Here is a 55,626-nt window from a genome sequence, read left to right on the forward strand (position 1 = left end):
GCGCGCCGGACCCGATCCGAAAGGTGCACTCATGACTGAGAACGCTGTCCAGAACGCCCCGCTGTCCGGCAAGACCGTCGCGTTCCTCGCGACCGACGGTGTCGAGCAGGTCGAGCTGACCTCCCCGTGGGAGGCCGTGATCGCCGCGGGTGCGACCCCCGTGCTCGTCTCCCCGAAGTCCGGCACCATCACCGCGATGAAGTCCGACTGGGAGCACGGCGAGTCCTTCGAGGTGAACACCACGGTGAAGGACGCCAAGGCCGAGGACTTCCACGGCCTCGTGATGCCGGGCGGCACCCTGAACGCGGACGCCCTGCGCATCGACACGGACGCCCAGGCATTCGTGCGTGCCTTCTTCGAGCAGCACAAGCCGGTGGCGGCCATCTGCCACGCCCCGTGGACCCTGATCGAGGCCGGCGTCGTGGACGGCCGCCGTCTGACCAGCTACGCGTCCCTGGAGTCTGACCTGAAGAACGCGGGCGCCCAGTGGGTGGACGAGGAGGTCGTCGTGGACAGCGGGCTGACCACCTCGCGCACCCCGGACGACCTCGACGCCTTCAACGCCAAGCTCGTGGAGGAGCTGGGCGAGGGCAAGCACGAGGATCAGACCGCCTGACCGACGTCGGGAGCAAGCCGCGTGGGGCGGGGGCCGTTGGCCCCCGCCCCCGCCGTTTCTCGAACGAAAGCGCCGCGGAGGCCGCCGTTTCTCGACCGAAAGCGCCGCGGAGGCCGCCGTTTTCCGAACGAAAGTGGGGGGCGTGGTCAGTCGGCGTCGGGGGCGGCCTCGCCGCGCACCTGGTCGAGGCGGGCGCGGGCGCCGTCGAGCCAGGCCTGGCAGCGGTCGGCCAGCGCCTCCCCGCGCTCCCACAGGGCCAGGGACTCCTCGAGGCCGGCGCCACCGGCCTCCAGCCTCCCCACGGTCTCCACCAGCTCGGCACGCGCCTGCTCGTAGCTCATCCGGGCCACGTCCGAGACGTCCGCGGAGGTGAAGCCCTCCACGCCGCTGGGGCGGCCCGCGTCCTGCGTCTGCTCCATGCCCTGTTCACTCATGCCTGTCGTGTCCTCTCGTGGGATGGGGTCGGGGTGGTCCGATGCGTCGCGACGACGTCCGCGGCGATCCGCCCGGCCGCCACGAGGATGTCGAGTCGGTCGTCCGTGGCGACCTGGCCCGCGTCGCGCACGACCTGCCCGGCGTGTTGGACCACGGCGTAGCCGCGGTCGAGGGTGCGCTGCGGGGACAGGGCGCGGACACGGGCGCGCAGCTGCGTGAGGGCGTCCTCCTCGCGGACGAGCCGGTGGCCGAGGGCGGACCGGCCGCGCTCGCGCCACCGGTCCGTCTCCTCCTGCCGGGTGTCCACCATCACGTGCGGGCGGGCCAGCACGGGTCGGGAGCGCAGGGCCGCGAGCCCCTCGGCCTCGGCGCGCACGCGGCGCTCGACGGCCGCGGCCAGCCGCAGGCGCGCGTCGGCGAGTCCCGCGGCCTCCTGGGCCGCGTCCGGGACGATCCGCTTGGCCGCGTCCGTGGGCGTGGAGGCGCGCAGGTCGGCGACGTCGTCGAGGACCGGGCGGTCCGCCTCGTGGCCGATCGCCGACACGACGGGCGTGCGCGCCGCCGCCACGGCGCGCACCAGTGCCTCGTCCGAGAAGGGGAGCACGACCTCCTCGAGCGCGCCGCCGCCGCGGGCGATGACGATGACGTCCACGGCCGGGTCGGCGTCGAGCTCGGCGAGCGCGGCGGCCACCTGCCGCGGGGCCTCGGCGCCCTGCACGGCGACCTCACGGATCTCGAACTCGGCGGCGGGCCAGCGCAGCAGGGTGTTGCGCAGCACGTCCTTCTTCGCGTCCGAGTCACGGCCGGTGATGAGCCCGATCCGGTGGGGGAGCAGGGGCAGCGGCCGTTTGCGCGCGGGGGAGGTCAGCCCCTCCTCGGCGAGGGCCCGGCGCAGCAGCTCCACGCGGGCCAGCAGATCGCCGAGGCCGACCGGGCGCATCTCCTGCACGTTCATGGACAGCCGCCCGGCCTTGAGCCAGAAGTTCGGCTTCACGCGCGCCACCACGCGGGAGCCCTGCTGGACGGTCCCGTCCAGGGTCATGGCGACGTTCCGCCAGGCGGTGAGCGGCAGGGAGACCTCTTCCTCGAGGTCCCGCATGGTCATGTAGACGTTGCCGCGGTTGTTCTTGAACTCGATCAGCTGGCCCTCGATCCACGTGGCGGGGGCGCGCTCGATGTGGGCCTTGAGGTTCTCGGAGAGCCGGCGCAGGGGCCACGGCCGCTCAGCGGAGGTCTCGCCCGCGCGGGCGGGTGCCGAGACGGGCACGTCCGGCGCCGCCGAGGCGCCCTCGGTCACGGGCTGGTCCATCCGGGTCCCTCCTGTCCGTGCCCGGTCCGCCCGGGCACGGGCCCACCGTACCGCCCTCGCCGGACGCGCAAGACGGCGCCCGGGCGTCCCCCGGACCCGCCGCCGACCCGGTCGGGGCGCTCAGACCGGGGAACCTCCGGCCAGGATCGGTACGCTCGACGGGGTCGGAACGGAACGGAAAGGACCCCATGCGCACCACCCTCAGCCTCCTCGTCGCGGCCCTGGCGGGCCTGCTGGCGGTGCTCGCGACGGCCGGCGCCCTCGTCGACGAGGCGACGCACCGCCCGGAGCTGCTGCGCGGGGTGACGGAGCAGGTCGCCGTGGACCCCGAGGTCCGCGCCGCCGTGCCGGGCGTGATCGACGACGTCGTGCACGACGCCATCCCCGAGCAGGTGCCGGGCCCGCTGGCCCAGACGGCCGAGGACCTGCTGCGCCCGCTGGCCCAGCGCGTGGCGGACGACCCGCAGGTGGTGCAGGGCTGGTCCGACACCGCCGACGAGGCCCGGCGCGCCTGGCTCGCCCAGCTCGAGGACCCGCAGGGCGCGGACGAGCCCGGCTCGGGCGCGGACGTGACCATCCCGTTCGGTCCCGTCGCGCAGTCCGGGATCACCGCCGCCCTGGGCGACATCGAACGTGACCTGCGCGAGGACCGGTTCGACCTGCCCGCGCAGGGGCTGCTGGAGAGGATCGTGGGCGCGGACGTCGGCGACTGGGCCGCGGACACGCTGCTGGCGCCCCTGTACGACCGCGCCGCGGACCTGCGGGACAGCACCGCGCTGCGCATGAACGCGCGCATCGACGCCCTGGCCGGCACGGACCGGGCCACTGTGCACCGCTGGGTGGACGCCTCCGCGCACTGGCGCTGGGCCGCCGCCGCCTCCGTGCTGGCGCTCGTGGGGGCCCTGCTGCTCGCCCCCCGACGGCGGCGGGGCCTCGCCGTGGCCGTGGCGGGTGTGGTCGCCCTGGCCGGCGGGCTGATCGGCGGCGCCCGTCTGGGTCCGGACGCGGTCCACCTCACGGCGCCCGAGGGGGCCTCCCCGGGGGTGGTCGCGTTCGTCCAGCAGATGGAGGAGGCCGCGGGCCCGGCGTTCGCAGCCGCCGTCGCCCCCTACCCCCAGACCCTGACCACCCTGGGCTGGATCGTGCTGGCCGCGGGCCTGCTGCTGGCCCTGGCGGAGCTGTGGGTCGCTCGGCGTGGCCGGGTCCGTGCCGCCCCGGCGGACGGTTCCCCCGTGGTGGGCCGCTCCCACACCGCGGCCGACGTCACGTCGCGCTGAGCCCGCGGCGAAGCCCGGGCCCGGTCTGCGCCCCGGCCGATAGCATGGAGGGCATGTCCGCTCCCTCCGTCTCCGCCCGTCCGTCCGCCGTCGGCCTCGGGATGCCGCAGGTCCCGCGCGTTCGTCGTCCCCGTGAGGAGGTCGAGGCGGCCGCGCCCGTGTCCGGTGAGAAGCGCGTGCTGCTGGCCGCCCCCCGTGGCTACTGCGCCGGCGTGGACCGCGCCGTCGTCGCCGTCGAGAAGGCCCTCGAGCACCACGGCGCCCCCGTGTACGTGCGCAAGGAGATCGTCCACAACCGGCACGTCGTGGACACCCTGACCGAGCGCGGCGTGGTGTTCGTCGACGAGCTGGACGAGGTGCCCGAGGGCGCCCTGACCGTGTTCTCCGCGCACGGCGTGTCCCCGGCCGTCGTCGAGGAGGCCGCCCAGCGCAACCTGCGCACCATCGACGCCACGTGCCCGCTGGTGACCAAGGTGCACCGCGAGGCCGTGCGCTTCGCCAAGCAGGACAAGCGGATCCTGTTGATCGGCCACGACGGTCACGAGGAGGTCGAGGGCACGTTCGGCGAGGCGCCCGAGCACACCACGGTGATCAACGACGTCGCCGAGGCCCGGACCGTCCAGGTGGAGGACCCGGACAACCTGATCTGGCTCTCCCAGACCACGCTCTCCGTGGACGAGACCCTCGAGATCGTCTCCGTGCTGCGCGAGCGGTTCCCGAACCTGCAGGACCCGCCCTCGGACGACATCTGCTACGCCACCTCCAACCGGCAGGCGGCCATCAAGTCGATCTCGCCGGAGTGCGACCTGGTGATCATCGTGGGCTCGGCGAACTCCTCGAACTCGGTGCGCCTCAAGGAGGTCGCCGCGGAGTACGGGGCCTCCCGCGCCGAGCGCGTGGACTTCGCCAACCAGGTGGACGAGTCCTGGTTCGAGGGCGTGGCCACCGTGGGCCTGTCCTCGGGCGCGTCCGTGCCCGAGGTGCTGGTCCAGGAGGTGCTCGCGCTGCTGGCCGAGTACGGCTACGGGCAGGTGGACGAGGTGGTGACCGCCGAGGAGGACATCATCTTCTCCCTGCCCAAGGAGCTGCGCGCCGAACTCAAGCGGGTGGGCGACGAGTCCCGCTCGCTCGGCGGACGTCGCCGCGACACCGAGGCCTGAGCGCGCCCCTCGTCTCCTCGCTGAGGCCCGCAGACTCGCCGTCACGACGCCGGCGAAGCGGCGAGTCTGCGGGCCTCGGCGTGCCGGGCCGACGGGTGGTCAGGGACTCAGAGCCCGAAGACCCAGACGAGCAGGGTCATCGACGCGATGGAGATCAGCACGGCGGCGATGATGTTCAGCCACACGCCGCCCTTCACCATCTGGCCGATGGTCACGTAGCCGGAGCCGTACGCGATGGCGTTCGGCGGGGTGGCCACGGGCAGCATGAACGCGCAGGTCGCGGCGAGGGCGACGGGCGCGGCCAGCATGAGCGGGGCGACGCCGGTGCCCAGGGCCACGCCGGAGGCGACGGGCAGGAACGTGGCCGCGGTGGCCGTGTTCGAGGTCATCTCGGTCAGCAGCAGGATGCCGACGGCGGCGATCACCACGAGCACCCACACGGGGATGTCGCCGAGGCCCTTGACCTGCTCACCGAGCCACGTGGACAGGCCCGACTTGGAGAACTGACCGGACAGGGCCAGGCCGCCGCCGAACAGCAGGAGCACGCCCCACGGCAGCTCCTTCGCGGCCTCCCAGTCGAGCAGGCGCACGCCGCGCCCGGCCCCGCCGCCGGCCGGCAGGAGGAACAGGATGAGTCCGACGACCATGGCGATGGCCGCGTCCGAGAGCAGCGGGGACGTCAGGTCCAGGACGTACTCGGAGATCAGCGGCACGGTGATCCAGGCCAGCGCGGCGAGGATGAAGACGGCGAGGACCTTGGCCTCGGGGGCGCTCATGCGGCCGAGGCGGGCCAGCTCGGTGGCGATCAGGTCGCGGCCGCCGGGGACCACGTCGATCTCCGGGCGGAACAGCACGCGGGTGAGCAGGAACCAGCACGCGAAGAGCAGCACGACGGCGATCGGCACGCCGACCAGCATCCACTGGCCGAAGCCGATCTCCACGCCGTGCTCGGCGGCCATGTGACCCGCGAGCAGGGTGTTGGGCGGGGTGCCGATGATGGTGCCGAGCGAGCCGATGGACGCGGCGTAGGCGATGCCGAGCATGAGCGCGGTGCCGAAGTTCGTCTTCGTGAGGGAGCGGATCTCGGCCTGCGTGGGGGCCTCGCCGGGCGCGGATGCGGGCGCGGTGGGGCGGGCGGCCTGGTCCGCTGCCTCGTCCCCGGTCAGGGCGCCGTCCGTGCCGTAGCGCTGGACGAGCACGAGGATGGACACGCCGATGGGGAGCATCATCACGGCGGTGGCGGTGTTGGACACCCACATGGAGATGAACCCGGTGGCGATCATGAAGCCCAGGACGAGGTTCACGGTCCTGGCGCCCATGAACTTCAGGACGCCGAGCGCGATGCGCCGGTGCAGGTTCCAGCGCTGCATGGCCAGGGCGAGCATGAAGCCGCCCATGAACAGGAAGATGATGTTGTTGCCGTAGCTCGCGCCGACGGCGTCGAAGGTGATGCCGCCGTCGGACTCCTCGGCGGGCACGCCGAGCGGGAAGACGACGAGCGGCAGCAGGGCGGTGGCGGGGATGGGCAGGGCCTCGGTCATCCACCACACGGCCATGAGCACGGCGGTGGCGGCGACGAGGCGGGGCCAGACGCCGAGGTCGCCCGGCATCAGCAGGAACAGGGCGACGGCGAGCAGGGGGCCGGCCACGAGGCCGATGATGCGCTTGACATTCTCGCCGCCGGGCAGCGGCTCGTCACGCATGCCCGGGGAGAGCTCGTGTTCGAACTCCTGGGCGGCCGCTCGGGGGTCGAAGCGGGAGACGTGCTCGTTGACGTTGCTCGGCGGGGGGAGCGGGCGGGACTGCATGGGGCCTCCTCATCAGGTCAGGCCCTCGGCGCGGCCTGGCAATTCTCTGTGAGTTTCACGGTAGCAAGTGGCCCGGGGCACGGAAAGACGACGTCAGGGCCGCGACGGCCCATCCGCCCGGCCCCGCTCACGCCTCCCGCGCCGGCTCCGCCCGACGACGGCGCAGCTCGTCCTCCTCCACGCCCGCGACCAGTTCCGGGGCGGCCAGGGGCCGGGGCGCGGACTCGAGCGTGCGGATGTCCGGCGTGGGGGCCAGGCCCGGGTCGGCGTCGCGGAGGCGCCGGGCGGCGGGGAGCACGCGCGACTCGACGTTGCCGACGAGCTGGTTGTAGCGGTCCACGGCGGTCTTGAGGGAGCCGCCCATGCGGTCCAGGTGGGTGCCGAGCGTGCCGAGGCGCTCGTAGAGGTCCTTCGCGCTGGCCACCACGGTGTGGGCGTTCTCGGCCAGGGTGTCCTGCCGCCAGGCATAGGCCACGGACTTCAGGGCGGTCAGGAGGGAGACGGGGGCGACGAGCGCGACGTTCCGGGAGAACGCGTGGTCCAGCAGCCCGGGGTCCGCGTCCAGGGCCGCGGCCAGGAGCGACTCGGCGGGCAGGAAGCACAGGACCAGCTCGGGGGAGTGCTCGAGGCCGGCCCAGTAGGACTTCCCGGAGAGCTGGTCCACGTGGCGGCGCACGGCCGCGGCGTGCTGGGCGGCCAGCGCCTGGCGCCGCTCGTACGCCTCCTCGCCGGGCTCGTCCGCGAGGGCCTCGGCGGCCAGCGCGTCCCCGATGGGGGCCTTGGCGTCCACGGCCATGGCCTTGCCGCCGGGCAGGGACACCACGAGGTCCGGGCGGAGGCGCTCGCCGTCCTTGCCGGACAGCGTGGCCTGCTCCGTGAAGTCCACGTGGTGGAGCATGCCCGCCGCCTCGACGACCCGCCGCAGCTGTGCCTCGCCCCAGTGGCCCCGCGCGGAGGTGGATTTGAGCGTGGCCATGAGCGACGTGGTCTGGTTCAGCAGGTCCCGGTCGGTGGCCGCGGCGGCGCGGAGCTGCTCCCCGAGCCGGCCGAACTGGGACGCCCGATCCCGTTCCAGCACGCTCACCTGCTCCTGGAGGGCCGCCAGCCGCTGGCCCAGCGGGGCGAGCGTGGACATCACCTGGGACTCCGCGCGCTGGCGTTCGGCGTCCTCGGCGCGCGCGGCCGTGAGCGCGCGCTGCTCCGCCCGGGCGGCCGCGAGCTCCTCTCGCGCCCCCTGGTGCTCGGTGCGCAGCGCGGCCAGCTCGGCCTGGGCCCGGCGGGCCTCCTCACCGCCGCCGGCGGCCCGGCGCCACATGAGCCACGCGCCCACCAGGGCGCCCAGCACAAGTCCGAGGATGAGGGCGAGCAGCAGGCTGAGGATCTCCATGCCCCCACCCTCGCAGGCCGCAGGGACACGTTAGGCGGCGGCGCGCCGTCGTCGTGGTGGGCGGCTCAGCCGAAGAGCGGGTTGGGGCCGTTGGCCACGACCTGCGGGTCGCCGTCGACGCGGGCGGCGATGCCCGCCGCGGCCACGCCGGGCAGATACGGGAAGACCATGCGGGTCGAGGCCAGGGCGGCGGCGTCGAAGGCCTCCACCGCGACGGCCGGGCGGGGCCCGTCGGCCGTCTCGATCTCGCCGTCGAATACCGCCACCGCCCGCGTGGGGCGCGGGCTGATCTTCGCGACCGTGGCGGCCGCCTGCTCGGGCTCGAGGTCCGGGTGCTCCCACATGCCGCGCTGGCCGTCGGCGGCGACGGCGAGGATCGTCGGGGCGAACACGGACTGCCGGCCGAGCGTGTCGAACACGTGCTCCACCGCGAGGCTGATCAGCGGCAGCAGCTCGCCGCCGGGAGGCGTGGGGGTCGGTCCGGTGGGCGTCGGGGTGCTCATGGGGCCGAGGCTACCGGCCCTGTCCGACGGCGCCCACCCGCGCCTAGCGTGAGTCCATGCAGCTCACCATCGCCCCCGGGGACATCACGGCCACGCACGCGGACGCCGTCGTCAACGCCGCCAACTCCACCCTGCTCGGCGGCGGAGGCGTGGACGGCGCCATCCACCGGCGCGGCGGCCCCGAGATCCTGGCCGAGTGCCGCCGCCTGCGCGAGACCGACCTGCCGGAGGGGCTGCCCGCCGGGCAGGCCGTGGCGACGACGGCGGGGCGCCTGCCCGCGCGCTGGGTCATCCACACGGTGGGCCCGGTGTGGGCCAAGACGATCGACAAATCCGACACCCTCGCCTCGTGCTACCGCGAGTCCCTGAAGGTGGCGGCCGGGCTCGGCGCCCGGACGGTCGCGTTCCCGGCGATCTCCGCGGGGATCTACGGCTGGCCCATGGAGGACGCGGCGCGGATCGCCGTCGAGACCTGCCACGCGATGGCGGACGAGGTGGGCGGCACCGTGGAAGAGGTGCTGTTCGTGCCCTACGGCGACACGGCGGAGGCCGCGTTCCGGACGGCCCTGGACAGGGTTGAGCGGGGCTGACTCAACTCCGTGGAATACCCCGTGGGGGGACGGCGTTGCACAGGACAGTCGCCGCTCAACCGGAGCGGCCCGCCCTGCATGAGGAGTGATCGACCATGGCTCGTCCCATTGATCCGTTCCGCGAGATGGAGCGCCTGATGACCGGCTTCGCCCGCACCTCCGGCGCCGCCTCCATGCCCATGAACCTCTACCGCGAGGGCGACGTGTTCGTCGCCGAGGTGGAGTTGCCGGGCGTGGACCCGAGCTCGATCGACGTGGACGTCGAGGAGCGCACGCTCACCGTCCGCGCCGAGCGCAAGGAGGCCCCCGCCGGGGAGGACCGTCGCTGGCTCACCAAGGAGCGTCCGGCCGGCACCTTCGCCCGCCAGCTCAACCTCGGCCAGGGCCTGGCCCTGGACAAGATCGAGGCCGACTACAGCGACGGCGTGCTGCTGCTGACCATCCCGGTGGCCGAGCAGGCCAAGCCGCGCAAGATCCAGGTCAAGCACACCGGCTCCGCCGCCCAGGTGGAGGGTGAGGCCGTAGAGGGTGAGGCCGTGGAGGGCTCCGCCGCCGAGGCCTCCGGCGAGTGATCGCCCTCTGACGGAGCCGCGCCCGCGACCGGCGCGCGGCCCGTCCCCCGAACGCGAATGCGGCGGGCCCCCACCGGGGGCCCGCCGCATCTGCGTGGTGGTCAGGCGCGGTCGGCCAGGATCAGCTGCGCCGCCTTCTCACCGATCATGAAGCACGTGATGTTGGGGTTCACGGTCACGTGCTCGGGCATCACGGAGGCATCGGCCACGCGCAGACCCGTCACGCCCTTGACCCGCAGGCGGGCGTCCAGGGGGCTCATGGCGTCGTCGTCGGCGCCCATGCGCACCGAGCCCCCCGGGTGGTACACGGTGTTGTGGGTCCGCTTCACGTAGTCGGCGATCTCCTCGTCCGTCTGCGCCTGCTCGCCCGGGGCCAGTTCGCGCCCCGCCCACGCCGCCATGGCCGGCTGGGAGACGATCTCCCGGGCCAGCCGGATGCTGGCCACCGCGACGGCCATGTCGTGGCCCTCCGGGTCGGTGAAGTAGCGCGGGTCCACGACCGGCTCGTCCCGGTAGTCGTTGGAGCGCAGGCGCACGGTGCCGCGGGACTTGGCGAGGGGTGGACCCGGTGGCCCCGCGGTCTCGGCTGTCGTCCTCTGGTCTCGGCTGTCGTCCTCTGGTCGGCAGACACAGGTGTGCTTCCTCTCGTCGGGGTCTGGGCGGCCCGCCCACCCTACGGATCGGTCATCTGGGCGGGGATGCGTGCTGGGCGGTGCGGGTCTCTGGGTTCCGTGGGCGCGTGGGGGCGGGGGCTGGGGCTGCCGGGCCCCGTGGCCGCCGGGCCTCTGGGTTCCGTGGGCAGGAGAGCGAAGGTTTCTGCCCCCGAAAGCGAAAACCCTGCCGGTTCTGCCCCGGGAACAGGGGAGAGCGCGCTTTCTGCCCACGGACCGGGCGGGGCTGCCGGTTCTGCCCACGGAACGGGGCCGGTGCGGGACGCCTCCGCCGCGGCGGGCCCGCCGGTAGACTGCCGGACTGTGGCTTTGACTATCGGATTCGTGGGACTGCCCAACGTGGGCAAGTCGACCCTGTTCAACGCGCTGACGCGCCAGACCGTGCTCGCGGCGAACTACCCGTTCGCGACGATCGAGCCGAACGTGGGCGTGGTGAACCTGCCGGACGAGCGGCTGCCCCAGCTGGCCGAGATCTTCGGCTCCGAGCGGATCCTGCCGGCCACGGTGTCCTTCGTGGACATCGCCGGCATCGTGAAGGGCGCCTCCGAGGGGGAGGGCCTGGGCAACCAGTTCCTGGCGAACATCCGTGAGGCCCACGCGATCGCCCAGGTGGTGCGCGCGTTCGACGACGGCGACGTCGTCCACGTGGACGGCAAGGTGGACCCGGCCTCGGACATGGAGACCATCAACACCGAGCTGATCATCGCGGACATGCAGACCGTGGAGAAGGCGATCCCGCGCGTCGAGAAGGAGGTCAAGGGCAAGAAGAAGGAGCCCGCCGACCTCGAGGCGCTCCAGGCCGCGCTCGCGGTGCTGGAGCGGGGCGAGACGATCTTCGCGGCGAAGGACAAGGACAAGCTGGACATGGACCGGCTGCGGGAGCTGAGCCTGCTCACCGCCAAGCCGTTCATCTACGTGTTCAACTCGGATGAGGGTGTGCTGGGGGACGAGGCCAAGCAGCAGGAGCTGCGTGATCTGGTGGCCCCCGCCGACGCCGTGTTCCTGGACGCCAAGCTCGAGTCCGACCTCGTGGAGCTCTCCGAGGAGGAGGCCGCCGAGATGCTGGAGATGGCCGGGCAGGACGAGTCCGGGCTGAACCAGCTGGCTCGCGTGGGCTTCTCCACCCTCGGCTTGCAGACGTACCTGACGGCCGGGCCGAAGGAGACGCGCGCGTGGACCATCCCGGTCGGCGCGACGGCGCCCGAGGCTGCCGGCGTGATCCACACCGACTTCCAGCGCGGTTTCATCAAGGCGGAGATCGTGAGCTTCGAAGACCTGATCGCTGCCGGCTCTATGGCTGATGCCAAGGCCGCCGGCAAGGTGCGCATGGAGGGCAAGGACTACGTGATGCGGGACGGCGACGTGGTTGAATTCAGATTCAATGTCTAAAACGGGCTTCTGACCAGGGATTTATCCTCGCAGCTTCTGATCTGGCTCGTCAGTCGAGTTCCGATCTGCCATCAGTTGCTACGCTTTCGCCCTGCTGACCTGGGATTATGATCGGCCTCTGTGGAACTTCCGCAGGGGCCGATCCCGCTTTCTGCGGTGCTGTAGCATCTCTGGGACGCAGCCTCGGGTGGTCCGTTGGAGGGTGGTCAAAGTCGTTCAGCGGGGGATTTGTCGGTGAGAGGGCTGACTCAGAGCTCCCGCTGATTCAAAACCCGGAACTCGACTGGGATCGATCGTTGCAGGTCCTAGCTTCAACATCATGGTCGCCCGACTACCGGCATCTCGCCGCTCGAACACGATCAATGCGCTCACCGAGGCAGCCCCTGGCCACGTTGCCATCACAACTAGGGCATGTCTGACAATCGTTTTGACCATGCGATCACAGCATTCAGGACCACAGCGGCCCTGTAGATGATCGCGTACTTGTCATACCGGGTCGCCAGACCCCGCCACTGCTTCAGGTGCGCGTACTGACGCTCGATGACGTTGCGGCCCTTGTAGGCGTCCGCGTCGAGGCTGACGGGGCGCCCGCCGCGGGCACCGCGCCGTCTGCGGTGGCCCTGCTGGTCGGCCGGTTCGGGGATGACCGCTTTGATCCCACGGGCGCGTAGGTGGGTGCGGATCGCCCGGGAGGAGTACGCCTTATCGCCCAGCACGGCCTCGGGGCGGGTCCGGGGCCGCCCTACTGGCCGGGTCACGCGCAGCTGCTCCAGAAGAGGAAGCAGCATCGGGGAGTCCCCTGCCTGGCCGGGGGTGATCAGGCTGACCAGCGGCAGCCCGGTCCCATCGACGAGCTGATGGATCTTCGTGCTCAGCCCGCCACGGGAGCGCCCGATGCCGTGATCGGCCGGCTCCTCACGCGGATTCTTGTAGTTCGATCCATCCCCCTGTGTGGCGGGTGATGTTCGTCGCGTGCTGGTGGGCGCGGGCGATCGTGGAGTCCACCGAGACCGACCAATCGATCAGGCCTTCGGCGTCAGCGGCGGCGGTCAGCGTGGCCAGCACCGTGTCCCATGTGCCTTCTTCGGCCAAGCGCCGATGCCAGGTCCACACGGTCTGCCAGGGCCCGTAGACCTCGGGCAGATCCCTCCAAGCGATTCCGCACCGGTACCGGTAGATGATCGCCTCCACCATGGTGCGGGCGTCGGCGAACGGCCTGCCGGCGCGGCCGGTCCGGGTCGGGAGCATCGGGGCGATCAACTCCCATTGGGCGTCGGAGAGCATCTGGAACCGGGACATGTCCCCAGGGTCTCAGCTGACTCGTGCATCTATTCTCAGACACGCCCTAGGTCTCCTTGTATCGGGTCGAGGATAGCTGTGCTTGGATAGCCGGTGAGGAGCCGGACGCCGGTGAGAGCGGGAAGGTACTTCAGAAAGGGGAAGATCCCCAGTATTAAGATGATGAGCCCGAGTTCGAGCGGGACGAGCATCACCAGAGTCACGATGAAGCTGCGGGCCAAGACGGTGAATAGGTCCCGCTCGACCGGACGCGGTTCTGGGCTAGCCGTCGTGGCGACTCTGCCGTGCTTATAAGTCGCCCTCCGGCGCGGTCGCCGGGTGGGAGAGTGCGGACCGAACTTGTGCTCGATGGGACAAACAAGGCAAAGGAGATTCGTGGTTACTGAAGAGAAGTTGGCTGGGTGGACGGGACCCTCGAGCCCGACCGAGAAAGACAAGCAGGAGCGCACCGAGCGAATGATTCGAGAGGCGATCGACGCTCACGAGGGGTTCGATGGCTACCGCAGTGACTTCTCCGTCTACGCGAAGGGCTCCTACGCCAACAACACGAACGTGAAGTCGGACAGCGACGTCGACATCGTCATCGAGTGCACAGATGTCTGCTACTGGCAGGAGTACGATCCTGCCAAGGGTGGACACCCTGCAGGGAGTCCTTACACGGGTCCATGGACCCCGGAGAAACTGAGGGCGGAGATCGCCGCAGCGCTTGAGAAGAAGTTCCCCGGGGCTGTCACGGCGGGGTCGACGGCGTTCGAGGTTGATGCCAGTTCGGCACGCGTCAACGCCGACGTGGTGCCCTCGTTCCAGTACAAGCTCTACTTCTCAGACGGTACCTATCGCCAAGGTACGAAGGTCTTCAAAAAAGACGGCACGTCCATCGTTAACTATCCGAAGCTCCAGCTTGAGCGCGGCAAAGAAAAGAACGTGCGCACGAATGGTTTCTACAAGAAGACTGTGCGCATCCTCAAGCGGCTGGAGAACGAGCTCGTCGCGAAGGGCCTAACTGAGGAAGTTCCGTCATACCTTCTCGAGTGCCTTATCTATAACTGCCCCGAAGAGTACTTCTCGCGAGACACTTGGCGCGGAACGATGCGCGGATGCCTGGCGAAGATCTTCAACTCCACCATGGGACGTGAGCCTGATAATGATCGATGGATGGAAGCGAATGGTTCGAAGTTCCTGTTTCACCCTGCTCAGAAGTGGACTAGAGCGCAGGTTCATAAGTTCGCGAGCGACGCCTGGGATTATATGGAGTTCGAATGATCAGCGGGACCCTTATTCGAGTGCTCGTGGTAATTGTCTCCTTGGTTTTCGTCGTCGGATCGTGGATTACCACTGGTGCGCCGAATATTAGCCTGTTCAGCTTCTTCTCGATCGCTGTTTTCGTGTGCACGGTCTTGTTCCTGCTGTGGGACCGATGGATCTGGAAGTTGAAGCTCGCCCAAATGATCCCGGGAGTGAGTCGCAACTTGAGCGGCACCTGGGAAGCCACCCTCGAGTCGTTCTGGATCAATCCCGCGACGAGCTCGTCGCCGCCTGCGAAGACCGTCTACGTGGTTATTCGGCAGACAAGCTCCGCCGCGTCTGTCACGCTCATCTCGGATGAATCCAAGTCGAAGTCGTCGCTTGCCCGCGTGGTCAAGGAGGACGGGTCTTGGCTACTTCACTACGTCTATACAAATGAGCCGCGCCTCGAAATCCGTGGGCGAAGCCCAATCCACCACGGGTCAGCGGTGCTTGCTGTGACAGGCTCGCCGGCGAGGCGCCTGGAGGGTGGTTACTGGACAGACCGTGATTCGAAGGGGCAGCTCAAGCTGATGAAGCGATCGAAGACGCTCGCTGAGGACTTCGAGGAAGCATGTGATGCTTTGAAGGATAGGGGCTAGCTACGCGCTCCACGTAGCTGTCCGGTTCTCCTTCGTGGTGGTTTCCGTGCTCCAGGCGCGCGGGTTCGAAGCGATTCTGCGTGGGGTGGCCTGACGGACTATCGCGTAGAAGCGCCCGCCGCGCAGAATACGATGAGCGACCTCTGGCCTTTTGTGACGCCCCTCTGCGTAGTCTACCCGAGCTTTAGGCTGGCAGCTCTTCCCCGGCCAGGCTCTTGACCCTGATTCCCGCGCCCTTTCACCGTCGTTCGCAACGAACTGTCTTCATAATTTCTTCGATGCGTTCGCCGTGCTATGGCGGGCTGGAAATTCGGAATGGGCTACTTCTACAGCATTCCGGTCAGCGGCCTCGACTCGCACGACCAGCGTTCCTCGGAACTGCTCGCCGGAGGCGATTTAGGCACGGGCGCGGCCCTGACCATGCTCGTTGCCGCTGTCGTCGCCTTCATCGCCCGCCGGCGCAATAGTTGAGAGTGCGTCGCAGGCCGATTCCGCGCCGGAGCCGAGTGCGGTCGGGCAACTACTCTACGTAAGCCGGCTCCATCAGGTTGTATGCCCCTGTCGCGACCGCGGCGACGCGGTTGAACTCCGCTTCAATGTCTAAGAGGGGCGTCTGACCAAAGTTTTTACTCTCGCAGATTCCGACCTAGTTCGGCGGACCATTTCAGATCTACCATCAGTTGCTAAGCGTTTTCTTCGCTCACCTGGGGCTTTGATCGACCTCTGTGGAGCTTCTGCAGGGGTCGAGTCTTCCTTTCGCGGCGGGTAGGCGGAGCGTGCAAGCCGCGTCGGATGGCCAGTTCCGGGGTGGGTTCGAGTAGTGCGACACGCAATCTCTCGGCAGGTGCGCCGACTCAATAAGCAGCCTGACTCAAAAGTCGGTTGTCTCAACGACGGTGCGGTTCACTGGGGCAGGTCTCGCTCCGCCAGTGTGCGAGTGATCTCGTCCCGTTGGGAGCTCGCGATCAATTGGTGGTGCCGGCGCAAGGCGGTCTGCCATGACCCGAACTCTGCTGGGAGCTTGCGCCCAGTGATGCCAGTGCGGGTCTTGTAGAGAGTCGCGTCGACGATCGTGCGACGTCAGCGCGTGCCCGCCCGTGGCGAGGACCGTCTTCTGTGTGAACGATGTCCTCGATCCAGCTCCATTGCTCATCTGTGAGCCGTTGATAGCCAGGCTGGAGTCCCTCGGCGACGCTGCCGCCGACATCAGGCTTCGCCTTGTGATCGATCCGCACGGTTTTGACCACGCCGCGGATGACGGCGCATTCGGTGCATTGGACGGTTGGTCCAACGTAGCGAGGGGAATGCCAGCCCAGGGTCTCGACATGTTGGCAGGTCAGTTCCACTCGTAGGTGGCGCTACGGTCAATGTGCAATGAGGGTGGGTACAGGAGTTGCCGGAGCTCATCGCGCTGAGCTGGCGAAAGTGGCGGGAACGGGCAGCACAGGTGGCAGTGCTCCACGCAGTTGCCCTCGGGGCGCCAAACACCCATGTTGCATGGCGTGTGCTTGGCTCGGAACTCGGCGTTGTCGGCGCCGATCAGCGCAAGACTCTCTTGATCGGCCCCCAGGGCTGGCTCACCGAGAAGGGCACGCCCACACGCGCGATATGGATCGCCCGCTGCATAGGGTTCGTACGTCAGCTGGAGGTTGTCCCCTACCCGCTCTCTCCGCTCTGCCTCCTCTGCTGGGGCCCACGATTCCGAGAGTAGTGCCCTGCTAAACGGTGTGTGCAGGACGCGGGGGAGAGCTTGTCAAGGGCCATTGAGTTCTGCCCATAGGCGGCCAGTGTTTCTTCCCGCTGGTGGCCATCAGAACTGCCCACTGGTGGCCAGCTGGTTTGCCCGTTTGGGTGGTGGTGCTGGCCACCGTGATGGGATCAGTTCAGTGGCATGACTCCCTTCCCGGCCATTGCCTGGGTCATCCGTACGGAGTCTCCGGTGGTCTGGCACACGTGGGCGTGGTGCAGGAGCCGGTCCACGGTGGCGGTGGCCAGGGTCTTGGGCATCAGCTCGTCGAAGCCGGCCGGGTGCAGGTTCGAGCTGATCGCTACGGAGCGTTTCTCGTAGGCGGCGTCCACGATGCGGTAGAGGCCCTCGGCGGCATCGTCGGCGACCGGCAGCAGGCCGATGTCGTCGATGACGATCAGGTCGGCGCGCAGGATTCGGGCGACGGCTTTGGTGATGGTGTCATCGGGCCGGTGGGCCCGGATCATCGCCCCGAGGTCCTCCAGGGTGAACCAGGCCACCCGCTTGCCCTCCTCCACGGCCTGCTGGCCCAGGGCCTCGAGGAAGAAGGTCTTGCCGGTGCCGGAGGGCCCGCAGACCACGAGGTTCTCTCTGCGCGAGAGCCATTCCAGGGTGCGCAGGGACTGCTGGGTCGGGGCCGGGATCGAGGAGGCGCCCGGATCCCAGGTCGTGAAGGTCTTGCCGGTGGGGAACCCGGCGGCCTTGCGCCGGGCGGCGAGCATGGATCGGGCCCGACCGGTGGTCTCCTCGACCAGCAGGGCCTTGAGGACCTCGGCCGGCTCCCAGCGTTGGGCCCGGGCGGTGGCCAGTACCTCGGCGGCGATACCGCGGGCGTGGGGCATCTTCAGCTGCCGCAACAGCGCCTCCAAATCGGCCGGCAGCGCCGGTGCGGCGGTGTTCGGGGTGTGGATGCTCACCGGGCTGCCCCCTCGGTGTTGGAGGTACCGAGGCCGGCCCAGCCGGCGGTGCCCTGGGTCAGGGACCGTTCCTCGGTGGCGGTGTGCATCCCGGTGCGGTGGCCGGCGGCGGTGAGCAGGGAGGCCAGGTCGCCGTGGGCGAAGCGCTGGTGCACCGCGGCCACCCCGAGGGCGCGGTCGACCTGGTCGGTGCCGGCGAGCTTGGCCAGGGTGACGGCCTCGGCCATCTTCTGACCGATCCGGCTGGTGCCGGCCGCGGCGGCCTCCACCAGCCAGGTCCTCGCTCCGGCCCCGATGGCCAGGAACTCGGCCTCCGCCGCCGAACGGGGCACCGGGGTGTAGTCCCCGGGCACCTTGTCCGTCTCGTGGCCGGGGAAGTGCGCGTCGTCGATGGCCGGGGACCCGGGCCGGGCCACCCGGTGCCGGGCGACCTCCACCGGCCCCTGCGCACCGGCGTGCATGATCACCACCATCGAGTCCGGTCCGGTGCCGTGATGGCGCACGAACACCTCGGCCCCGAGCAGGTGCGCGGGCACCGAGTACTGGGCGTTTTCGAAGGAGACCATCGGCGTGTTCTCCGGCACCTTCCGTCCCACCCCGTAGGCCACGGTGTGCGCCGTGGCGGGGATCCGATGCAACGCGCTGGTCTCCTCGGCGAGCATGTGGTCCGGGCGGCGCCGGGTCACCCGGTGCTCCCGGGAGTTCACCATGGCCATGAACCCCGCGCAGGCGGCCTCGAGCTCAGCGAACGAGGCGTACTGGTCCCGCAGGTTGGTGTCCTTCGGGACCAGGTCGGCCTTGGCCAGCTTCACCGCGTTCTCCACCCCGCCCTTGGCGGCCGGATCCGCTGGCTGGCAGGTCAGCACCTCCACGCCGTAATGCCGAGCGAACGCCACGGTGGCCTGGTTACGCACCGGCACCCCGGCCACATGAGAGACCGTCACTGTCTTCTCGTTATCCGTCAGCACATAGGTCGGCGCGCCCCCGATCAGCCGGAAGCACCGGTCCAGGGCGGCGAACACACTCGGAGCCGTCCTATCACGCAGGGCGATGACGATCCGGTAGCGGGACCAGGCCAGCCAGGCCACGAACAGCACCGTCTTGGCCCCGTCGATCGCCGGCCCATCGCCGAAGTCGTACTGCAGCCATGCGCCCGGCTCGGTGATCCAGGGCCGGTGCACCCGGCGCTTCCCGGCCCGCCAGGCGGCCTTCACCTCGGCCACCGCCCGCCGGGTGGAGCGCTCAGAGCCGGTGTAGCCCATTGCGGTGAGCTTGGCGTGCACGACATCGGCGCGGATCCTGCCCGTGGAGGCCTCGACCCATTCCTCGATCTTGGGCAGCCAGACATCGGTGACCTTCGGGCGGCTGGCTCCGGATCCAGGGGTCTGGCCGGCGTCGCGGGCCCGCACCAGCCGGGCCACGGTGTGATGGGAGCAACCGGCCAGCTCGGCGGCGCCCCGCAATGACTTGGTCAGGTCATAGGCACTGAGTATTTTCATGGTTTCTGCGGCATCCTTCATTCAGGGCCTCTTCCTCGCTGGATTCGATTCGACACCGATATCCAACCCGGGGAGGAGGCCCCCGCCGGCTCACGACGCGGCGGGCAACGAGCAACGCGGGCAAACCAGATGGCCAGCACCGGGCAGTTCCCGTGGCCATCACTGGGCAGTCCTCATGGCCGTCAGCGGGTCATTCCCTGGCCACCTATGGGCAGCTTTTCATGGCCGCTTACAAGAGCTGTCGAGTTCCCGTCGGGGATCTGCTGCGAATCGGGCATTGTCACGCTCTCCTTTGAGGTCTGGTGCACTTGTAGCGCGAGTCGTGCATGAACCGCCTGGGCCGCAACTGGAATCGATAACTTCCTGAAAGTCATGACTACCAAACCTGAGACTTGATGTGTGACAGAACCGCTGAAGAAGGTGCTCGGAGCGCAGGTGCGCGATCTGCGCCTTGCGGGTCGGCTGCCGCAGGAAGGTCTTGCTGAAGAGCTCGGCGTGTCGACTCGGTACCTCGCCGGCATCGAGCGTGGGGAGCGCAACCTCACTTTGGACTCCGTCGATGCTCTGGCAGAGCAACTAGGGCGTGTCTGAGAATAGATGCACGAGTCAGCTGAGACCCTGGGGACATGTCCCGGTTCCAGATGCTCTCCGACGCCCAATGGGAGTTGATCGCCCCGATGCTCCCGACCCGGACCGGCCGCGCCGGCAGGCCGTTCGCCGACGCCCGCACCATGGTGGAGGCGATCATCTACCGATACAGGTGCGGAATCGCTTGGAGGGATCTGCCCGAGGTCTACGGGCCCTGGCAGAGAAGTGTGGACCTGGCATCGGCGCTTGGCCGAAAAAGGCACATGGGACACGGTGCTGGCCACGCTGACCGCCGCCGCTGACGCCGAAGGCCTGATCGATTGGTCGGTCTCGGTGGACTCCACGATCGCCCGCGCCCACCAGCACGCGACGAACATCACCCGCCACACAGGGGGATGGATCGAACTACAAGAATCCGCGTGAGGAGCCGGCCGATCACGGCATCGGGCGCTCCCGTGGCGGGCTGAGCACGAAGATCCATCAGCTCGTGGACGGGACCGGGCTGCCGCTGGTCAGCCTGATCACCCCCGGCCAGGCAGGGGACTCCCCGATGCTGCTTCCTCTTCTGGAGCAGCTGCGCGTGACCCGGCCAGTAGGGCGGCCCCGGACCCGCCCCGAGGCCGTGCTGGGCGATAAGGCGTACTCCTCCCGGGCGATCCGCACCCACCTACGTGCCCGTGGGATCAAAGCGGTCATCCCCGAACCGGCCGACCAGCAGGGCCACCGCAGACGGCGCGGTGCCCGCGGCGGGCGCCCCGTTAGCCTCGACGCGGACGCCTACAAGGGCCGCAACGTCATCGAGCGTCAGTACGCGCACCTGAAGCAGCGGCGGGGTCTGGCGACCCGGTATGACAAGTACGCGATCGTCTACCGGTCCGCTGTGGTGCTGAATGCTGTGATCGCATGGTCCAAACGATTGTCAGACATGCCCTAGGTGTTGAGGCGCAGGCACTTGTCGTTCGTCAGTGACGTTCGGCGCTCGAGTCACTCTTGCGCGGCGAACCGTGTGGGCATCATGGATGCCTGCCTGAGCACACACGACTTCGGGCGAGCTGAGATAATGACAGTGGTGCCGTCTACCTTCAGCATTGGTTGGGCGGCATTACGAGTGCCGGTCTCGTCGCACTGCCGCCCGGCAGATTATCTAGTCACAAGTGAAGGACCCTAGTGCCACACAGCTCCATCAACCACGCGCGAATCGCGGCGCTCATCTGGAATATCGCAGATGATGTCCTCCGCGACCTCTATGTTCGAGGCAAGTACCGGGACGTGATCCTTCCCTTCACGGTCCTGCGTCGCCTGGACAGCGTCCTTGGCCCGACGCGCGATGCAGTGATGGCGATGAAGAAGATGCTGGACGAGGCGGGCGTCGCTGACCAGGATGCACCGCTGCGCGATGCTGCCAAGCAGGACTTCTACAACACATCTGGTTTCTCGCTGCAGGACCTGCGGCACGTGTCGAACTCGACGCGCCTGCGGCAGAACTTCGAGGCGTACCTCGATGGCTTCTCGCCTAACGTGCAGGAGATCATCGACAACTTTGAGTTCCGTAACCAACTACCTCGGCTTACGAAGGCTGACGCGCTCGGTGCGTTGATCGAGAAGTTCCTCGCTCCAGACCTCGATCTCTCCCCAGCGGGCATGGACAACCACGGGATGGGCACCGTCTTCGAAGAGTTGGTGCGCCGCTTCAACGAGGAGAACAACGAAGAGGCCGGCGAGCACTGGACGCCGCGTGACGCTGTGCGCCTGATGACCCGGCTGATGTTCGAACCCATCGCAGACACGATCCCGTCGGGTACCTACCGGCTCTACGACGGTGCGATGGGGACCGGTGGCATGCTGACCGTCGCCGAAGAGACCCTGAAGCATCTGACGGAGCTGTCCGGCAAGAAGGTCTCCACGCACCTCTACGGGCAGGAGATCAACGCCGAGACGTACGCGATCGCGAAGGCCGACCTGATCCTCAAGGGCGACGGCAAAGCGGCCGACAACATTGTCGGCGGCCCGGAGTACTCGACCCTCTCCAACGATGCGTTCGCGGGCCAAGAGTTCGACTTCATGCTCTCCAACCCGCCTTATGGCAAGAGTTGGAAGACCGACCAGGATCGCCTCGGCGGCGCGAAGAAGATCATCGACCCGCGGTTCCTCGTCAACCACGACAACGACAGCGAGTATTCGCTGGTGACGCGGAGCAGCGACGGACAGCTGATGTTCCTCGCAAATCTGATCTCGAAGATGAAACAGGGCACCGAGCTCGGCTCCCGGATCGCATCGGTGCACAACGGCTCCTCGCTGTTCACAGGTGACGCTGGCCAGGGCGAGAGCAACATCCGACGATGGATCATCGAGAACGACTGGCTCGAAGCGATCGTCGCGCTGCCGCTGAAGATGTTCTACAACACCGGTATCGCCACGTACGTGTGGGTGCTCTCCAACCGCAAGGAAGATCGCCGCAAGGGCAAGGTCCAGCTCATCGACGCCACCGACTGGTTCACGCCGTTGCGCAAGAACCTGGGCGAGAAGGGCGTCGAGGTCAGCTCGACTGACGCCGACAAGGTCCTCGAGGCGTTCAAAGCGTTCGATCAGTACGAAGACACCGACCACTCGAAGGTATTCGACGGTGTGGACTTCGGATACCACAAGATCACCGTCGAACGGCCCTTGCGCATCGCCGGTGTTGACCCACACCGTGTCTACACGGCGCAGGAGATCAAGCAGCTGAAGGAGGACGGAGTGCGCGACGAAAGTGCACCGCCTCTCATCCGCAAGGCGCTGCCGTACGCCGCGACACCCGATCCGCTGCACGGGAGGTACGAAGCCGTCATCGACGGCCGCGCCCGCATCGTCCAGTACGAGCCCGACTCCGAGCTGCGCGACACCGAACAGGTACCGCTCACGGAGCCCGCGGGCGACTATGCCGACGGCATCGAAGCCTTCTTCCGTCGCGAAGTCGAGCCTTACGCCCCGGATGCCTGGATCGACGACTCGAAGGCGAAGATCGGCTACGAGATCTCCTTCACCCGCCACTTTTACAAGCCCACGCCCCTGCGCACCTTGGCCGAGATTCAGGCCGACATCCGCGCACTCGAGGCAGAGACTGAAGACCTGATCGCCGAAATCGCAGGTGAAGCCTGATGTTCAGGGATCTACCCAAGTACGCAGAGACGACTTCAAACTCATTCTGGTCGACTCGAACACCGGCTCACTGGGCGGTACACCCCGGTTTGGCTGTGATGCAGGAGAACCGACACAAGAACACCGGGTTGGTCGAGACGCAAGTTCTCTCGCTGAGTTATGGCCAGGTCGTCGTTAAACCGCTTGAGAAGCAACGCGGATTGGTTCCTGATTCCTATGAGGGTTATCAGATTCTCGAACCCGGTGACATCGTTGTACGTCCTACCGACCTGCAGAACGATCAGACAAGTGTTCGAGTTGGGCATGTCAAGGACCGTGGCATCATTACTTCGGCATACATCGGTTTGCGCCCTACCGGGGACTGGAATGGCGCGTATGCTTACCAATACCTAATTGCCATTGACTCGACAAAGCGTATCTATGGGATGGGCAGCGGACTACGCCAGCAGCTGGGGTGGGGTGATCTAAAGCGGATGCCTTGCCTGGTGCCGCCGATCGAAGAGCAGGCAGCGATCGTAAAGTACCTCGAACATGCGAACGCACGCATCGATAAGGCAATCGCGGCCAAGCGTCGTCTCGTTGCTCTTATCGAGGAGCAACGGCGAGCACACAATTTGGAGCGCATTCAGGGTGGCGCCGGGAATCCTGGGACCTGGCCAAGGAAGCGCCTCAAGTGGGTAGTACGGTTGCAGCGGGGGTATGATCTTCCCGCGGACGAGAGGGATGCGGGGCCGTTCCCCGTGATTTCTTCCGGCGGCGTAATCGCAACACACAGTGAGGCGCGAGTGGACGGGCCTGGAGTCGTTATCGGGCGATACGGCTCTACTGGAGCGGTCTTTTATGTTGAAGACAAATTTTGGCCGCACAATACCGCACTTTACGTAACTGATTTTCAAGGAAACCATCCACGATGGTGCTATTGGCTATTACGCTCTATTGATAAGACCGTGTACGCCGAAAAGTCAGCGGTTCCGGGCGTCGACCGAAAAGACCTTTATGAAATTGCAGTGTCCGTGCCTCCTGGTCACGTACAGATGCAAGTGGTTGAGGAGATTGAACGCGACGGCGCGCAATTCGACTCCGTTGCGAAACGCTATCAGGACGAGATCTCCCTCCTGCAAGAGTTCCGAACACGCCTCGTTGCCGACGTCGTGACAGGGCAGGTGGACGTCCGAGCGATCGCCGCATCGTTGCCAGACACCCCGGAACAAGGCACCGGTCTGGACTCACTGTTGGATGATGATCTCGAAGATGCGTTGGGCGAAAGCGAGGAGTGAGCATGCGGCGTCTCAATGAAGAGAGCTTGGAAGCGCTCATCGTTGAACAGATGGTCGACGGTGGATGGGCCGAGGGCGCGCCTGCCGACTACGTCGCGTCCCACGCGCTCGATCTCGGCCAGTTCACCGAGTTCATCAGTGCGACCCAGCCCGACCTTGTTGAGCCGCTTGGCCTTGCTTCGGACACGCCTACACGTCACAAGTTCCTTGCCCGGCTTCAGGGGGAGATCACGCGCCGTGGCGTTGTGCACATGCTGCGCAACGGCATCGACCACCTCGGTCTGCATGTAGATCTCTACTATCCGGCGCCCGATGCGGCGAACCCGAAGGCTGCCGCTCTCTTCGAGGCGAACCGATTTGTGGTTACACGACAGGTGCACTACAGCGTGAGCAACACTGGCGACGCTGTCGACCTGGTCGGGTTCATCAACGGGCTGCCGGTGTTCACGTTCGAGCTGAAGAACAACTTCACGAACCAGACGGTCGAGGACGCGGTTCAGCAGTATCAGCGCGACCGGGACCCCCGTGAGCCGCTGTTCGCGTTCGGCCGGACGATTGCGCACTTCGCCCTCGACGACCAGCGAGCCCGATTCTGCACCCAGCTCAAAGGCGCTTCCTCCTGGTTCCTGCCCTTCGACCAGGGCTTCAAGGACGGGGCCGGCAACCCGCCGAACCCCGACGGCGTGATGACCGATTACCTCTGGCGGCAGGTGCTCGCTCCGCTCAGCCTCGCGGGGATCATCGAGAACTACGCACAGATCGTCGTCGAGAAGAACCAGAAGACCGGCAAGAAGGTTTCAAAGGCGATCTTCCCGCGCTACCACCAGCTCGACGTCGTCCGCAAGCTGCTCGCCGATGTCGAGGCGAACGGGGCCGGTCGCCGGTACCTGATCCAGCACTCTGCGGGCAGCGGCAAGTCGAACTCGATCGCCTGGCTGACCCATCAGCTGACTGAGACGATCCATGACGGTCGCATCGCTTTCGACTCGATCATCGTCGTCACGGACCGCATCATCCTCGACAACCAGTTAACACAAACCATCAAGTCGTTCCTGCAGGTGGGCTCAACGGTTGTACATGCGGACCGGTCGGGGGACCTGCGCCGCGCGATCTCGGCCGGGAAGAAGATCATCGTCACAACGGTGCAGAAGTTCCCATACATCCTGGATGACATCGGAGCGGACCATCGGGACCGCAGGTTCGCCATCGTGATCGACGAGGCACACTCGTCGCAGGGGTCGAAGACATCGGCAGCGGTCTCCCGGGCTCTCGCTGGCGTCGACGACATCGAAGACGACACCCTCGAGGACCAGATCAACCGGATCATCGAGGGCAAGAAGCTGCTGCCGAACGCGAGCTATTTCGCGTTTACGGCGACTCCGAAGAACAAGACGCTCGAGATGTTTGGCGAGCCCGTACCGAACGCCGAGGGTGGCACGGGATTCCGCCCCTTCCACTCGTACACGATGAAGCAAGCGATCCAGGAGGGCTTCATCGTCGATGTCCTCGCGAACTACACCCCCATCGGCAGCTACTACAAGCTGATGAAGACCGTCGAGGACGACCCTGAGTTCGACGCGAAACGCGCATCGAAGAAGCTCCGCGCGTACGTCGAGGGCAACGAACACGCCATCGCGCAGAAGTCCGCCATCATGGTCGAGCACTTCCTCGCCCAGGTGGTGGCGAAGCGCAAGATCGCCGGGCATGCCCGGGCCATGGTGGTGACATCGTCAATTGCGCGATGCATTGAGTACTTTCACGCGATTCGTGATGCACTCGCCGAGCGGAAGAGCCCGTACCGAGCAGTCGTCGCCTTCTCCGGCGAGCACGAGTACAAGGGCGTGAAGGTGACCGAGGCCAGCCTGAACGGCTTCCCTTCCAGCGCCATCGCTGAGCAGGTGAAGACCGATCCATATCGGATCTTGGTGGTCGCCAATAAGTTCCAGACGGGATACGACGAGCCGCTGCTGCACACGATGTACGTCGACAAGGCACTTTCCGGAGTGTTGGCGGTGCAGACACTGTCGCGCCTCAACCGTGCCCATCCCGCGAAGCACGACACGTTCGTGCTCGACTTCGCCAACGACGCCGACGAGATCCAGCGTGCGTTCGAGCCGTACTACCGTACGACCGTGCTGGCCGAGGAGACCGACGCCAACAAGCTTCATGACCTGGTCAACGATCTCGACGCCTTCGCCGTCTACACGATCGAACAGATCGACGAGTTTGTGAGTCGATACCTGGCTGGCGAGAGCCGTGACCAGCTCGACCCGCTGCTCGATGGGAGTGTCGCGGAGTACATCGAGATGCCCGACGAGGACGATCAGGTCGCGTTCAAAGGCGGCGCAAAGGCGTTCCTGCGTACCTACAACTTCCTCTCGACTGTGCTTCCGTACGGGAGCAGCGAGTGGGAGAAGCGATCGATCTTCCTCGACCACCTGGTGCCAAAGCTGCCCGCGCCGAAGGAGGAGGACCTCTCGGCCGGCATCCTGGAGAATATCGATCTGGAGTCGTACCGGGCCGAGAAGCTCAGCGCCATGAAGATCGTCCTCGACGATGAGGATGGCACTCTCGATCCGGTGCCAGCCGCCGGCGGTGGGCACCGCTCAGACCCAGAGCTCGAGAGGCTCTCCGCGATTGTGCGCAGCTTCAACGATCACTTCGGCAACATCGAGTGGAACGATGCGGATCGTGTGCAGCGGTTCATCACCGAAGAGATCCCGCGGCTGGTGTCCGAGGATGAGGCCTACAAGAATGCGCAGGCCAATGACGATCCGGTAAACGCCCGCGTCGAGAGCGACCGCGCACTCAGCCAAGTCATGTTACGTCTCATCTCAGACGACACCCAGCTCTTCAGGGAGTTCCAGGACAACAGCAGCTTCAAGCAGTGGCTTGCGAATGCGGTATTCGACGCGACCTACCGTAAGAGTGCTTGATAAGGCACACCCTCAGAGTTTCATGGCCACAGCTGCCGTGAGAATGAGAGTGGCACAGGAAGTTAGTAACGGACGCACGCGTTGCGACGGCTGCGCCATCCCGCCCGGTCGGCTTTTATGCCACGGGCGTAGCTTCCATCCGACTAAGTCCGAGGTGCTCTGTCCCTCCTGGCTCACAACTATGGAACGCCGCAGGGGAGTCGGCTCGTCTTGAGTCACGTGATTGGCGACGGACGCGGTGACCCTCGGCATTCCTTGCCCGCCTTGCTCACGGGCTCGCCACCTCAGAACAGCGGCCAAGGCACCGCCGGCGTCAGCCCGCTCGGGGCAAGGAGAATCCCGTCGTCGAGCAACCGGGCACAGGGTTCGGCCAAGGCTTCGACTTCCTCGGCGCCGCGTAACCCCGCCAGCCCCCGCCCCAGTTCACCGCCGAGCCCCGGGCCTACCCGGCCGACGCCGTCGCGCTCCTCCTCACTCAGCTCCTCACCGATCCATCCCCACAGCACGGTCCGGAGCTTGTTCTCCACATCGAAGGTCAGCCCGTGGCCCACGCCGTGGCGGTGCCCGACGCGCATGGGGACGATGTGCGCGCCCTTGCGGTCGGCGTTGCTGACGATCACGTCGAACACCGCCCTGCGGCGCAGCGCCGCCGCGTCCTCGCGGGCCAGGACGAGGCCCTGCCCGTCCTCGCCGTCCTCACCGTGTGAGGTCGGCGGGGAAGCAGGCCATCACCAGTCGCCCGACGTCGCGGGCGGTCGCGGTCAGGTCCTCTGCCGTACGGCGGATCGCTGTCGCCAAGTCCTGGGGGCCGCGGCCAATGGGCACGATCGCGGTGATGCCCTCGTCGTAGAGGGTGTCCGCGTCCTGTCCCACGGAGCCGGCGAGGACGATCACCGGGATCGCGCGGCCTGCTGTGCGCACGGCCTGGGCCACGCCGATCGGCACCTTCCCGGCCAAGGACTGGCCGTCAATGCGCCCCTCTCCGGTGATGACGAGGTCAGCGGTCTTCACGAGGTCGTGGAAACCCGCCGTCTCGAGGACGACGTCGATACCCGGCTTCAAGGTGGCTCCAATGAAGGCGTGCAGGCCACCGGCGAGACCCCCTGCTGCTCCCGCACCGGGGAGCGCGTCGATCGCGACCCCGAGGTCTCGCTCGACGATGCCCGCGAGATGGACCAGTCCGGTATCCAGGCTCGCCACTGATGCAGGATCCGCCCCCTTCTGGGGGCCGAACACGTGGGCTGCACCCTGCGATCCCGTGAGGGGGTTGCTGATGTCGCACATCACCTCCACGTCGACGTCGCGGAGCCGGTCTCGTGCCGGGGCGGAGTCGATCCGCGCGATCCGGGTGAGGGTGTCGCCGGTCGGGATGAACTCCTCGCCCGCAGCGTCGAGGAACCGGACGCCGAGGGCTGCGGCAGCGCCCGTGCCGCCGTCTGTCGTGGCGCTCCCGCCGGCCCCGACGATGACTCTGCGCGCGCCAGCGGACACGGCGTCGAGGATCTGCTCGCCGATCCCGAACGTCGTCGCCCGTCCCGTGTCCTCGCGTCCGGAGGTGAGAGGGAGCCCGGCACATGAGGCGGTCTCCACCACCGCCACGTCTGGGTCGATCAGTCCGTAGTGGACAGACACGCGTTCGCCGTAGAACACCCCGCAGACTGTCGCGGATCGCAAAACGCCCCCTGCGGCAGCCACGAAGGCCTCGACGGTGCCCTCCCCGCCGTCGGCGATGGGCACCACGAGGACCTCGGCGTCGGTGACCGACGCGAGACCCGCCGCGATCGCGGAGCCCGCCTCCCGCGACGACAGGGCCCCCTTGAACGAGTCTGGGATGACGATGATGCGCTGCACGCGTGGATCTCCTAGGTCAGGTGACGGGGTCAGATGAGGACGAGGCCGAGGATCCAGATGAACACGATGGAGGTGAGCCCCATCAGGAGCGTGACCATCGTCTGGGTGCGGTAACCCTGCGAGGGCGTCATGCCGCTGAAGTTGGTGACCACCCAGAAGTACGAGTCGTTGGCGTGGGAGACGGTCATGGCCCCGGCCGCAATGGCCATGACCACGAGCGCGCTGGCCACCGGGGTCTCGAAGCCCAGTGCAGGCATCATCGGGAAGACCATGGCCGACGTGGTCGTGAGGGCCACTGTGGAGGAGCCCTGCGCGGTCTTCAGGACGGCGGAGACGAGGAAGGGGAAGAACAGTCCGATGACCGACAACTGTGCAGCGTTGCTCTCGATGAAGGTGACGAGGTCGGTGGTGGCGATGACGCGCCCCAGCACACCGCCGGCCGCCGTGATGAACAGAATGGGGCCGACGACCCGGAGGGTCTCCTCCGTCAGGTCGTAGAACGTCTCGCCACGGCGCACGCTGAACAGCAGGCCGACTGCGCAGAGAGTGCCGACGGCGAGCGCGATCATCGGCGTGCCGAGGAATCGGGCGAAGTCACCCGCGGGGCCGGTCCACTTCAGGACGGATGCGAGCGAGCCGAGAGCCATGAGCAGGATGGGGGCGATGATGGGCGCGAAGGACGCAGCCGTCCCAGGCATCCGCCCGTAGGACCGGCGAAGCGCGTCGTAGGCCGCCTCCAGCTCGTCCGCATCCTCCGTGCCGATCTCCTCAGGGGCGGTCACCCGCTTGCCGATGTAGAGGGCGTACAGGTACGCGACGAGGAGTGCGGGGATCGAGACGACGACGCCGAGGCCGATCACCAGCAGGAGGTGGTCGCCGATGCCGAGGTTCTGGGCGGCTGCGATGGGCCCCGGGGTCGGCGGGATGAAGACGTGCGAGGTGTACAGACCTGCCGCCAGGGCCACGGTCATCGCCACGGGTGACGCCCCGGTGCGACGGGCCAGGGCCTTACGGAGCGCTTGTCGACGACCATGATCGAGAGGAAGGGGTGGATCTTCCATCTGGAGATCATGACGATCATCAGGGCGATGGCCAGGATGAAGACGAGCAAGAACGGTATTCCAGTCATCGGGAGTCCTTTGTGCGGCACGGGATTCCAGCCAGAGTAGGACCGATGGGACTTCAGCGGCGATGTTCTGGCGAACAGGGTTCGGCCGTCTCGATGGTCCTCTGCATCCCGCAAGGTGTCGGCGGGCGTGTCAACTTGTCTGTGTAAGCGGGGTGGTCACAGGTAGGGGTTGATCCGGTCGGGGTAGGCCGCGGCGAGCTGGGCGAGGGCCTGCTTCCAGTTCGTGACGGCCTGGCCTTCGACGAGCCGGCCCTGGGCTTTGCGCTGGCCGGCGGGTTTGCCCCGGTCCCGAGCGCGTTCGGCGGCGCGTTTGTCTTCGATGTTGCAGATCGCCAGCCAGAGCAGCTTCACCGCCGCCTCGGTCGAGGGGAAGTGGCCGCGGTTCTTGGTCACCTTCCGTAGCTGGAAGTTCAGCGACTCGATGCTGTTGGTCGTGTAGATGACCTTGCGGAGCATGGGTGGGAACTGCAGGAACGGGATGAACCGCTCCCAGGAGTTCGCCCAGGTCGCGGCTGCAGACGGGTACTTCGTGCCGAGCTCGGAGGCCTCGAACTCGGCCAGCGCCTTCCTCGCGGTCTCTTCGTTGGGGGCGGTGTAGATCGGCTTCAGCGCGGCGGCGACCTTCTTGCGGTCCTGGTAGGCCACGAACCGCATCGCGGCCCGGATCAGGTGAACCACGCAGGTCTGGACCATCGAGTCCGGCCACGTCGCCTCGACCGCCTCCGGCAGGCCCTTGAGCCCGTCGCAGCAGACGATCAGCACGTCCTGCACGCCCCGGTTGGCGAGATCGGCGCAGACGTGGGCCCAGAACGCCGAGCCCTCGGTGTCCTGGACCCAGATCCCCAGCACGTGCTTGATGCCCTCGAGGTCCACGCCGACGGCGATGTAGGCGGCACGGTTGAGGACCTGGCTGTTCTCTCGGATCTTGATCCGGATTGCGTCGAGATAGATCACCGGATAGAACTCCTCCAGCGGCCGCGACTGCCACGCCAGGACCTCTTCGCTCACGGCGTCGGTGATGTTGGAGATCGTCTCGTGCGACAGGTCCGTGCCGATCGTGGAGGCCAGGTGGTGCTGGATGTCCCGGATCGTCATTCCGCCGGCATAGAGGCTGATGATCATGTCATCCAGGCCCCCGAGGCGCCGCTGGCCCTTGGGCACCAGGCGCGGGGTGAACGACCCGCCCCGGTCTCGCGGGACGTCCAGCTCGATCGGCCCGACCTCGGACTCCACGGTCTTCGGGGTGGTCCCGTTGCGGGAGTTGGCGTGCTTCAGCGCCTCGCTCGAGCCCTTCTCGTAGCCCAGATGGCTGGTCAGCTCGGCCTGCAGGCCCCGCTCGAGCGCGGCCTTGACCAGCGCGGGCACGAACCCGCCGTCACCGGTGAGCTCGACGCCGCCCGCGTCGATCTGCGCGAATAGGGAATCAAGCTGCCCTGAGGCTTTCAGCTGCTCGACCAGGTCCTGGCCCGAGGGCTCGCCTGGGTTCTTCTCGTCGATCATGGTCATGATTCTTACCGTTCCTCTCGGTACGGCTTACACAGACCATCTGACACGCCCGTGTCGGCTGAGTTCCACCTCACCGACTGGTACCATAAGCAGGTACCGCGACGCGCCTGAGGAGGCCCCCATGTCCATCAGTGCCAGTGAAGCCCGCAAGACCCTGTTCCCGCTCATCGAGCGAGTGAATGCGGACCGCGAGGTCGTGGAGATCGTCTCCCGCAAGGGGAATGCCGTCCTCATGCCCGCGGACGAGTACGCCGCCTGGCAGGAGACCGCCTACCTGTTCCGCTCCCCGGCCAACGCCCGCCGGCTGCTGGACGCCTACGAGCGCGCCCGCGCAGGGAGCGTCGAGGAGCACGCTCTGGACCGCATGGACGGGGACGCCTGAGTGCGCCTCGTGTGGGACCGCTCGGCCTGGGAGGACTACACGCACTGGCAGACCACGGACCGCAAGGTCCTCAAGCGGATCAACACCCTCATCGACGCCGCCCTGCGTGATCCCTTCGACGGGATCGGCAAGCCCGAGCAGCTGAAGTACGGCGCGCCCGGGGCATGGTCCCGACGCATCACGGAGGAGCACAGGCTCGTCTACCTCGTCGACGGCGAGGACCTGATCATCCTCCAGGTGAGGTATCACTACTGACATGCGCTTCACCCAGGCCGAGCTCCAGCAGTTCCGCGACCGCACCGTCCCCGACCTGCTGCCGGACCCGCTGCGGCTGCTGTTCATCGGCATCAACCCCGGCCTGTGGACCGCCGCCACCGGAGCGCACTTCGCCCGCCGCGGCAACCGCTTCTACCCGGCCCTGCACCGCGCCGGGCTCACCCGGCACCTGATCGACGCCTCCGACGGCTACAAGGCCGAGGACCTCGCCGAGCTGCACGCCCGCGGCATCGGGATCTCCAACCTCGTCCCGCGGGCCTCCGCCCGCGCCGACGAGCTCACCGCGGAGGAGCTCGCCGCCGCCCCCGCCCGCCTGGACGCGCTCGTGGCCGCGCACGCGCCGGCCGTCGTCGCCGTGTTGGGGGTGACGGCCTACCGGCAGGCGTTCGGACGCCCGAAGGCGGCGCTGGGGGAGCAGCAGACGCCGTGGCCGGGCACGCGGCTGTTCGTGGCGCCGAACCCCAGCGGGCTCAACGCCCACGCCACCGTGGACTCGCTCGCCGCGGACTACCGTGCGGCCGGTGCCGCGGCGGGGCTCGTGGACTGAGTGCACCCGCCGTCCCTGCGGCCGCGCTGACGCCTCGGGCCCGTCAGAACAGCGGCCAGGGGACGGCCGGCGTCAGCCCGCTCGGGGCAGGGAACCGTCCGTCGTCGAGCAAGCCAGCGCAACGATCCGCAAGGGCACCGATCTCCTCGGCATTGAGCAGCTCAGCCAGCTTGCGCCCCAGCTCACCCTCGAGCCCCTCGAGAACGCGCCCCACGCCGTCGCGCTCCTCCTCGCTCAGGGCCTCACCGAGCCATCCCCACAGCATGGTCCGCAGCTTGTCCTCCACGTGGAAGGTGAGCCCGTGGTCCACGCCGTACCGGTGACCGCCGGGCATGGCGAGGATGTGGGCGCCCTTGCGGTCGGCGTTGTTGACGATCACGTCGAACACCGCCATGCGGCGCAGCGCCGCCGAGTCCTCGTGGGCCAGGACCAGCCGATTCCCGTCCTCGTCCTCACCCTCCAGGATCGTGAGCCACCCCGAGGCTGGCACCTGATCCGCCGGGAACAGGTCCACGGCGTCCTGCTCAGGGTCCTGCTCCTGCCAGAGCTGCACCATGCCCTCGCCGAACGGGCCATCGCGCAGCCACGTGTGCGGCACGATGTCCCACCCCAGTGCCTCAGACACCAGGTGCGCGGCCACCTCGCGGCGGGCCAGGGTTTCGGCGGGGAAGTCCCACAGCGGGGCCTCGCCGACCACCGGCTTGTAGACCACCGGGGTGTCACCGATCGCGCCGAGGAACGTGGCGTTGGACGCCGTCGTGATGCGGCCGGTGAGCATCAGCTCCCCGGACACCAGCTCGCCGGCGGGCACGTCCGCGGCGCTCATCAGGAGTCGGGGAGGGTGCAGTCGTGGCCGTCGGGGTCGATGGGCTGGCCGCAGTCCGAGCAGACCGGACGGCCGGCGTCCACGACCTCCCGGGTGCGCCGGGCGAACGCCCGGGCGGCGCCGACGGGCATGCGCACGCGCACGGCCTCGGCGTCCGCCTCGGGCGCCGGGTCGGCGTCGTCGTCGGAGAGGGGGTGCGCGTCGATGAGCACCTGCGCGGTGGTGGGGTCCCAGCCCAGGCCGATGGCCCCCACCCGGAACCACTCCTGCACCGGGTCCAGCGGATCGTTGTCCACGAGTTCCACGGGCGTGCTGGCCGGGACGCTGTGCGGGTTGCCCTCCAGCGCCATGAGATCGTCGAGGATCTCGTCGATCATCTCCGCCATCAGGGCCGACTGCTGCTTCTCCAGGGCCAGGCTCACCAGCCGGGGCCCGGTGCGCACCTGCAGGTAGAACGTGCGGGCTCCGGGACGCCCGAGCGTCCCGATCACGACGCGATCCGGCCAGTCGAACTCATGGGCGGGGGCAGGTGCATCAGTCATGCCACGATCCTAGGCGTCTGCTTGTCCACTGCACCGGTGCCCGTGCCTGCGCCCGTGCCCGCGCCGCCGCCCACCGGGGCGTCGTCGGACGGGCCGAGGGTCGCCAGCCAGGACAGGTCCCCGGCGTCGGTGTTGGTGGCCCAGACCCGCGGGCGGCTCGGACCGTAGCTCACGATGGACACGGAGGCGGGCCCCACCTCGATCCGCTGGAACAGATCCAGGTGCGTGCCGAGCGCATCGGCCAGGATCGACTTGATGACGTCCCCGTGGCTCACCGCCACCCACACCGCCCCGGGCCCGTGCTCGGCCTCGACCGCGGCGTCGTGCCGGCGGATCGCCGCCACCGCGCGGGCCTGCATGCCCGCCATGGACTCCCCGCCGGGGAAGACGACGGCGGACGGCTGGGTCTGCACCGTCGCCCACAGGGGCTCGGTGGCCAGGTCGCTGAGCGCGCGTCCCTGCCACTGGCCGTAGTCGCACTCGGTGAGGTCGTCGTCGACCAGCGAGGGCACCGTCCCCGGCTGGCGATCGAGGAGGGCGCGGGCCGTCTGCGCGCACCGCTCCAGGGGACTGGCCACCACCGCGGCCACGGGCACGGCCGCGATCCGATCCGCGGTGCGGGCCGCCTGCTCCCGTCCGTGGTCGTCCAGGCTGACCCCGGGGGTGCGGCCCGCCAGCAGTCCGGTCGCGTTGGCCGTGGTGCGGCCGTGCCGCACGAGAAGTACCGTCGCCATCACTCCAGCCTACTCACGGGGCGCGAGCGCCTCAGCGGGACGGGTCACGGGGCAGGGGAGTCCACCGCAGGGTGAGGCCCTCGACGGCGGCCAGCGCCGCGTGGGCGTCGTCGGCGGCGTCCTCCAGCCCGTCCGCCACGTCTTCACCGGCCGAGGTGAGCAGCAGGACGGCGTGGTCGTCCGCGCCGGGCTGCTCGCCCGGGTCGGCACGCCAGCCGCCCCTGCCCCGGACGCCGTCCTCGTCCCCGGGCAGGGAGCTCAGCCACGCGGCGGCGGCCCGGGCCGCCCCGGAGCCGACGACGTCCAGCCGCAGGGTCGCGGGGGAGCCGTCGTTGCCCGGCGGGGTGCCCCACAGCCAGTCGAGGTCCACCTGCCACGGCAGGGCGCCTGCGGGGCCGCCCGGGGACGGAGGCTGCATCATGCCTCGGCGTCCGACTGCTCGGAGGTCCAGCCCGCCTCACCGATCCACCGCAGGGCGTTGAGCGAGGGCATGAAGAGGTACTCGCCCCCGGCCATCCGGTTGAAGGTGGTGATGCCGTTGATGCGCTTGCGAGCCGGCTCGGCGGGGATGGTGAACTGCCCCTCCGTGGGGTCGTCCTCGTGCAGACCGACGATCGGATCCCGCTCGGAGCCGAGGTCGACGAAGTTGCCGCCGTTGATCCACTCCTGCTGCATGAACTCGATCGTGTCGAAGGCCCGGGCGCTGATGAAGATGAAGTAGATCCCGCGGTCCTCCTTCGCGTCGTCGGCCGAGCTCACCTCCGGCGACCACCCGGGACCGAAGGTCGAGGAGCGCCGGATGATCCGCTTGATGTTCACGTCCGTCATGATCGACAGGTCGCTGTCCCGCGGGTTGAGGCGACGCATGTGGCTGGAGTGCGGGCACATCAGGCCCTTCGGGTCGTCCTCGAAGGTGAAGTCGTTGCGCCGCTCCGGGTCGTTGCCCAGCTCCTCGTCGTCGTGGTCCGGGGAGAGCACCAGCGGGGCGCCGCTGCGCCACCGGCCGAACATCTTCGCGGCGATCCGGTGCTGCTCCTCCGGGTCCGGGCTCTGCGAGGCCAGGTACTCGTTGAAGGCGCCCACCCGACTGGCGAACTTGCGCAGCACCACGTAGGTCCCGTTGCGGCCCAGCACATCCGGCTGCGGCACGGCCAGCGGGGAGCCGGTCTCGCTGTTCTCGCCCAGGATGAACTCGCCGGCGGAGATGGAGCGCTCCTGGCCCGGCTGTGGCCGCACCCCGCTGCCGGCCACCGTCGGCTGCGAGATGGAGTCCCGGAAGCCGAAGGGGTTCTTGTTCAGCTCGTCGACCCCGAACCGGTGGGTGGCCACCAGGGTCACTCCGGTGGAGTGCTCCAGCACCTTCTCCGCCTGGTCCAGGGCGGCGTCCAGGGCGTCGGCGTCGGCCGCGTAGATCGTCAGCGCGATGTGACAGGCGTCCTGGGTGAACGCCTCGTCCCAGTGCTCCGGGGCGTTCGGCCCGGTGTCCATGAGCTGCTGAGCGCGGGCGGCCATCCCCTGCTGGTAGGGCAGCGGGAAGCTGGCCAGGGAGTCCTCGGGCAGCCCCAGGGCGCGCAGGCCGGCATAGCTGATCGCCACGCCGGTCCAGGACTGCAGGTCGTCGGCCCAGTCCTGCGCGGAGGTCACGTACTCGGTCAGGCGACGGACGAAGTCCCGACCGCCTTCGGCCTCCTCCACGGTCAGCATGGCGTGGGCGCCGACGTAGGGCTCAGGCCGCGACCGCAGCACCAGGCCCTGGATGTCGTCCAGGTCCAGCTCGACCCGCTCCCGATCGAAACGTTCCTTCAGGTCCTTGAGCACGCCCATCTCAGTAATCCACCGCCTCGGGGGTGGAGATCGTGTCGGTGAGCTGCTTCAGGGCGGCCGCGGTGTCCTCGTCCAGGTCGGTGCGCCCGGCCATCTGGTCCAGGAAGGTGTTCACCGCGTCCTCGGTGCGCTGCAGTCGACGCGTGTCCACCACGGTGACCTGCGGGTTCGCCACGAACCACCCGGAGGCGGTGATCTGGTGCTCGGCGATGAAGTCCTTCACGGCCGGGCTGTCGATGCCCGGCCACCCCTCCACGTTCTGGAAGAGGAGGTCCATCAGCTCGGGGATCTTGGTGGCGAAGTCGTTGATGTACGCATCCCAGTCGCCGTCGTAGGCCGTGGCGAAGAGGATCCGGGTGTTGTCGTCGAAGAAGACGAAGCGCATGTCGTGCAGCGTGGACACGCGCTGGGCGCCGTCCATGTTGCCGCGGGTCAGGTCGAAGATGCGCTGCAGCCGTTCGGCGCCGCCCGGCTTGAGGCGGGCGATCGCGGTCAGCTCCGAGACCTTGCCCGAGCGCATCCCCACGCGGCCGGCGGAGTCGGCCGTGCCGGACAGGTCCGGGTTGTGCTCGCGGATCATCGCCTCGAGGGCGATCTTGGCCAGCGTGGGGGCGTCCTGGGCGACGTCCTCGACGGCGCGCTTGACGGCGTCGAGACGGCTCTCGTCCTGGAGCCGGGGGTCTGAGCGGTCAGTCATGAGGTCCTCCTTCGAGAATCCTTTGGGGTGAATGGTGAGGGGTGGGGCCGGGATCAGTCCGGGATGTCGTCGAGCGACGACGGCTCGGGGGCCGGGCGGTCGTTGAACTCGTGGCGGAAGCGAGTGGACTGCTCATAGGCGCGCTTGCGGACGCGCATGATGGAGCCCAACGGCTGGTGCTCGACCACGCCGTTCCAGGGGTTGAAGGTGAGGGCGTCGTCGCCGTAGACGCGGCGGGGATGGCTGTAGCTCTCCTGCGCCTCGATGCGCAGGGTGGCGACGGGCTGGTGCGGGGCCTCCTCCTCGTCCCACAGGACGGAGGCGTCCTCCACCGGCATGCGCTCCGGGTCGGTCGCCAGCTGCGCCCGCAGGACGTACTCTGCGCTCTCACGCGAGAAGAAGTCGGCGACGATCTCGCTGATCGAGGAGAAGTCCTCCACCTTCATGTCCTGACCGGTCAGGGCGCGCACGTTCTCGGACGCTGGGGCCAGCGAGATCTTCGCGACGTGGTCCCCGTAGCGCAGGGCGCCCTGGGTGAAGTACGTCTCGCCGAGGACGTGGGCGTTGTCCCGCCCCAGGCCCTCCAGGGTGGCGCTGGGGGTCCCCCCGACGGTCTCCACCGCACCCCGGACCACGCGCGCGGCGCCCGTCGTCAGGCGCTGCAGCAGCTCGGGGGACTGGGAGTTCTTCTCCAGCAGGCTCAGCATCTCCTTGTAGCGGGCCACGGTGCCGAAGGCGAGCGTCGGGAAGTTCACCATGAGGAAGTCCTGATTGTGGCTGTCCAGATCCGGCAGCAGCCGCTTGCCCTCCACCCCCAGCACCTTCAAGGCCCAGCCCCGCGGGGCGGGAGTGCGGTCGGTGTGGATGTCCCCGGGTGCGGAGGAGAGCCGCGCCACCGCCTCGTAGGTGCCCGGACGGGCGAAGATGCCCTGCGCCAGCTCGGGAGCCAGGCCCTCGTGCACCTCCAGCGTGGCCTTGAGGACGGCGTGGCTTTTGGCGTGGGCGTCGCGGTGGGCGTGCTTGTGCTCTCCCGCCGCGCGGCGCTGTGCCGCGCCCATCTGGGCCAGGATCTCGCGGGTCAGGTCCTCCTCGCGGTCGACCGAATGCTCGATGTCGGGCGTGTACTTCACCGGTTCAGTCATCAGTGCTCTGCCTTCCCTCTCTGGAGCGCCGTGTGCGCCGCGCGGAGCCGCGCACCTGACCCTGGCGACGCTATGACTCTCCCCCTGTCAGGGCAAGGAAGGAAGCGCGCCGCAGATCCGGGAGTCGGGGCCCGGGGGCGGTGCCCCGGGGGATCTGTGACAGTGTGGCGGTGACCCGCCCCAGGGAAGCGCACCCGAGCCAGGAGAAGCATGACCGCCACCCTCGTCGCCTCCGGCCTGGCCGGCGGCCACGGCCATCGCACGCTGTTCGACGCGCTCGACCTCACCGTCGCGCCGGGGGACGTCGTCGGCGTCGTGGGGGCCAACGGCGCGGGCAAGTCCACGCTGCTGCGCATCCTCGGCGGGGACCTGGCCCCGCAGGCCGGCACCGTGTCCCTCGCCCCCTCGGACGCCTTCGTCGGCTGGCTCCCGCAGGAGCACGAGCGCGTGTCGGGGGAGACGGTGGCCGGGTACATCGCCCGCCGCACCGGCTGCGCCGAGGCCACCCGCGAGATGGACGCCTCTGCCGAGGCACTGGCCGACCCGGACGTCACCGACGCCGCCGCGGACCGCTACAACACCGCCCTCACCCGCTGGCTGGCCTCCGGCGCCGCGGACCTGGAGGAGCGCATCCCCGCCGTCCTGGCCGACCTCGGTCTGGACCTCTCCGCCTCCCCGGAACAGGTCCTCATGACCTCCCTCTCCGGTGGGCAGGCCGCCCGCGTGGGCCTGGCCGCGCTGCTGCTCTCCCGCTTCGACGTCGTGCTCCTGGACGAGCCCACCAACGACCTGGACCTGGACGGTCTGCAGCGGCTGGAGGCGTTCGTGCAGGAGCTGCGCGGCGGCGTCGTGCTGGTGAGCCACGACCGCGAGTTCCTGGCCCGCTGCGTCACCCGTGTCCTCGAGCTCGACCTCGCCCAGCACAGCAACCACGTGTACGGCGGCGGCTACGAGGCCTACCTGGAGGAGCGCGCCACGCTCCGCCGGCAGGCCCGGGAGAAGTACGAGGAGTTCGCCGAGCAGAAGCAGGACCTCGTCTCCCGCGCCCGCACCCAGCGGGAGTGGTCCAGCCAGGGCGTGCGCAACGCGATGAAGAAGTCCCCGGACAACGACAAGCTGCGCCGCAAGGCCAACAGTGAGTCGAGCGAGAAGCAGGCCCAGAAGGTCCGGCAGATGGAGAGCCGCATCGCGCGCCTGGAGGAGGTGGAGGAGCCGCGCAAGGAGTGGAGGCTGGAGTTCACCATCGGTGCGGCGCCGCGCTCCAGCTCGGTGGTCGCCACCCTCAACGACGCCGTGTTCCGGCAGGGCGGCTTCACGCTCGGCCCGGTGTCCCTCCAGGTGAACGCGGGGGAGCGGATCGGCATCACCGGGCCCAACGGGGCCGGCAAGTCCACCCTGCTGCGCGGGCTGCTGGGCCGCCAGGCCCCGGACGAGGGCATGGCCGCCCTGGGGTCCAGCGTGCAGATCGGGGAGATCGACCAGGCGCGCTCGCTGCTGGTCGGGACCGTCCCGCTCGCCGCGGCCGTCGAGGCGCTCGTGCCCGAGATGGCCTCCGGGGAGGTGCGCACCCTGCTGGCCAAGTTCGGCCTCAGGGCCGACCACGTGAACCGCCCCGTGGACGAGCTCTCGCCCGGCGAGCGCACCCGGGCATCCCTGGCCCTGCTCCAGGCCCGCGGGGTGAACGTCCTGGTGCTCGACGAGCCCACCAACCACCTGGACCTGGAGGCCATCGAGCAGCTCGAACAGGCCCTGGAGACCTATGAGGGCGCCCTGCTGCTCGTCACCCACGACCGCCGCATGCTGGACACCGTCCGCACCGACCGCCGCTGGCAGGTCCAGGACGGGCGGGTGACGGAGCGCTGATGTCCTGGGCGCGGCGGCCGCGGCGTGAGGCCGGTGGGCACCGTCACCCTTGCCCGAGATTCGGTTGCGTACGACCATGAGAGTGCAGTCCCCACCGACGAAAGGGCCCCAGACATGTCCCGCATCCTGATGATCCTCACCTCGCACGACCAGCTGGGCGACACCGGCCGCAAGACCGGGTTCTGGCTCGAGGAGTTCGCCTCGCCCTACTACGTCTTCACGGACGCCGGCCACGAGGTCACCCTCGCCTCGCCCCGCGGCGGCCAGCCGCCCATCGATCCGACGAGCTCGCAGCCGGAGATGCAGACCGAGGCCACCCGCCGGTTCGACCAGGACGAGGAGGCCAAGGCCGCCCTGGCCCACACCACGCCCCTGGCCCGGGTGGACGTGGACGGGTTCGACGCCGTCTTCTACCCGGGCGGTCACGGCCCGCTGTGGGACCTGGTGTCCGACGCCGACTCCACGCGGATCATCCTCGACAGCGACGCGGCCGGGCGCCCGCTCGGCCTCGTCTGCCACGCGCCCGGGATCCTGCACCCGATCACCGCGGCCGACGGCACCCCGTTCGTGCGCGGCCGTCAGGTCGCCGGGTTCACCAACGGCGAGGAGGAGGCCGCCCAGCTGACGGACGTCGTCCCGTTCCTCGTCGAGGACGCGCTGATCGCCGCCGACGCGGACTACCGCAAGGGCCCGGACGGGGAGAGCTTCGTGGTCACGGACGGCACCCTGGTGACCGGTCAGAACCCGGCCTCCTCCGCCGACGCCGCCCGCCGCGTCCTCGACCTGCTCGCGCGCTGACCCCCCTCCGCCGAGCCCACCACTTCGACCCCGAGGAGACCACTCGATGAGCACCCCCACCCACACGCGCGAGATCCACCTCGCCTCCCGCCCCCACGGCGCCCCGACGCCGGAGAACTTCCGCCTCACCGAGGTCGAGCTCCCCGAGCTCACCGAGGGCCAGGTCCTCGTGCGCAACACCGTGATGTCCGTGGACCCGTACATGCGCGGCCGCATGAACGACGTCGAGTCCTACGTGCCCCCGTTCCAGCTCGACGCCCCCCTCGACGGCGGCGCGGTGGGCACCGTGATCGCTTCGCGCCACGCGGACGTGCCGGAGGGCACGTCCGTGCTCCACGGCCTCGGCTGGCGCGAGCACGCCGTCCTCGACGGCGACACCGTCCAGGCCGTGGACACCTCCCAGTTCTCGGACAGCACCTACCTGGGCGTGCTGGGCATGACGGGTCTGACCGCCTACACCGGCCTCGTGCACGTGGCCGAGATGCAGGAGGGCGACGCCGTCTTCATCTCGGGCGCCGCGGGGGCCGTCGGCTCGGTCGCCGGCCAGATCGCCCGCCTCCTGGGCGCCTCGCGCGTCGTCGGCTCGGCCGGCACGCCCGAGAAGGTGGCGTGGGTGAAGGAGCTGGGCTTCGACGCCGCGTTCAACTACCACGACGGCTCGCCCACGGACCTGCTGGCCGAGGCCGCGCCGGAGGGGATCGACGTCTACTTCGACAACGTGGGCGGCGACCACCTCGAGGCCGCCATCGCCGCGATGCGGGTCGACGGCCGCGTGGCGATGTGCGGTGCGATCGCCCAGTACAACTCGACGGAGCCGCCGGCGGCCCCGCGCAACCTCGCCCTGGCGATCGGCAAGCGGCTGACCCTGCGCGGCTTCGTCCTGCAGAAGTACGCGGCGCAGGTCCGTCCCGAGTTCCTCGAGCGCGTGGGCCCGTGGGTCGCCGACGGGAAGATCCAGTGGGACGAGACCGTCCGGGAGGGTCTGGAGAACGCGCCCCAGGCGTTCATCGACCTGCTCGAGGGCGCCAACACGGGGAAGATGGTCGTCCGGCTGTGACGAGCGACGGCGCACTCGGGGGCGGCATGGCCACCTTCCGGCATCAGGGCCTGACCTTCGATGTCCGCGACGGCGGGCCGGCCGAGGGGGAGGTGGTCCTGCTGCTGCACGGCTTCCCGCAGGACGCCACGTCCTGGAGGCACGTCGAGCCGCTGCTGCACGCCGCGGGGCTGCGCACCCTCGCGCCGGACCAGCGCGGCTACTCCCCGGGGGCCGCGCCGCGGGCGACGGCGGCCTACCGCCTCCCGGCGCTCGTGGGGGACGCCGTCGCGCTGGCGGACGCGGCGGGGGCGCGGCGCGTCCACGTCGTCGGCCATGACTGGGGCGGCGCCGTCGCCTGGGCGCTGGCCACCGCCCACCCCGAGCGCGTCGCGTCCCTGACCGTCCTGTCCACGCCGCACCCGGCCGCCCTGGCCCGCGCCCTGCGCGGCCCGGACCAGCTGCGCCGCAGCTGGTACATCGCCGCCTTCCAGGCACCGTCCCTCCCCGAACGGATCCTCGCGCGACGGCTGGGCTCCCTGCTGCAGCGGGGGCAGGTCCCCGGGGCGGAGCACTACACCCGCCGGTTCTCCACCCCGCAGAGCCTGCGCGGTCCGGTGAACTGGTATCGGGCGAACCCGGATCTGGTGACCACCACGCGCAGCGCGCCCGTGTCGGTCCCCACCACGTACGTGTGGGGCACCCGGGACGCGGCCCTGGGGCCGCGGGCCGCCGAGCTCACGGCCGGGCAGGTGGCGGGGGAGTACCGGTTCGTGAAGCTCGACGCGGACCACTGGCTACCCGAGCGCGAGGCGGACGCCGTCGCCCGGGCGATCCTGGACCGGGTGCGCTGACCCGCGCTCCGCGCGGGCCGCTCCCGCCGTCTCAGCGCGGCCCGGCGGCCTCGGTGATCCGGTTCAGCAGGTCCATGAGGACCTGGCGCTCGGTGGTGTCGAGGGGGATCCGGGTGAGGGCGTCCACCGGGACCGTCCGGGCGGACGCCCGCAGCGCCCGCCCCTCGTCCGTCAGCCGGACCAGCACGCGTCGCTCGTCGTGGACGTCGCGCTCCCGCGTGACGAGCCCCATGCCGGCCAGGCGCCGCACCAGGGGTGTGATCGTCCCGTTGTCCATGCCGAGCCGGTCCCGCAGCGCGCCGACCCCCAGCGCGCCGGCGGCGTCCGACGTCGACGCCTCCGTCTCGGCCGAGGCGTCACTCTCCGCCTGCCACAGGGTGAGCATCACGAGGTACTGCGGGTAGGTGAGGCCGAGGCGGGAGAGCAGGGGGCCGTAGCCGCGCGTGACGGCGCGCGTCGCCCGGTGCAGGGCGAAGCAGAGCTGGTCCTCGAGGGCGAGGCTGGGGGTCGGCGCGGCATCCATGGGAGCGATTCTAGTGGTCGCTGGGGAGCGACTTGGTTGCGCGCGACCTAGCCGGGTGGCAGGCTGGAGCCGACTCGTCCCGCACGGGGCGGGCGGATGAAAGGACCTCCCATGGAGACCATCTACACCGCCGAGGCGCTCAGCACCGGCGCCGGCCGCGACGGCCATGTCCGCACCACCGACGGGCGGGTCGACCTCGACCTCGCCGTGCCCACCGAAATGGGCGGCTCCGGCCAGGGCACCAACCCCGAGCAGCTGTTCGCCGCCGGCTACGCCGCGTGCTTCCACTCGGCCCTGCAGATGGTCGCCCGTGCCTCCCGTGCCGACATCACCGACTCCTCCGTCGGCGCGCGCGTGGGCATCGGCCGCCAGGGTGAGGGCTTCGGCCTGGAGGTCACCCTCGAGGTCGTGCTCCCCAATGTCCCCGCGGATCAGGCCCGCGCCCTCATGGAGCAGGCGCATCAGGTGTGCCCCTATTCGAACGCCACCCGGGGCAACATCGACGTCGTCCTCGAGCTCGGGGAGGCGTGATGACGAAGCACCGGCAGTCCGTCCCCCTCTCCCAGACCGCCGCCCGCCTCGGCCTCGGCGGGTTCATGACCGCCGCGGGGCTGTCCCACCTCACCGTGGCACGCCGTGAGTTCCGCGCCCAGGTGCCCTCGTGGGTCCCGCTCCCGGCGGACCTCGTGGTGCTCGGATCCGGCGTGGCCGAGATCGGCCTCGGGGCCGCTCTGCTGGCGCTCCCCGGGCAGCGCCGCCTGACCGGCACCGCCCTGGCGGCCTTCTACACCGCGATCTACCCCGGGAACATCGGGCAGTACGCCGAGCGCAAGGACGGCTTCGGGCTGGACACCGATGGCCGCCGCCTGGCGCGGCTGTTCGGCCAGCCCGCCCTCATCGCGGCCGCCCTGTGGGCCGCGGGAATCCCCGAGCGGGAGCAGGGCGGGCGCCGCTGACGCCGTCGCCGGTCCTGCGGCCCTGGGCCGGCTCCGGGCACGTGCCCGGAGCCGGCGTGATCTCACCCTGCCGCGAGGCGCGGCCCACTGTAGGGTGCCCCGTCGCGAGGCGCGGCCCGTTCCGCAGGTGTCCGGTCCGGCGGGCCGTCAGCCTTGACGCATCGTCCCGGTCTCGAGGAAGCGCTGGTGCCAGGACAGGGCCTCGCCCAACAGGTGCGGGGTGTGCAGGCCGTCCGACCCGCGCATCGCGCGGTCGAAGTAGTCCCGCAGCTGCTCCCTGTAGTCCGGGTGCGCGCACGTGTCGATGATCGTGCGGGCGCGCTGCTTGGGGGAGAGGCCGCGCAGGTCGGCCAGCCCCTGCTCGGTGACCACCACGTGCACGTCGTGCTCGGTGTGGTCCACGTGCGGGACCATCGGCACGATGCAGGAGATGTCCCCGCCCTTGGCCGTGGAGGGGGTGAGGAAGAACGAGGTGAACGCGTTGCGGGCGAAGTCGCCGGAGCCGCCGAGGCCGTTCATCATCTTCGTGCCCATCAGGTGCGTGGAGTTCACGTTGCCGTACAGGTCGGCCTCGAGCATGCCGTTCATGGCGAAAATGCCGAGGCGGCGCACGAGCTCGGGGTGGTTGGAGATCTCCTGGGTGCGCAGGATCAGCTTGTCCCGATACTTCGCGGCGTTGTCGTTGAACCGTTCGGCGGCCTCGGTGGACAGGGAGAACGCGGTCGCGGACGCGGTCGCCAGCGTGCCGGAGTCCAGGGCGTCGAGCATGCCGTCCTGCACCACCTCGGTGAACGCGGACAGGCCCGTGAATCGGGACTTCACCAGCTCGGACATCACCGCGTTCGCGATGTTGCCCACGCCCGACTGCAGCGGCAGCAGCCGCTCGTCGTACCGGCCCTGGGCCACCTCGTGCTCGAAGAACTCCACGAGGTGCTGGGCGATCGCGATCGAGTCCGCGTCGGCGGGTTTGAAGGCAGAGTTCCGGTCCGGGGCGTGGGTCTCGACGACGGCCACCACCTTGGCCGGATCGCACCGCAGGTACGTCTCACCGATGCGGTCCGCGGGGTGGGTGAGCATGATCGGCGTGCGATGCGGTGGCAGCGCGGTGCCGTAGTAGACGTCATGCAGACCCTCGAGGTCCTCGCTCTGCCACGAGTTGACCTCGAGGATCACCTGATCCGCCAGGTCGATCCAGGACTTGTTGTTGCCCACGGAGGAGCTGGGGACGAGACGGCCGTCCTCGCGGATCCCGGACACCTCGATCACCGCGGTGGTCATGGGCCCGTAGAAGCCGTTCCACACGGTCTGCGCCAGGTGGGACAGGTGCGTGTCGATGTACTCGATCGCGCCCGCGTTGATCTTGGCGCGCATCGTCGGGTCCGACTGGAACGGGGTGCGCAGCGCGACGGCGTCCGCCTCGGCCAGCGCACCGTCCATCTCCGCGGAGGTGGACGCCCCCGTGTGGAGGTTGATGCGGAACTCCTCGCCGCGCGCGTGCAGCTCCTTGGCCCGCTCGGCCAGCGCCATCGGCACGGCCTTCGGGTAGCCGGACCCCGTGAACCCGCTCATGCCCACGGTGGTGCCGTGCTGGATGAACGCCGCCGCCTCCGCGGCGGACATCACCTTCGACCGGAGGCCGGGGTGGTGGATGCGGGACGACATGGGTGAGGCCTCCGTGCGGGTGAGACGAGTCGAGCGAGAGCGCTGTGACGTGGAACAGCGATCAGCGTACCCGCGTCACGGGTGGCCGTGGGGATGATCACGCCGGAGGTCACCGAGCCCGACCTGCGTGATCGACGACGGCGAACAGGGCTCGGCACTCCGGGTCGGCGCGCCTAGGTGTTGTGGGTCATGAGGTTCTTGCCACGGGGTACGGGCTGAGATGAGACGAGTGGGCCTCTCCCGCAGGATGGAAGTTCCTCAACAACCCACCTGCCAGAAGAGACCCGCTCATGACTCACGCTAACGCACCCCTGACCCCGACCGGCCGTCTCAGGATGGTCCACCGCCACCTGCACGACGGGATCCCGCAGGCATACGTGGCCGCCGAGTTCCGGGTGAGCCGGCCCACGGTGGCCACCTGGGTGGCCCGCTACCGCGCCCAGGGAGAAGCCGGCCTTCAGGACCTGCCCAGCCGGCCGCACCGTTCACCTGCCCAGCTCGATCCGGTCTTGGTCGCCCAGATCCACGCCCTGCGGCGGGAGCGCAAGTGGTCCGCACGGCGCATCCATCACCACCTCGTCTCCGAGGGCCACCGGGTGTGTCTTCGTACCGTGGGACGGTGGCTGCACCGACTCGGGATCTCCCGCCTACGGGACCTGACCCCGGCCGGAGAAGACCTGCGCCAACGACCCCAGAAGATCACCGCGAGAGGGCCGGGGCACATGGTGCACCTGGACGTGAAGAAAATCGGGCGCATCCCCGAGGGGGGCGGCTGGCGTGCTCACGGCCGGGACTCCGAGAACGCGCGAGCAGCCAAGCGCGGGCCTGGCCGACGGGTCGGGTACACCTACCTGCACTCGGCGATCGACGGGTACACTCGCCTGGCGTACACCGAGGCGTTGGAGGACGAGAAGGCGGTGACCACGATCGGGTTCTTCTGCCGGGCGCGGGCGTTCTTCGCCGCCCACGGCATCCGGATCGACAGGGTGATCACGGACAACGGGAACAACTACCGGGCCGTGGACTTCACCGCGAAGGTGGTCTCGCTCGGAGGCCGGCACCACCGGATCCGCCCCTACACCCCGCGCCATAACGGGAAGGTCGAGCGGTACAACCGGCTGATGGTCGATGAGGTCCTCTACGCCCGCCCCTACACCTCAGAGCGGGCTCGGCGTGAGGCCCTGCAGGTGTGGGTGAACCACTACAACTACCATCGGCCTCATACCTCCTGCGGAGACGCTCCTCCGGCCTCACTGGCACCGACCCGAGTCAACAACGTCATGCCCTCCTACACCTAGGCTCGGCGTCATGCGAGCACTCGTCCTCCAGTCCTACGGCGGCCGTGAGGCCATGGCCCTCACCGACGTCCCCGCCCCCACGGCCGGCGCCGGCGAGGTGCTGATCCGCACCCGCGCGGTCGGCCTCAACCCCGTCGACGCGATGCACCGCGAAGGCGACTTCAAGGCCATCGCCCCCGACGCCTTCCCCACGGTCGCCGGCAACGAGCTCAGCGGCATCGTCGAGACCGTGGGCGCCGGGGTGACCGCGTTCGCCCCGGGTGACGCGGTGATCACCCGCGTGGACCCCTCCGGCCACGGGGCGTTCGCCGAGCTGGCCGCGGTGCGCGCGGACTGGGTGGCCGCCGCGCCCGCCCGCATGCCCCTGACGGACGCGGCCGGCCTGCCGCTCGCCGGCCTGACCGCCCAGCAGGCACTCGGCCCGGAGCACCTGGACCTGCAGCCCGGGGAGCGGCTGCTGATCACCGGGGCCGCCGGCGGCGTCGGGCTGATCGCCACGCGCCTGGCACACCTGCGCGGCGCGCACGTGACCGTGACCGCCTCCGCGGCGGGTGAGCCGTACGTCCGCGAGGCCGGCGCCGACGCGGTGATCGACTATCGCGCCCGCACCGTCGCAGAGGGGGGCGAGCGCTTCGACAAGGTGTTCGACCTCATCGGCGGTGATCAGATGGCCGAGCTGCTCGGCTCGATCGAGCCCGGCGGCCGGCTGGTGACCATCGCGGGCCCGCCGAGCCCCGGCAGCCTTCGTGAGACCGCGCGCCCGTCGCGTCGGCCGCTGGCCGCCGTCGTCTCCCGGGTGGCCAGTGCGAAGGTGCGCCGGGCCGCGAAGAAGGCCGGGGTGACCTACGAGTTCTTCCTCATGCATCCGGACGGGGCGGGCCTGGCCGAGCTCGTCCGGCTCGTGGACGCCGGCGAGCTGGCCGTGACCGTGGACAGCCGCTACCCCCTGGCCGACTGGGAGCAGGCGTTCGAGCGTCTCGAGTCCCACCATGCCAAGGGCAAGGTGCTGCTCGAATTCTGACCGGCGGGCGCGTCGGCGCCGGCCTGCCCGGGCCGGCACCGCCTCGTATCCTGGCCTCGTGCACCCGTCTGTGAGCGAGCCCCTCACCCGACTGCCGGACGGCACCGTCAAGCAGCGCAACCCCTTCACCGGCACCGAGGTCTGGACCGTGCCCGGCCGCGGCCACCGCCCGCTCGGCCTCGTCCGGCCCGCCCCGCAGCCGCTCGACCCCGCCCAGCAGGGTCGGCACTGCGCCTTCTGCGAGCACCGCCTGCTGGAGACGCCGCCGGAGAAGTCACGCATCGTCTCCACGAGGGCCGACGACGGCGCCCCGGTCTGGCAGATCCTGCGGCACCCGGCCGTGGAGCGGCTCGAGGAGACGACCCCGGCCTTCCGCCGGGTCCCCAACCTCTTCGAGATCCTCAGCTACGACTACTGGCGTCTCAACCACGGCTACGAACTCCCCCCTGACGCGCGCCGCCGCCGTGACGAGTACCTGGCCACCGAGGCCGGCCGCGCCCACGTGCGCGCCGTCGTCGCCGCGAAGCTGCGCGCCTCCGGCCGCTCCGCCGAGGAGGCGGCGGCGATGTCCGAGGCGGAGCTGATCGGGGCGTCGGCCGCATTCTTCGGCGGCACGCACGACGTCGTGATCGCTCGGCGGCACTTCGTCGACGGGGCCGTGGACGACCACCAGCTGGCCTCCTCGGGCACCCTCACCCCGGACGAGCACCACGCGTTCCTGGCCCTGACCGCCGACGCGATGCGGGACCTCTACGCGACCACGCCCGCCGTGCAGTACGTCTCCGTGTTCCAGAACTGGCTCAAGCCCGCCGGCGCCTCCTTCGACCACCTGCACAAGCAGCTCGTGGCCATCGACGAGGTCGGCGCGCAGAACGCCGCCGCCCTGGGCCGGCTGCGCGAGGACCCGCAGGTGTTCAACCACGCCGCGCTGGACGTGGCCGTGGCGCACGACCTCGTGATCGCCGCCAACGAGCACGCCGTGATGTTCGCCGGCTTCGGCCACCGGTACCCGACGGTCGAGGTCTACTCCACGAGCCCGGTGGGGCAGCCGTGGCGGCAGACCGCGGCCGAGCTGCGCGCCGTGTCCGACCTGCTGCACGCCGCCCACGCGGCCACCGGGCCCGATGTCCCCTCCAACGAGGAATGGCACACCCGCCCGCCCGGCGTCGCGTCCCCGATGCCCTGGCGCGTGATGCTCAAGTGGCGCGTCTCCACCCTCGCCGGCTTCGAGGGCGCCACCAAGATCAACGTCAACACGATCAGCCCGTGGGACGTGCGGGACCGGGTGCTGGCGCGGCTGCGGGAGCTGCGGGCGGCGGGCGCGCTCGCGGACGGGATGCGGATCGGGGCCGACGCGCGGGTCCGGCCGGGCGCCCTGCGGTACGCCGACTGAGCGGCGAGACTCACCCCTCCGCGCGGTCGGTAGCGTGGGCGTCATGGCCCTCCACCTGCAGCGCTACCGCGAGATCGCCCACGTCATGGCCCGCAACGGCCTCAGGGCCACGGCCGTGCAGGCCGGGCTCTCCCGGTGGCTGCCCCTCGAGGAGGGGGAGCCGCACCTGGGCATCGACGCCGAGGCCCGCCCCGAGCTGTTCGTGCGCACGTTCGAGGAGCTGGGCGTCACCTTCGTGAAGCTCGGGCAGCTGATCTCGGCGCGCCCGGACCTGTTCCCCGAGGCCTACTGCGCGGCGTTCGCCCGCCTCACGGACAGCACGACGGCGGTGCCCTTCGAGGCCGTCGCCCGGACGGTCGAGGAGGACCTCGGCGCCGACGTCGACACCCTGTTCGCCTGGTTCGACCGGGCGCCCCTGGCCACCGCCTCCATCGGTCAGGCCCACCGTGCGCGCCTGCACGACGGGCGCGCCGTCGTCGTGAAGGTCCGCAAGCCCGGTGTGATGGAGCAGGTCCAGGCGGACCTGGAGATCCTGCGGACGCTGGCGGCCACGTGGTCGCGGGCCTCACGGACCTTCGCCGACCTGGACGTGCCGGCCATGGTGGACGAGTTCGACCGCTCGCTGCGCGCCGAGCTCGACTACGTGGTGGAGGCGCGGGCCTGCGAGGAGATCGCCGCCGGCTTCCGGGACACCCCGGGCGTGCGGTTCCCGTGGATCGAGTGGGACCTGACCACCTCGCGCGTGCTGACCATGCAGGAGCTCTCCGGGCTGCGCGTGGACGACCTGGCCGGACTCGACGCCGCCGGCATCGACCGGGAGGAGCTGGCGTACCGGGCCGCCGAGGTGCTGCTGGCCATGGTGTTCGAGCACGGCGTGTTCCATGCGGACCCGCACCCGGGCAACCTGTTCATCGAGCCGGACGGGACCGTCGGGTTCATCGACTTCGGCTCCGTCGGGCGGATCTCCCCGTCCCTCCGGCGCCGGTTCGCGGGCCTGGCCATGGCGCTGGCCCGGCAGGACACCGACGGGCTGGTGCGGGCCCTGCTGGACATCGCCCCGCCGCGCGGCCCGGTGGACCGCCGTCGGCTCCGGCTGGAGGTGGCCCGGATCATCGGCCGCCTCGAGGGGCGCGAGCTCGAGGACATCCGCGTGGCGCAGCTGGTCTCGGAGATCTTCGCCCTCGTGCGGCGTCACCGGCTGTCCCTGCCGCCCGAGCTCGTGCAGCTGCTGCGGATGCTGATCATCGTGGACGGCATCGGCCGCCGCCTGCACCCCGGCTTCGACTACACCCGCGTGCTCGACCCCTTCGCCCTGCGCCTCGTGGGGGAGCACCTCGACCCCCGGCGGGTGGCGGGCCGGATCGGCCGGGCCACGATCGCGGCGGCCGAGCTCGGCATCGACCTGCCGGAGTACGCCCGCAAGGTGATGGAACGCATCGACGACGGCGGGGTCGACGTCACCGTCCGCGCGAGCGAGCTCGAGCCGCTCGTGACGCGCCTCGAGCGGACGGGCGACCGGGTGGTGGCCGCCATGGTGGTGGCCGCGATGATCACCGGCGGCACGAACGTGCTCGTGGCGTACAAGGACCGGCTGGGCCGCTTCGCCGGGCCGGTGGTGGCCGCCGGCGGCGCCGCCCTGACCGGCGGCAGCGCCTATCTGGCCTGGATCAGCCGCCCCCGCCGCCGTCCCCGCTGAGGGCCGCGGGCGCGTTCCGTCGTCGGGATCATGCCCGCACCAGACCGGCCGCGGTGCAGGCCGTCTCGAAGTCGTCGAGGCCGAACGCCTGGATCGGGCTGACGACGCCGGCCTCGCGGGCCCGGCCTGCGGCGAGCTGCCGGGCGCCCCAGGCCATGAGGTCCCCGGTCAACGTGTAGGCGTTGGGGCCGCGCAGGTGGACGTCCGCCACGACGCGGCCGGCCGCGTCGCGCGCGATCGCCCCGACCCGGGAGCCCGTGCGGGCCCGGTCCGCGGCGTCGGGGCCACCCGGGCCCCCGGCCAGGGGCCGCAGCAGGGCCTGCACGCCGCGGGCGACGCCGGGGAGCCACCCCACCGCGCCGAGGGCGGCGGCGCCGATCTGCGTGGGCCGGGCCGGGAACCAGCCGTTGAAGACCTCGACCTCGTCCAGGCCGGGCTGCATCCGCGGCAGGAACAGGGACTCCGTGCCGCCGAACAGCACGCCGCGGCGGTCCTGCCCGTCGACCCGGAAGACGGCCGACCGGCTGGCCGGGCCCGTGGTCGCCAGCCGCCCGCCGCGCCACGTGATCGTCCGCTCGGTGAGGGCGCCCACCATCGTCTGGCGCGTCCCGTGGCTGAGGTCGACGCGCGGGTCCAGCTCGCCGTCGGCGAAGTAGCCGATCTGCAGGGACCGTGCGCGTCCACCGGCCTCCGCCAGCGCGAGCCCGCCCGCGAGCATGCCCGGCGCGTAGTCGAAGCCGAGGGCGGGCAGCAGGGTGGCGCCCGTGCGTCGGGCGGTGGCGTCCAGGTCCGCCTTGAGGTCCTTCACGAAGCCGATCTCACCGGTCGAGTCCACGTAGTGCGCGCCCCGCTCCGCGGCGGCGCGGGCGACCGGTCGGCCGTAGCGTTCGAAGGGGCCGACCGTGGAGACCAGCACATCGCCCTCCGTGACCAGGGCCCTCAGCGAGGCGGGGTCCCCGGCGTCGGCGACGGCGACCTCCAGCCCGTCGTGCCGCCTCGCCGCGTGCTGGAGCGAGTCCCGGTTCCGGCCTGCCAGCACGGGCCGTGCACCCTGGGCCACGAGGGCGTCCACGACGAGGGATCCGGCGTAGCCCGTCGCGCCGAGCACGATGATGCGGGGGGCGTCGGGGTGGTCGAGGTGCAGGGGAGAATCCGTCATGGCCCCACGCTAGGCCGAGCATGCGGAGACCTCACGGGCTCGGCGACGCCGATCCGCGTGGACCCCGTCTCGCGCTCCTGGACCGGCGGACCCGGACACGGCGAGCCTGGCCCGGCACCCGCCTGCAGGGGCAGACTCGGGGGATGACCCGTACCCCGCCCGCCGTCGCCCCGCCCGCCGCCGAGTCCGGCGGCGAGAGCCTGCTGACCGTCCTGATCGCCCTCGGCGTGAACACGGTGATCGCCGTCGTCAAGTCGATCGTGGGCGCGGTCACCGGCTCAGCCGCGATGGTGGCGGAGGCCGCGCACTCCTGGGCCGACGCCGGCAATGAGGTCTTCCTGCTGCTGGCGGAGCGTCGGGCCGGCCGAGCCCCCGACGCGCGGCACCCGCTGGGCTACGGGCGCGCGGCCTACGTGTGGTCGATGGTCGCGGCCTTCGGCCTGTTCGCGGTGGGCTCGGCGGTCTCGGTCTGGCACGGGATCACGGCCTGGTCCGCCCCCGAGGAGGAGGCGGAGTACACGATCGCGTACATCGTGCTCGCCGTCGCGTTCGTGCTCGAGGGCATCTCGTTCCTGAACGCGCACCGGCGCGTCCGCCGCGACGCGGAGCGGCGGCACATCAGCGATGCCACGTTCCTGCGCCAGACCTCGGACCCCACCCTGCGCGCCGTGTGGGTAGAGGACGCCTCGGCCCTGATCGGCCTGGCCATCGCGGCCGCCGCCCTCGCCCTGCACCAGCTCACCGGGGACCCCCGGTGGGACGCCGCCGGCTCGATCCTCGTGGGCGTGCTGCTCGGGGTCGTCGCGATCTTCCTGCTCTCGCGGAACATGGCGTTCCTCGTCGGCGAGGTCGCCGACCCGGTGATCCGGACCCGGGTGCTGCGCTGGCTGCTGGAGCGGCCCGAGGTGCTCTCCGTGAGCTACCTGCACCTCGAGTACGTCGGCCCGGAGAAGCTCTTCGTCGTCGGGGCCGTGGACCTGGCCGGGGACGAGCGGGAGAGCGAGGCCGCGGTCCTGCTCCAGCGCGTGGAGGACGCCCTCCTCGAACACCCGCGCGTGGCCGCCGTCGTGCTCTCCCTGTCCAACCCCGCCCACGCGCCCCTGGCCCCGGAATCGCAGAACACCCGCGTCTGAGCCCGCGCGGCCGGCGGGCGAGCGGCCTCAGTCGAGGCCGGGGCGGCGGCGCGTGTGCTTCACCTCGGAGCGACGGCGTTTGGCCTCCAGGCGGCGCCGCCGGGAGCCGCGCGTCGGCGTCGTGGCCCGCCGCGGCGTCGGCGGGGCCAGGGCCTCGCGCAGCAGCGCCGCGAGCCGCTCGCGTGCGGCCACCCGGTTGCGCCACTGGGCCCGGTGCTCCGCCACGCTGACGGTGAGGACCGTCCCGGCCAGCCGGGGCGCCAGCCGCGCGAGGACGCGGGCGCGCTGGACGTCGTCGAGGGCGGAGGTGGCCGCCAGGTCCAGGCTGAGCTGGACCCGCGAGTCCGCCGTGTTCACGCCCTGACCGCCCGGGCCGGAGGCGTGGGAGAAGCGTTCGACGAGTTCGCCCGCGGGGATGATCAGCCCGCGGGGTGCGCCGGGGCCGGGGGTGACGCGCACGTCGCCGGGGCGGGGCTCAGCCACGGGGGGCCGCCGTCCGTGGTCCGCGCAGGTCCGCGAGTGCGACGAGGAGCGCGAGGGCCATGCACCCGGCCACCAGCGCGAAGGCGGCCATGAACGCCCCGTCCCAGTCGGCACTGGAGGCGACGCCCAGGAACACCCCCACGATCACGGCGGTGCCGACGGCCGTGCCGACGCGCTGGCCGGTCTGCAGGACGCCGCCGGCCGTGCCGGAGTGCCGCGGCGGGACCTCGGCCAGGCTGAGGGTCTGGTTGGGGGAGACCACCAGCCCCTGCCCGGCACCCAAGATGGCGAGGGTGAGCAGCAGCCACCACGGACTCAGGCCGAACTCCCGGTTGGCCCACGCCACCCCGATGGAGCCCACGACGGCGAGCAGCGCCAGCGCGATGCCGAGGACGACGATCTTCCGGCCCGTGCGCAGCACCACGCGCCCGGCCACGGTGGACATCACGCTCGACATGACCGCCGAAGGCAGGCCGATGAGCGCGGCGTGCAGCGCCGGGTAGCCCAGCCCGTTCTGCATGAACATGGCGATCACGACGAACATGCTGGTCGAGCCGGTGAAGTAGATGGCGATCAGCAGGGCGCCGCACGCGAAGCTGCGGGTCTGGAACAGGCGCAGGTCCACCATCGGGGCGCGGCCCCGTCGTGCGTAGCGGGCCTCCCACCGCGTCCAGAGGGCGGCCAGGCCGATGCCGACGGGCACGAGCACGAACCGCCACGGCCCGAGCCCCCGGTCCAGGAACGGGAGCATGACGGCCACGAGGGCGCCGGCCAGCAGGACGACGCCGACCGGGTCCAGGTCCGGACGCCGCGCCCGCTCGGGGACGGTGCGCGGCAGCCACTGGCGGGCCACGATCAGGGCGCCGAGGGCGATGGGCACGTTCACCAGAAAGGTCGCGCGCCAGCCGAGGTCGCCGCCGAGCCACGCGATGAGCCCGCCGCTGAGCAGCGGCCCCACCGCCACGGACACCCCGACGACGGCGCCGAGCGCCCCGAACGCCCGGGCGCGGGAGGCGCCGGAGAACTCGCCCTGGATGAAGCCGGTGACCTGCGGGTTGAGCAGGCCCGCGCCCACGCCCATGACCAAGCGCGCGAGCACGAGCAGGACGCCCGTGGGCGCCAGGCCGGACAGGAGCGCACCGAGCGCGAACACGCCGAGGCCCACCAGGAACAGCCGGCGGCGGCCGAAGAGGTCACCCGCCCGGCCCGCCGGCACGAGCACCATGCCGAACACGAGGGTGTAGCCGGAGATGGCCCACTGCAGCTCCGCGTCACTGGCGTCCAGGCCCCG

The 55,626-nt window shown here is 69.9% G+C and carries 53 protein-coding genes and 3 pseudogenes (1 of these 56 running past the window's edge); 28 read left to right on the plus strand and 28 right to left on the minus strand.

The features are described 5' to 3' along the window. Positions 1-31 precede the first annotated feature (31 nt). The gene (locus OVA32_RS05070) at positions 32-616 is read left to right on the plus strand and encodes a type 1 glutamine amidotransferase domain-containing protein (protein ID WP_036383850.1); all 585 of its coding nucleotides are present in this window, start codon (positions 32-34) and stop codon (positions 614-616) included. A 146-nt stretch (positions 617-762) separates the two neighbouring features. On the opposite strand, the gene OVA32_RS05075 is transcribed toward OVA32_RS05070, so the two are convergent. After that, complete coding sequence (locus OVA32_RS05075; RefSeq protein ID WP_036316619.1) at positions 763-1,050, minus strand: exodeoxyribonuclease VII small subunit; 288 nt, start codon at positions 1,048-1,050, stop codon at positions 763-765. Further along, positions 1,047-2,360 (minus strand): exodeoxyribonuclease VII large subunit, encoded by a 1,314-nt coding sequence (gene xseA / locus OVA32_RS05080; protein ID WP_210078922.1) that lies wholly within the window; start codon positions 2,358-2,360, stop codon positions 1,047-1,049. The genes OVA32_RS05075 and xseA overlap by 4 nt, the downstream gene beginning before the upstream one ends. Positions 2,361-2,548: 188 nt before the next feature. Between xseA and OVA32_RS05085 the strand changes: the two genes are divergently transcribed. Then, positions 2,549-3,637, plus strand: a complete 1,089-nt coding sequence (locus OVA32_RS05085; RefSeq protein WP_163721366.1) for a hypothetical protein — start codon at positions 2,549-2,551, stop codon at positions 3,635-3,637. Between the two features lie 53 nt (positions 3,638-3,690). Beyond that, a complete protein-coding gene (locus OVA32_RS05090) occupies positions 3,691-4,797 on the plus strand; it encodes a 4-hydroxy-3-methylbut-2-enyl diphosphate reductase (protein WP_210078921.1) in 1,107 nt (368 codons plus the stop codon). 107 nt (positions 4,798-4,904) lie between these two features. Here the strand turns inward: OVA32_RS05090 and OVA32_RS05095 are convergent, their stop codons facing one another. The 3 genes from OVA32_RS05095 to OVA32_RS05105 all read right to left on the minus strand — a co-directional run bounded on the left by OVA32_RS05095 (position 4,905) and on the right by OVA32_RS05105 (position 8,495). Next, a complete protein-coding gene (locus OVA32_RS05095) occupies positions 4,905-6,605 on the minus strand; it encodes an SLC13 family permease (RefSeq protein WP_210078920.1) in 1,701 nt (566 codons plus the stop codon). A 127-nt stretch (positions 6,606-6,732) separates the two neighbouring features. Continuing rightward, positions 6,733-7,992 (minus strand): DNA recombination protein RmuC, encoded by a 1,260-nt coding sequence (gene rmuC / locus OVA32_RS05100; RefSeq protein ID WP_134416876.1) that lies wholly within the window; start codon positions 7,990-7,992, stop codon positions 6,733-6,735. 65 nt (positions 7,993-8,057) lie between these two features. Then, the gene (locus OVA32_RS05105) at positions 8,058-8,495 is read right to left on the minus strand and encodes a hypothetical protein (protein WP_051995311.1); all 438 of its coding nucleotides are present in this window, start codon (positions 8,493-8,495) and stop codon (positions 8,058-8,060) included. A 56-nt stretch (positions 8,496-8,551) separates the two neighbouring features. Here OVA32_RS05105 and OVA32_RS05110 point away from each other — a divergent pair, with 56 nt between their 5' ends. Then, complete coding sequence (locus tag OVA32_RS05110) at positions 8,552-9,085, plus strand: O-acetyl-ADP-ribose deacetylase (RefSeq protein WP_119217894.1); 534 nt, start codon at positions 8,552-8,554, stop codon at positions 9,083-9,085. A gap of 95 nt (positions 9,086-9,180) precedes the next feature. After that, the gene (locus tag OVA32_RS05115) at positions 9,181-9,657 is read left to right on the plus strand and encodes an Hsp20/alpha crystallin family protein (RefSeq protein ID WP_061867069.1); all 477 of its coding nucleotides are present in this window, start codon (positions 9,181-9,183) and stop codon (positions 9,655-9,657) included. Between the two features lie 101 nt (positions 9,658-9,758). Here OVA32_RS05115 and OVA32_RS05120 read toward each other — a convergent pair. Continuing rightward, positions 9,759-10,211: pseudogene (locus tag OVA32_RS05120) on the minus strand (GMC oxidoreductase); the annotation flags it as partial. A 420-nt stretch (positions 10,212-10,631) separates the two neighbouring features. Here OVA32_RS05120 and ychF point away from each other — a divergent pair. Continuing rightward, a complete protein-coding gene (ychF, locus tag OVA32_RS05125; protein ID WP_267715644.1) occupies positions 10,632-11,717 on the plus strand; it encodes a redox-regulated ATPase YchF in 1,086 nt (361 codons plus the stop codon). A gap of 404 nt (positions 11,718-12,121) precedes the next feature. Here ychF and OVA32_RS05130 read toward each other — a convergent pair. Further along, positions 12,122-13,016 (minus strand): IS5 family transposase gene (locus tag OVA32_RS05130; protein ID WP_267715151.1). Its coding sequence is split into 2 segments (ribosomal slippage): positions 12,122-12,658 and positions 12,660-13,016, totalling 894 coding nucleotides; the frame shifts between segments, so codons are not numbered across the junction. 35 nt (positions 13,017-13,051) lie between these two features. Next, on the minus strand, positions 13,052-13,210 hold the full coding sequence (locus OVA32_RS05135) for a hypothetical protein (protein ID WP_210078918.1): 159 nt from the start codon (positions 13,208-13,210) through the stop codon (positions 13,052-13,054). A gap of 181 nt (positions 13,211-13,391) precedes the next feature. Here OVA32_RS05135 and OVA32_RS05140 point away from each other — a divergent pair, with 181 nt between their 5' ends. From OVA32_RS05140 to OVA32_RS05150, 3 genes are all read left to right on the plus strand, one after another. Then, the gene (locus OVA32_RS05140) at positions 13,392-14,279 is read left to right on the plus strand and encodes a nucleotidyltransferase (protein ID WP_134416881.1); all 888 of its coding nucleotides are present in this window, start codon (positions 13,392-13,394) and stop codon (positions 14,277-14,279) included. Beyond that, entirely contained in the window at positions 14,276-14,902 is a 627-nt protein-coding gene (locus OVA32_RS05145; RefSeq protein WP_134416882.1) for a hypothetical protein, read from the plus strand. Before OVA32_RS05140 ends, OVA32_RS05145 begins: the two co-directional genes overlap by 4 nt. A 315-nt stretch (positions 14,903-15,217) precedes the next feature. Beyond that, positions 15,218-15,373 (plus strand): hypothetical protein, encoded by a 156-nt coding sequence (locus OVA32_RS05150; RefSeq protein ID WP_166795269.1) that lies wholly within the window; start codon positions 15,218-15,220, stop codon positions 15,371-15,373. A gap of 432 nt (positions 15,374-15,805) precedes the next feature. On the opposite strand, the gene OVA32_RS11635 is transcribed toward OVA32_RS05150, so the two are convergent. The 3 genes from OVA32_RS11635 to OVA32_RS05160 all read right to left on the minus strand — a co-directional run bounded on the left by OVA32_RS11635 (position 15,806) and on the right by OVA32_RS05160 (position 19,086). After that, positions 15,806-15,973, minus strand: coding sequence for a transposase (locus tag OVA32_RS11635; protein WP_324287928.1), 168 nt, complete (start codon positions 15,971-15,973; stop codon positions 15,806-15,808). Positions 15,974-16,780: 807 nt separating this feature from the next. Further along, positions 16,781-17,566 (minus strand): IS21-like element helper ATPase IstB, encoded by a 786-nt coding sequence (istB, locus tag OVA32_RS05155; protein WP_010078636.1) that lies wholly within the window; start codon positions 17,564-17,566, stop codon positions 16,781-16,783. Then, entirely contained in the window at positions 17,563-19,086 is a 1,524-nt protein-coding gene (locus OVA32_RS05160; RefSeq protein WP_031943827.1) for an IS21-like element ISMlu14 family transposase, read from the minus strand. The genes istB and OVA32_RS05160 overlap by 4 nt, the downstream gene beginning before the upstream one ends. 378 nt (positions 19,087-19,464) lie before the next feature. Here OVA32_RS05160 and OVA32_RS05165 point away from each other — a divergent pair, with 378 nt between their 5' ends. The 5 genes and pseudogenes from OVA32_RS05165 to OVA32_RS05185 all read left to right on the plus strand — a co-directional run bounded on the left by OVA32_RS05165 (position 19,465) and on the right by OVA32_RS05185 (position 27,004). Further along, positions 19,465-19,656 carry a helix-turn-helix domain-containing protein gene (locus tag OVA32_RS05165; protein WP_210078917.1) on the plus strand — a complete coding sequence of 64 codons (192 nt, stop codon included), beginning with the start codon at positions 19,465-19,467 and terminating at the stop codon, positions 19,654-19,656. A 35-nt stretch (positions 19,657-19,691) separates the two neighbouring features. Beyond that, a pseudogene (locus tag OVA32_RS05170) lies at positions 19,692-20,587 on the plus strand (IS5 family transposase). Positions 20,588-20,820: 233 nt separating this feature from the next. Further along, a complete protein-coding gene (locus OVA32_RS05175) occupies positions 20,821-22,791 on the plus strand; it encodes a type I restriction-modification system subunit M (RefSeq protein ID WP_134416953.1) in 1,971 nt (656 codons plus the stop codon). Positions 22,792-22,889: 98 nt separating this feature from the next. After that, positions 22,890-24,068: a restriction endonuclease subunit S gene (locus tag OVA32_RS05180; RefSeq protein WP_210078915.1), complete on the plus strand. Its 1,179-nt coding sequence runs from the start codon at positions 22,890-22,892 to the stop codon at positions 24,066-24,068. A 26-nt stretch (positions 24,069-24,094) separates the two neighbouring features. Beyond that, positions 24,095-27,004, plus strand: coding sequence for a type I restriction endonuclease subunit R (locus OVA32_RS05185; protein ID WP_245245379.1), 2,910 nt, complete (start codon positions 24,095-24,097; stop codon positions 27,002-27,004). Positions 27,005-27,288: 284 nt separating this feature from the next. On the opposite strand, the pseudogene OVA32_RS05190 reads toward OVA32_RS05185, so the two are convergent. From OVA32_RS05190 to OVA32_RS05210, 5 genes and pseudogenes are all read right to left on the minus strand, one after another. Beyond that, positions 27,289-27,705: pseudogene (locus tag OVA32_RS05190) on the minus strand (phosphatidylinositol kinase); the annotation flags it as partial. Continuing rightward, complete coding sequence (locus OVA32_RS05195) at positions 27,701-28,855, minus strand: glycerate kinase (RefSeq protein ID WP_134416956.1); 1,155 nt, start codon at positions 28,853-28,855, stop codon at positions 27,701-27,703. The pseudogene OVA32_RS05190 and the gene OVA32_RS05195, both read right to left, overlap by 5 nt. Before the next feature lie 29 nt (positions 28,856-28,884). After that, positions 28,885-29,826, minus strand: coding sequence for a GntP family permease (locus tag OVA32_RS05200; protein WP_242821290.1), 942 nt, complete (start codon positions 29,824-29,826; stop codon positions 28,885-28,887). Next, positions 29,823-29,966: a hypothetical protein gene (locus tag OVA32_RS05205; RefSeq protein WP_225348956.1), complete on the minus strand. Its 144-nt coding sequence runs from the start codon at positions 29,964-29,966 to the stop codon at positions 29,823-29,825. Before OVA32_RS05205 ends, OVA32_RS05200 begins: the two co-directional genes overlap by 4 nt. Positions 29,967-30,140: 174 nt before the next feature. Then, positions 30,141-31,484 carry an IS256-like element ISMlu11 family transposase gene (locus OVA32_RS05210; RefSeq protein WP_095354206.1) on the minus strand — a complete coding sequence of 448 codons (1,344 nt, stop codon included), beginning with the start codon at positions 31,482-31,484 and terminating at the stop codon, positions 30,141-30,143. 127 nt (positions 31,485-31,611) lie between these two features. On the opposite strand from OVA32_RS05210, the gene OVA32_RS05215 reads away from it, so the two are divergent. The 3 genes from OVA32_RS05215 to OVA32_RS05225 are packed head-to-tail and all read left to right on the plus strand — an operon-like array spanning position 31,612 to position 32,695. Beyond that, complete coding sequence (locus tag OVA32_RS05215; RefSeq protein WP_134416753.1) at positions 31,612-31,872, plus strand: type II toxin-antitoxin system Phd/YefM family antitoxin; 261 nt, start codon at positions 31,612-31,614, stop codon at positions 31,870-31,872. Continuing rightward, entirely contained in the window at positions 31,873-32,127 is a 255-nt protein-coding gene (locus tag OVA32_RS05220; RefSeq protein WP_134416751.1) for a Txe/YoeB family addiction module toxin, read from the plus strand. It begins immediately after the preceding gene. 1 nt (position 32,128) lies between these two features. Continuing rightward, positions 32,129-32,695 carry a mismatch-specific DNA-glycosylase gene (locus OVA32_RS05225; RefSeq protein WP_134416749.1) on the plus strand — a complete coding sequence of 189 codons (567 nt, stop codon included), beginning with the start codon at positions 32,129-32,131 and terminating at the stop codon, positions 32,693-32,695. A gap of 43 nt (positions 32,696-32,738) precedes the next feature. Here OVA32_RS05225 and OVA32_RS05230 read toward each other — a convergent pair whose 3' ends face one another. The 7 genes from OVA32_RS05230 to OVA32_RS05260 are packed head-to-tail and all read right to left on the minus strand — an operon-like array spanning position 32,739 to position 38,460. Then, complete coding sequence (locus OVA32_RS05230; protein WP_134416747.1) at positions 32,739-33,521, minus strand: SCO1664 family protein; 783 nt, start codon at positions 33,519-33,521, stop codon at positions 32,739-32,741. After that, positions 33,521-34,063 (minus strand): DUF3090 domain-containing protein, encoded by a 543-nt coding sequence (locus tag OVA32_RS05235; protein WP_134416745.1) that lies wholly within the window; start codon positions 34,061-34,063, stop codon positions 33,521-33,523. The genes OVA32_RS05230 and OVA32_RS05235 overlap by 1 nt, the downstream gene beginning before the upstream one ends. After that, positions 34,060-34,797, minus strand: coding sequence for a histidine phosphatase family protein (locus OVA32_RS05240; RefSeq protein ID WP_205521335.1), 738 nt, complete (start codon positions 34,795-34,797; stop codon positions 34,060-34,062). Before OVA32_RS05240 ends, OVA32_RS05235 begins: the two co-directional genes overlap by 4 nt. A 31-nt stretch (positions 34,798-34,828) precedes the next feature. Further along, positions 34,829-35,218 (minus strand): hypothetical protein, encoded by a 390-nt coding sequence (locus OVA32_RS05245; RefSeq protein ID WP_163721241.1) that lies wholly within the window; start codon positions 35,216-35,218, stop codon positions 34,829-34,831. After that, on the minus strand, positions 35,215-36,621 hold the full coding sequence (locus tag OVA32_RS05250) for a Dyp-type peroxidase (RefSeq protein ID WP_163721243.1): 1,407 nt from the start codon (positions 36,619-36,621) through the stop codon (positions 35,215-35,217). Before OVA32_RS05250 ends, OVA32_RS05245 begins: the two co-directional genes overlap by 4 nt. Before the next feature lies 1 nt (position 36,622). After that, positions 36,623-37,318, minus strand: coding sequence for a hypothetical protein (locus OVA32_RS05255; protein WP_163721245.1), 696 nt, complete (start codon positions 37,316-37,318; stop codon positions 36,623-36,625). A gap of 53 nt (positions 37,319-37,371) precedes the next feature. Further along, a complete protein-coding gene (locus tag OVA32_RS05260) occupies positions 37,372-38,460 on the minus strand; it encodes a catalase family protein (RefSeq protein WP_172717669.1) in 1,089 nt (362 codons plus the stop codon). Between the two features lie 210 nt (positions 38,461-38,670). On the opposite strand from OVA32_RS05260, the gene OVA32_RS05265 reads away from it, so the two are divergent. From OVA32_RS05265 to OVA32_RS05280, 4 genes are all read left to right on the plus strand, one after another. Then, positions 38,671-40,323 (plus strand): ABC-F family ATP-binding cassette domain-containing protein, encoded by a 1,653-nt coding sequence (locus OVA32_RS05265; protein WP_163721247.1) that lies wholly within the window; start codon positions 38,671-38,673, stop codon positions 40,321-40,323. 114 nt (positions 40,324-40,437) lie between these two features. After that, positions 40,438-41,121 (plus strand): type 1 glutamine amidotransferase domain-containing protein, encoded by a 684-nt coding sequence (locus OVA32_RS05270; RefSeq protein WP_163721249.1) that lies wholly within the window; start codon positions 40,438-40,440, stop codon positions 41,119-41,121. 46 nt (positions 41,122-41,167) lie between these two features. Then, the gene (locus OVA32_RS05275) at positions 41,168-42,178 is read left to right on the plus strand and encodes an NADP-dependent oxidoreductase (RefSeq protein WP_163721251.1); all 1,011 of its coding nucleotides are present in this window, start codon (positions 41,168-41,170) and stop codon (positions 42,176-42,178) included. A 26-nt stretch (positions 42,179-42,204) separates the two neighbouring features. Continuing rightward, positions 42,205-43,011, plus strand: a complete 807-nt coding sequence (locus OVA32_RS05280) for an alpha/beta fold hydrolase (RefSeq protein ID WP_225348578.1) — start codon at positions 42,205-42,207, stop codon at positions 43,009-43,011. A gap of 31 nt (positions 43,012-43,042) precedes the next feature. Here the strand turns inward: OVA32_RS05280 and OVA32_RS05285 are convergent, their stop codons facing one another. Then, on the minus strand, positions 43,043-43,534 hold the full coding sequence (locus OVA32_RS05285; protein WP_063190263.1) for a MarR family winged helix-turn-helix transcriptional regulator: 492 nt from the start codon (positions 43,532-43,534) through the stop codon (positions 43,043-43,045). 111 nt (positions 43,535-43,645) lie between these two features. Here OVA32_RS05285 and OVA32_RS05290 point away from each other — a divergent pair, with 111 nt between their 5' ends. Both OVA32_RS05290 and OVA32_RS05295 read left to right on the plus strand, forming a co-directional pair. Beyond that, positions 43,646-44,065 (plus strand): organic hydroperoxide resistance protein, encoded by a 420-nt coding sequence (locus OVA32_RS05290; protein ID WP_002855232.1) that lies wholly within the window; start codon positions 43,646-43,648, stop codon positions 44,063-44,065. Then, the gene (locus OVA32_RS05295; protein ID WP_210078913.1) at positions 44,065-44,490 is read left to right on the plus strand and encodes a hypothetical protein; all 426 of its coding nucleotides are present in this window, start codon (positions 44,065-44,067) and stop codon (positions 44,488-44,490) included. Before OVA32_RS05290 ends, OVA32_RS05295 begins: the two co-directional genes overlap by 1 nt. A gap of 147 nt (positions 44,491-44,637) precedes the next feature. Here the strand turns inward: OVA32_RS05295 and OVA32_RS05300 are convergent, their stop codons facing one another. Beyond that, complete coding sequence (locus OVA32_RS05300; RefSeq protein WP_267715668.1) at positions 44,638-46,152, minus strand: acetyl-CoA hydrolase/transferase family protein; 1,515 nt, start codon at positions 46,150-46,152, stop codon at positions 44,638-44,640. A 290-nt stretch (positions 46,153-46,442) separates the two neighbouring features. Here OVA32_RS05300 and OVA32_RS05305 point away from each other — a divergent pair, with 290 nt between their 5' ends. The 4 genes from OVA32_RS05305 to OVA32_RS05320 all read left to right on the plus strand — a co-directional run bounded on the left by OVA32_RS05305 (position 46,443) and on the right by OVA32_RS05320 (position 51,560). Next, entirely contained in the window at positions 46,443-47,450 is a 1,008-nt protein-coding gene (locus tag OVA32_RS05305) for an IS481 family transposase (RefSeq protein ID WP_267715670.1), read from the plus strand. A gap of 10 nt (positions 47,451-47,460) precedes the next feature. After that, the gene (locus OVA32_RS05310; protein ID WP_206482132.1) at positions 47,461-48,471 is read left to right on the plus strand and encodes an NADP-dependent oxidoreductase; all 1,011 of its coding nucleotides are present in this window, start codon (positions 47,461-47,463) and stop codon (positions 48,469-48,471) included. Positions 48,472-48,541: 70 nt separating this feature from the next. Then, a complete protein-coding gene (locus OVA32_RS05315; protein ID WP_267715830.1) occupies positions 48,542-49,864 on the plus strand; it encodes a DUF4921 family protein in 1,323 nt (440 codons plus the stop codon). 43 nt (positions 49,865-49,907) lie between these two features. Further along, a complete protein-coding gene (locus tag OVA32_RS05320) occupies positions 49,908-51,560 on the plus strand; it encodes an ABC1 kinase family protein (protein WP_210078909.1) in 1,653 nt (550 codons plus the stop codon). A 28-nt stretch (positions 51,561-51,588) separates the two neighbouring features. Here OVA32_RS05320 and OVA32_RS05325 read toward each other — a convergent pair whose 3' ends face one another. Then, on the minus strand, positions 51,589-52,719 hold the full coding sequence (locus OVA32_RS05325; protein ID WP_210078908.1) for a saccharopine dehydrogenase family protein: 1,131 nt from the start codon (positions 52,717-52,719) through the stop codon (positions 51,589-51,591). A 143-nt stretch (positions 52,720-52,862) separates the two neighbouring features. Between OVA32_RS05325 and OVA32_RS05330 the strand changes: the two genes are divergently transcribed. After that, positions 52,863-53,852 carry a cation diffusion facilitator family transporter gene (locus OVA32_RS05330; RefSeq protein ID WP_020626298.1) on the plus strand — a complete coding sequence of 330 codons (990 nt, stop codon included), beginning with the start codon at positions 52,863-52,865 and terminating at the stop codon, positions 53,850-53,852. A gap of 27 nt (positions 53,853-53,879) precedes the next feature. Here OVA32_RS05330 and arfB read toward each other — a convergent pair whose 3' ends face one another. Further along, positions 53,880-54,335 (minus strand): alternative ribosome rescue aminoacyl-tRNA hydrolase ArfB, encoded by a 456-nt coding sequence (gene arfB, locus OVA32_RS05335; protein WP_230277996.1) that lies wholly within the window; start codon positions 54,333-54,335, stop codon positions 53,880-53,882. Further along, positions 54,328-55,626, minus strand: the 3' portion of a protein-coding gene (locus OVA32_RS05340) for an MFS transporter (RefSeq protein WP_230277997.1). The gene runs 147 nt beyond the window's last position; only the last 1,299 of its 1,446 coding nucleotides appear in the window; the start codon falls outside the window, past its right edge; it ends in the stop codon at positions 54,328-54,330. The genes arfB and OVA32_RS05340 overlap by 8 nt, the downstream gene beginning before the upstream one ends.

This window comes from Micrococcus sp. SL257, from assembly GCF_026625585.1.
Taxonomy (GTDB): domain Bacteria; phylum Actinomycetota; class Actinomycetes; order Actinomycetales; family Micrococcaceae; genus Micrococcus; species Micrococcus luteus.

Excerpts from the sequence above, each read along its gene's own strand:
- OVA32_RS05070 (WP_036383850.1), top strand. The coding sequence starts at position 32 with ATGACTGAGAACGCTGTCCAGAACGCCCCGCTGTCCGGCAAGACCGTC.
- OVA32_RS05075 (WP_036316619.1), bottom strand. The coding sequence starts at position 1,050 with ATGAGTGAACAGGGCATGGAGCAGACGCAGGACGCGGGCCGCCCCAGC.
- xseA (WP_210078922.1), bottom strand. The coding sequence starts at position 2,360 with ATGGACCAGCCCGTGACCGAGGGCGCCTCGGCGGCGCCGGACGTGCCC.
- OVA32_RS05085 (WP_163721366.1), top strand. The coding sequence starts at position 2,549 with ATGCGCACCACCCTCAGCCTCCTCGTCGCGGCCCTGGCGGGCCTGCTG.
- OVA32_RS05090 (WP_210078921.1), top strand. The coding sequence starts at position 3,691 with ATGTCCGCTCCCTCCGTCTCCGCCCGTCCGTCCGCCGTCGGCCTCGGG.
- OVA32_RS05095 (WP_210078920.1), bottom strand. The coding sequence starts at position 6,605 with ATGCAGTCCCGCCCGCTCCCCCCGCCGAGCAACGTCAACGAGCACGTC.
- rmuC (WP_134416876.1), bottom strand. The coding sequence starts at position 7,992 with ATGGAGATCCTCAGCCTGCTGCTCGCCCTCATCCTCGGACTTGTGCTG.
- OVA32_RS05105 (WP_051995311.1), bottom strand. The coding sequence starts at position 8,495 with ATGAGCACCCCGACGCCCACCGGACCGACCCCCACGCCTCCCGGCGGC.
- OVA32_RS05110 (WP_119217894.1), top strand. The coding sequence starts at position 8,552 with ATGCAGCTCACCATCGCCCCCGGGGACATCACGGCCACGCACGCGGAC.
- OVA32_RS05115 (WP_061867069.1), top strand. The coding sequence starts at position 9,181 with ATGGCTCGTCCCATTGATCCGTTCCGCGAGATGGAGCGCCTGATGACC.
- OVA32_RS05145 (WP_134416882.1), top strand. The coding sequence starts at position 14,276 with ATGATCAGCGGGACCCTTATTCGAGTGCTCGTGGTAATTGTCTCCTTG.
- OVA32_RS05150 (WP_166795269.1), top strand. The coding sequence starts at position 15,218 with ATGGGCTACTTCTACAGCATTCCGGTCAGCGGCCTCGACTCGCACGAC.
- OVA32_RS05160 (WP_031943827.1), bottom strand. The coding sequence starts at position 19,086 with ATGAAGGATGCCGCAGAAACCATGAAAATACTCAGTGCCTATGACCTG.
- OVA32_RS05180 (WP_210078915.1), top strand. The coding sequence starts at position 22,890 with ATGCAGGAGAACCGACACAAGAACACCGGGTTGGTCGAGACGCAAGTT.
- OVA32_RS05200 (WP_242821290.1), bottom strand. The coding sequence starts at position 29,826 with ATGACCGTGGCCCTGGCGGCAGGTCTGTACACCTCGCACGTCTTCATC.
- OVA32_RS05210 (WP_095354206.1), bottom strand. The coding sequence starts at position 31,484 with ATGATCGACGAGAAGAACCCAGGCGAGCCCTCGGGCCAGGACCTGGTC.
- OVA32_RS05215 (WP_134416753.1), top strand. The coding sequence starts at position 31,612 with ATGTCCATCAGTGCCAGTGAAGCCCGCAAGACCCTGTTCCCGCTCATC.
- OVA32_RS05225 (WP_134416749.1), top strand. The coding sequence starts at position 32,129 with ATGCGCTTCACCCAGGCCGAGCTCCAGCAGTTCCGCGACCGCACCGTC.
- OVA32_RS05230 (WP_134416747.1), bottom strand. The coding sequence starts at position 33,521 with ATGAGCGCCGCGGACGTGCCCGCCGGCGAGCTGGTGTCCGGGGAGCTG.
- OVA32_RS05235 (WP_134416745.1), bottom strand. The coding sequence starts at position 34,063 with ATGACTGATGCACCTGCCCCCGCCCATGAGTTCGACTGGCCGGATCGC.
- OVA32_RS05240 (WP_205521335.1), bottom strand. The coding sequence starts at position 34,797 with ATGGCGACGGTACTTCTCGTGCGGCACGGCCGCACCACGGCCAACGCG.
- OVA32_RS05245 (WP_163721241.1), bottom strand. The coding sequence starts at position 35,218 with ATGATGCAGCCTCCGTCCCCGGGCGGCCCCGCAGGCGCCCTGCCGTGG.
- OVA32_RS05250 (WP_163721243.1), bottom strand. The coding sequence starts at position 36,621 with ATGGGCGTGCTCAAGGACCTGAAGGAACGTTTCGATCGGGAGCGGGTC.
- OVA32_RS05255 (WP_163721245.1), bottom strand. The coding sequence starts at position 37,318 with ATGACTGACCGCTCAGACCCCCGGCTCCAGGACGAGAGCCGTCTCGAC.
- OVA32_RS05260 (WP_172717669.1), bottom strand. The coding sequence starts at position 38,460 with ATGACTGAACCGGTGAAGTACACGCCCGACATCGAGCATTCGGTCGAC.
- OVA32_RS05265 (WP_163721247.1), top strand. The coding sequence starts at position 38,671 with ATGACCGCCACCCTCGTCGCCTCCGGCCTGGCCGGCGGCCACGGCCAT.
- OVA32_RS05270 (WP_163721249.1), top strand. The coding sequence starts at position 40,438 with ATGTCCCGCATCCTGATGATCCTCACCTCGCACGACCAGCTGGGCGAC.
- OVA32_RS05275 (WP_163721251.1), top strand. The coding sequence starts at position 41,168 with ATGAGCACCCCCACCCACACGCGCGAGATCCACCTCGCCTCCCGCCCC.
- OVA32_RS05280 (WP_225348578.1), top strand. The coding sequence starts at position 42,205 with ATGGCCACCTTCCGGCATCAGGGCCTGACCTTCGATGTCCGCGACGGC.
- OVA32_RS05285 (WP_063190263.1), bottom strand. The coding sequence starts at position 43,534 with ATGGATGCCGCGCCGACCCCCAGCCTCGCCCTCGAGGACCAGCTCTGC.
- OVA32_RS05290 (WP_002855232.1), top strand. The coding sequence starts at position 43,646 with ATGGAGACCATCTACACCGCCGAGGCGCTCAGCACCGGCGCCGGCCGC.
- OVA32_RS05295 (WP_210078913.1), top strand. The coding sequence starts at position 44,065 with ATGACGAAGCACCGGCAGTCCGTCCCCCTCTCCCAGACCGCCGCCCGC.
- OVA32_RS05300 (WP_267715668.1), bottom strand. The coding sequence starts at position 46,152 with ATGTCGTCCCGCATCCACCACCCCGGCCTCCGGTCGAAGGTGATGTCC.
- OVA32_RS05305 (WP_267715670.1), top strand. The coding sequence starts at position 46,443 with ATGACTCACGCTAACGCACCCCTGACCCCGACCGGCCGTCTCAGGATG.
- OVA32_RS05310 (WP_206482132.1), top strand. The coding sequence starts at position 47,461 with ATGCGAGCACTCGTCCTCCAGTCCTACGGCGGCCGTGAGGCCATGGCC.
- OVA32_RS05320 (WP_210078909.1), top strand. The coding sequence starts at position 49,908 with ATGGCCCTCCACCTGCAGCGCTACCGCGAGATCGCCCACGTCATGGCC.
- OVA32_RS05325 (WP_210078908.1), bottom strand. The coding sequence starts at position 52,719 with ATGACGGATTCTCCCCTGCACCTCGACCACCCCGACGCCCCCCGCATC.
- OVA32_RS05330 (WP_020626298.1), top strand. The coding sequence starts at position 52,863 with ATGACCCGTACCCCGCCCGCCGTCGCCCCGCCCGCCGCCGAGTCCGGC.